The sequence below is a fragment of the Luteirhabdus pelagi genome (assembly GCF_016827595.1).
GTDB lineage: Bacteria > Bacteroidota > Bacteroidia > Flavobacteriales > Flavobacteriaceae > Luteirhabdus > Luteirhabdus pelagi.
Window position 1 is genome coordinate 1 of the sequence record NZ_JAECMS010000002.1, and the last position, 57671, is coordinate 57671.

The 57671-nt window shown below is 42.0% G+C and carries 46 protein-coding genes (1 of these 46 running past the window's edge); 8 read left to right on the forward strand and 38 right to left on the reverse strand.

Translation table 11 applies throughout. From position 1 onward, the window contains the following. A partial coding sequence (locus I4Q58_RS04830; protein WP_203294388.1) for a choice-of-anchor L domain-containing protein occupies positions 1-1868 on the reverse strand: 1868 nt, incomplete at its 3' end. Positions 1869-1942: 74 nt separating this feature from the next. On the opposite strand from I4Q58_RS04830, the gene I4Q58_RS04835 reads away from it, so the two are divergent. From I4Q58_RS04835 to I4Q58_RS04850, 4 genes are all read left to right on the forward strand, one after another. Further along, complete coding sequence (locus tag I4Q58_RS04835; RefSeq protein ID WP_203294390.1) at positions 1943-2851, forward strand: NifU family protein; 909 nt, start codon at positions 1943-1945, stop codon at positions 2849-2851. Between the two features lie 99 nt (positions 2852-2950). Then, the gene (locus tag I4Q58_RS04840) at positions 2951-3151 is read left to right on the forward strand and encodes a dodecin family protein (protein WP_203294392.1); all 201 of its coding nucleotides are present in this window, start codon (positions 2951-2953) and stop codon (positions 3149-3151) included. An 84-nt stretch (positions 3152-3235) separates the two neighbouring features. After that, the gene (locus I4Q58_RS04845) at positions 3236-5266 is read left to right on the forward strand and encodes a thioredoxin domain-containing protein (protein WP_203294394.1); all 2031 of its coding nucleotides are present in this window, start codon (positions 3236-3238) and stop codon (positions 5264-5266) included. A gap of 1 nt (position 5267) precedes the next feature. Then, positions 5268-6119, forward strand: a complete 852-nt coding sequence (locus I4Q58_RS04850) for a mechanosensitive ion channel family protein (RefSeq protein ID WP_203294396.1) — start codon at positions 5268-5270, stop codon at positions 6117-6119. Positions 6120-6124: 5 nt separating this feature from the next. Here the strand turns inward: I4Q58_RS04850 and tsaB are convergent, their stop codons facing one another. The 15 genes from tsaB to cyoE form a co-directional block, all read right to left on the reverse strand. Then, positions 6125-6793: a tRNA (adenosine(37)-N6)-threonylcarbamoyltransferase complex dimerization subunit type 1 TsaB gene (gene tsaB, locus I4Q58_RS04855; RefSeq protein ID WP_203294399.1), complete on the reverse strand. Its 669-nt coding sequence runs from the start codon at positions 6791-6793 to the stop codon at positions 6125-6127. 4 nt (positions 6794-6797) lie between these two features. After that, positions 6798-8063 carry an efflux RND transporter periplasmic adaptor subunit gene (locus I4Q58_RS04860; protein WP_203294401.1) on the reverse strand — a complete coding sequence of 422 codons (1266 nt, stop codon included), beginning with the start codon at positions 8061-8063 and terminating at the stop codon, positions 6798-6800. 2 nt (positions 8064-8065) lie between these two features. Beyond that, positions 8066-9535, reverse strand: coding sequence for a TolC family protein (locus I4Q58_RS04865; RefSeq protein ID WP_236002842.1), 1470 nt, complete (start codon positions 9533-9535; stop codon positions 8066-8068). Between the two features lie 64 nt (positions 9536-9599). Further along, complete coding sequence (locus I4Q58_RS04870) at positions 9600-10751, reverse strand: efflux RND transporter periplasmic adaptor subunit (RefSeq protein ID WP_203294403.1); 1152 nt, start codon at positions 10749-10751, stop codon at positions 9600-9602. A 30-nt stretch (positions 10752-10781) separates the two neighbouring features. After that, positions 10782-12047, reverse strand: coding sequence for an ABC transporter permease (locus tag I4Q58_RS04875; protein WP_203295549.1), 1266 nt, complete (start codon positions 12045-12047; stop codon positions 10782-10784). A gap of 1 nt (position 12048) precedes the next feature. After that, positions 12049-13293, reverse strand: a complete 1245-nt coding sequence (locus tag I4Q58_RS04880; RefSeq protein WP_203294406.1) for an ABC transporter permease — start codon at positions 13291-13293, stop codon at positions 12049-12051. Beyond that, on the reverse strand, positions 13286-14008 hold the full coding sequence (locus I4Q58_RS04885; protein WP_203294408.1) for an ABC transporter ATP-binding protein: 723 nt from the start codon (positions 14006-14008) through the stop codon (positions 13286-13288). Before I4Q58_RS04885 ends, I4Q58_RS04880 begins: the two co-directional genes overlap by 8 nt. A 142-nt stretch (positions 14009-14150) precedes the next feature. Then, the gene (locus I4Q58_RS04890) at positions 14151-14384 is read right to left on the reverse strand and encodes a hypothetical protein (protein ID WP_203294410.1); all 234 of its coding nucleotides are present in this window, start codon (positions 14382-14384) and stop codon (positions 14151-14153) included. A 2-nt stretch (positions 14385-14386) separates the two neighbouring features. Further along, positions 14387-14935 (reverse strand): DUF420 domain-containing protein, encoded by a 549-nt coding sequence (locus tag I4Q58_RS04895; RefSeq protein WP_203294412.1) that lies wholly within the window; start codon positions 14933-14935, stop codon positions 14387-14389. Between the two features lies 1 nt (position 14936). Then, entirely contained in the window at positions 14937-15632 is a 696-nt protein-coding gene (locus I4Q58_RS04900; RefSeq protein ID WP_203294414.1) for an SCO family protein, read from the reverse strand. Positions 15633-15642: 10 nt separating this feature from the next. After that, positions 15643-16281: a hypothetical protein gene (locus I4Q58_RS04905; RefSeq protein WP_203294416.1), complete on the reverse strand. Its 639-nt coding sequence runs from the start codon at positions 16279-16281 to the stop codon at positions 15643-15645. Positions 16282-16409: 128 nt separating this feature from the next. Then, the gene (locus tag I4Q58_RS04910) at positions 16410-16793 is read right to left on the reverse strand and encodes a cytochrome C oxidase subunit IV family protein (protein WP_203294418.1); all 384 of its coding nucleotides are present in this window, start codon (positions 16791-16793) and stop codon (positions 16410-16412) included. 26 nt (positions 16794-16819) lie between these two features. Further along, a complete protein-coding gene (locus I4Q58_RS04915; protein ID WP_203294420.1) occupies positions 16820-17800 on the reverse strand; it encodes a cytochrome c oxidase subunit 3 in 981 nt (326 codons plus the stop codon). A 46-nt stretch (positions 17801-17846) separates the two neighbouring features. Next, positions 17847-18428: a cytochrome c oxidase subunit 3 gene (locus I4Q58_RS04920; RefSeq protein WP_203294422.1), complete on the reverse strand. Its 582-nt coding sequence runs from the start codon at positions 18426-18428 to the stop codon at positions 17847-17849. Beyond that, positions 18429-19328, reverse strand: coding sequence for a heme o synthase (cyoE, locus tag I4Q58_RS04925; RefSeq protein ID WP_203294424.1), 900 nt, complete (start codon positions 19326-19328; stop codon positions 18429-18431). Positions 19329-19481: 153 nt separating this feature from the next. On the opposite strand from cyoE, the gene I4Q58_RS04930 reads away from it, so the two are divergent. Further along, positions 19482-20453: an MBL fold metallo-hydrolase gene (locus I4Q58_RS04930; protein WP_203294426.1), complete on the forward strand. Its 972-nt coding sequence runs from the start codon at positions 19482-19484 to the stop codon at positions 20451-20453. 149 nt (positions 20454-20602) lie between these two features. Here the strand turns inward: I4Q58_RS04930 and I4Q58_RS04935 are convergent, their stop codons facing one another. The 19 genes from I4Q58_RS04935 to I4Q58_RS05025 form a co-directional block, all read right to left on the reverse strand. After that, positions 20603-22657, reverse strand: coding sequence for a gliding motility protein RemB (locus I4Q58_RS04935; RefSeq protein WP_203295550.1), 2055 nt, complete (start codon positions 22655-22657; stop codon positions 20603-20605). Between the two features lie 151 nt (positions 22658-22808). Further along, entirely contained in the window at positions 22809-23588 is a 780-nt protein-coding gene (locus I4Q58_RS04940) for an energy transducer TonB (RefSeq protein ID WP_203294428.1), read from the reverse strand. Positions 23589-23609: 21 nt separating this feature from the next. Next, positions 23610-24419, reverse strand: coding sequence for an energy transducer TonB (locus I4Q58_RS04945; protein WP_203294430.1), 810 nt, complete (start codon positions 24417-24419; stop codon positions 23610-23612). Positions 24420-24481: 62 nt separating this feature from the next. Further along, complete coding sequence (locus tag I4Q58_RS04950) at positions 24482-24808, reverse strand: VanZ family protein (RefSeq protein ID WP_203294432.1); 327 nt, start codon at positions 24806-24808, stop codon at positions 24482-24484. 55 nt (positions 24809-24863) lie between these two features. Then, a complete protein-coding gene (gene gcvH / locus I4Q58_RS04955) occupies positions 24864-25244 on the reverse strand; it encodes a glycine cleavage system protein GcvH (RefSeq protein ID WP_203294434.1) in 381 nt (126 codons plus the stop codon). A gap of 25 nt (positions 25245-25269) precedes the next feature. Then, on the reverse strand, positions 25270-32544 hold the full coding sequence (gene sov / locus I4Q58_RS04960) for a T9SS outer membrane translocon Sov/SprA (protein ID WP_203294435.1): 7275 nt from the start codon (positions 32542-32544) through the stop codon (positions 25270-25272). 4 nt (positions 32545-32548) lie between these two features. Beyond that, on the reverse strand, positions 32549-33130 hold the full coding sequence (gene ruvA / locus I4Q58_RS04965) for a Holliday junction branch migration protein RuvA (RefSeq protein WP_203294437.1): 582 nt from the start codon (positions 33128-33130) through the stop codon (positions 32549-32551). Between the two features lie 83 nt (positions 33131-33213). Continuing rightward, entirely contained in the window at positions 33214-35523 is a 2310-nt protein-coding gene (locus tag I4Q58_RS04970) for an NADP-dependent malic enzyme (RefSeq protein WP_203294439.1), read from the reverse strand. 81 nt (positions 35524-35604) lie between these two features. Beyond that, entirely contained in the window at positions 35605-36528 is a 924-nt protein-coding gene (gene queG, locus I4Q58_RS04975; RefSeq protein ID WP_203294441.1) for a tRNA epoxyqueuosine(34) reductase QueG, read from the reverse strand. Between the two features lie 24 nt (positions 36529-36552). Next, positions 36553-37914: a cytochrome P450 gene (locus I4Q58_RS04980; protein ID WP_203294444.1), complete on the reverse strand. Its 1362-nt coding sequence runs from the start codon at positions 37912-37914 to the stop codon at positions 36553-36555. Between the two features lie 2 nt (positions 37915-37916). Continuing rightward, positions 37917-38939: a Holliday junction branch migration DNA helicase RuvB gene (gene ruvB / locus I4Q58_RS04985; RefSeq protein WP_203294446.1), complete on the reverse strand. Its 1023-nt coding sequence runs from the start codon at positions 38937-38939 to the stop codon at positions 37917-37919. Positions 38940-39211: 272 nt separating this feature from the next. Then, complete coding sequence (locus I4Q58_RS04990; protein WP_203294448.1) at positions 39212-41038, reverse strand: cytochrome c oxidase subunit I; 1827 nt, start codon at positions 41036-41038, stop codon at positions 39212-39214. 22 nt (positions 41039-41060) lie between these two features. Continuing rightward, on the reverse strand, positions 41061-42128 hold the full coding sequence (locus I4Q58_RS04995; RefSeq protein ID WP_203294450.1) for a cytochrome c oxidase subunit II: 1068 nt from the start codon (positions 42126-42128) through the stop codon (positions 41061-41063). A 25-nt stretch (positions 42129-42153) separates the two neighbouring features. Further along, complete coding sequence (locus I4Q58_RS05000; RefSeq protein ID WP_203294452.1) at positions 42154-43536, reverse strand: quinol:cytochrome C oxidoreductase; 1383 nt, start codon at positions 43534-43536, stop codon at positions 42154-42156. 28 nt (positions 43537-43564) lie between these two features. Next, complete coding sequence (locus tag I4Q58_RS05005; protein ID WP_203294454.1) at positions 43565-44254, reverse strand: c-type cytochrome; 690 nt, start codon at positions 44252-44254, stop codon at positions 43565-43567. 1 nt (position 44255) lies between these two features. After that, a complete protein-coding gene (locus I4Q58_RS05010; RefSeq protein ID WP_203294456.1) occupies positions 44256-44792 on the reverse strand; it encodes a DUF3341 domain-containing protein in 537 nt (178 codons plus the stop codon). A gap of 4 nt (positions 44793-44796) precedes the next feature. Then, positions 44797-46569, reverse strand: a complete 1773-nt coding sequence (gene nrfD / locus I4Q58_RS05015) for an NrfD/PsrC family molybdoenzyme membrane anchor subunit (RefSeq protein ID WP_203294458.1) — start codon at positions 46567-46569, stop codon at positions 44797-44799. 27 nt (positions 46570-46596) lie between these two features. Further along, positions 46597-49659 (reverse strand): TAT-variant-translocated molybdopterin oxidoreductase, encoded by a 3063-nt coding sequence (locus I4Q58_RS05020; RefSeq protein WP_203294460.1) that lies wholly within the window; start codon positions 49657-49659, stop codon positions 46597-46599. A gap of 30 nt (positions 49660-49689) precedes the next feature. Beyond that, the gene (locus I4Q58_RS05025) at positions 49690-51042 is read right to left on the reverse strand and encodes a c-type cytochrome (RefSeq protein ID WP_203294462.1); all 1353 of its coding nucleotides are present in this window, start codon (positions 51040-51042) and stop codon (positions 49690-49692) included. A gap of 208 nt (positions 51043-51250) precedes the next feature. Between I4Q58_RS05025 and I4Q58_RS05030 the strand changes: the two genes are divergently transcribed. After that, entirely contained in the window at positions 51251-51649 is a 399-nt protein-coding gene (locus tag I4Q58_RS05030) for an SPOR domain-containing protein (RefSeq protein WP_203294464.1), read from the forward strand. Positions 51650-51716: 67 nt separating this feature from the next. Here the strand turns inward: I4Q58_RS05030 and infB are convergent, their stop codons facing one another. The 3 genes from infB to rimP are packed head-to-tail and all read right to left on the reverse strand — an operon-like array spanning position 51717 to position 56181. Continuing rightward, complete coding sequence (gene infB, locus I4Q58_RS05035; RefSeq protein WP_203294466.1) at positions 51717-54422, reverse strand: translation initiation factor IF-2; 2706 nt, start codon at positions 54420-54422, stop codon at positions 51717-51719. 55 nt (positions 54423-54477) lie between these two features. Then, positions 54478-55710 carry a transcription termination factor NusA gene (nusA, locus tag I4Q58_RS05040; protein ID WP_203294468.1) on the reverse strand — a complete coding sequence of 411 codons (1233 nt, stop codon included), beginning with the start codon at positions 55708-55710 and terminating at the stop codon, positions 54478-54480. 3 nt (positions 55711-55713) lie between these two features. Beyond that, positions 55714-56181, reverse strand: a complete 468-nt coding sequence (gene rimP, locus I4Q58_RS05045) for a ribosome assembly cofactor RimP (RefSeq protein ID WP_203294470.1) — start codon at positions 56179-56181, stop codon at positions 55714-55716. 163 nt (positions 56182-56344) lie between these two features. On the opposite strand from rimP, the gene I4Q58_RS05050 reads away from it, so the two are divergent. Both I4Q58_RS05050 and I4Q58_RS05055 read left to right on the forward strand, forming a co-directional pair. Then, positions 56345-57166, forward strand: a complete 822-nt coding sequence (locus I4Q58_RS05050) for a universal stress protein (RefSeq protein WP_203294472.1) — start codon at positions 56345-56347, stop codon at positions 57164-57166. Continuing rightward, positions 57163-57671, forward strand: partial view of a hypothetical protein gene (locus I4Q58_RS05055; protein ID WP_203294474.1) — the 5' portion only. The gene runs 88 nt beyond the window's last position; the window shows 509 of its 597 coding nt (coding positions 1-509); the start codon lies at positions 57163-57165; its stop codon lies off the right edge, out of view. Before I4Q58_RS05050 ends, I4Q58_RS05055 begins: the two co-directional genes overlap by 4 nt.

Below are 57671 nucleotides of genomic sequence, written 5' to 3' on the forward strand. Positions count from 1 at the left end.
AGCGAGAGGTCGCCGCCCGTGACGAGCCCGTTGCGGCTCGTCAGGTCGAACGTGCTCACCTGGTCGTCGGGGGCGCTCCCCCCAACCTCGTCGTCGCAGAGCTCATAGGCCTCCGTAGGCTGCACCGCCGCCGGGAGCGGGTCCACGAACAGCTCCAGCTCCTCGATCGAGTAGCAGCCCTCGGCAGTGCCCTGGGCCGTAACCGAGCCGGGCGCCCCCACCACCAGCACGTAGACCGTCTGGGAGCCCGGCACGACGTTCTGGTAGGAGCCCGGGGACGCGATCGCCTGGGAGTAGTCCGGCGCCGTCAGCGCAAGGTCCCCGGCGGCCACAGCGTCCGCCAGCTCCGCGTACCAGTAAAGGTCGTACTGCGACGGGTCCAGCCCGCCAAGAACACCGGGCGCCGAGAGCGTCAGGTCGAAGACCTGCAGCCCGTCCCCGTCGTCGTCGCACAGGCGAAGCGGATCCGGCGCCTGCGTCGCCGGGGTGTCGCGCACCTCAAGGGCGAGCTCCACCACCGAGTAGCACGTGCTCACCGAGCTCTCAACGCGCGCCCAGACAACGTCCGAGTACGGGTTGTCGTTCATGTACGGGTCCACAAGCTCCAGGAAGCCGTTCTCGGCGTTCAGCAGAGAGCCGTGGTAGGTCACCGTAAGGTCCGGGTCACCGCCGGTGATGTCAGCGTCAGCGTCGTGAAGAAAGAACTCACCGAATCCGTCGCTGTCAGAATCGCAATAAACCAAGGGGGAGGGTGAATCGTTTACCGTTAGTGGTGGCGAAAATTCTACAAATACCTCATCAGTAGCACCACAACCTGTACCGCTTCCTTGTGATGTTTCGACTTGATATGTTCCTTCCGTTGTAACAACCAATGTACTATTCGTTTCACCTGGTAAGATATCATACATTCCTGTCGTAGTATTCAAAACATACCATTGATAGGTTGTGCCTGCAGTAGGGTTTGCAACTCCAATCGTATATTCTTCACCTTCACATGGAGCATTACCAGAATCGATTGTAACATCGGGGCCTAAATCAACTCCAAGATTAAATGAGCCTTCTTCTAAAAAGACGGCAAAGTCGAAAGCACTATCACCATCATCCGCTACAACCAATTTTATGGTATACGGATTTCCAGCAATTACGCTTCCCATGGCAGTTAAAGAAACTGTTTGGCCATTGTATTCGATGGGAGCTGTAGCTGCCGGTACAAAGGGAACTGCAGGATTACCAAAATCTGCATTATATTGTTCGAAATACTCTTCATTTATCGCCGCACATTGACCAGGCACTTCATAACGGATATTTGTTACTTGAATTGGCGTAGTTGTGCCAGGCAATACTGCTAGGTTTTGAACCACCCCTGTAGCTTGATCTGTGAGGATAAAAGCAAATGCATCTGAAAATGTACATTCGAAGTTTTGATCATATTCCTCAGAAGCCATAATGAAATTGAAGCTAATTTCATCTACGTTCGGTACGAAGTCAAATTCGAGAAAAGATGCGTTATTAGTACTATTAGCGGGTACTCCAAGGATTGTTTCCAAATCGGTATCTCCTTCCCAGGCCGATGTTCCGACACTAACTGTTCCCCCATTGGGCCCAGGCGCATCGTTTACGTCGCCACTCGTTAGTATAATACCGCTTGCAAATGGAAAACCAGAGCCATTTGCATCAAATGCCCCAATTCCATTTGCTTGTCCAAAGTTCGTTCCGGTGCTTAAGACGAAATTTGATACGTCGGCACACGTGCTGTTTATCAGAATATCCTCTACAAGTTGTTGGGCAGTTAGGCTATCGTCTATAGTGATTTGCGATATCCCGACATAAGAGAAGAGTAAAAAGATAGAAAGTAAAAATTTCTTCATAGATAGGGTGTTAACTTGCCAAATATATCGATATCTATGCTTTTCTTTTTATAATTTTGCAAAAAAAAGCTAGAATGTCACAATATACCATTTCCATTGAACCCACCAAAAATGAGGCGATTGTAAAATTTGTTGCAAATTCATTCCTGACAAGGTTCGAAAGTTTTGAATTTAAAAACATCGATGAAGCGAAACCAAGTCCATTGGCTCAGCAACTATTTCATCTTCCATTTGTTAAAACGGTTTATGTCTCACAAAATTTTATCGCTATTGAAAAATTTTCCATTGTAGAATGGCAGGATGTCCAAGAGGAGGTAAAGGAGGCTATTGAGGAATATCTCAATAGTGGTAAATCAGTGTTAGCAGAAGTACAAAGGGAAGATAAGAAAAAGGTTCCCGTTACGGTATATGCAGAGAGCACCCCCAACCCTATAGTGATGAAATTTGTCGCTAACAAGCCTTTGGTCGAGGGTGTTTTTGAATACAAGGATATCGACGAGGCAGAACATGCACCCTTGGCGCAAGCTTTATTCTCCTTCCCTTTTGTAAAAGAAGTATTCATTAGCGCGAATTATGTGTCGATTATGAAATACGACGTGGCAAGCTGGGAGGATATTTCACTTGAACTCCGCGAGTTCATCAAATCATATATAGAGGATGCCAAGCCTATTCTAACTGATGCAGCTTTAGATCCGAGTAGTGAACAAAGCACTCCCGTTCAGCAAAAACGCGAAAACTTCAGTTCAACAGAAAAAGAGATTGAAGCAATTTTAGAAGAGTATGTCAAACCTGCTGTAGCAGGTGATGGCGGACATATTGCCTTAGATTCTTTCAATGAGGAGACACAAACGGCTAGAGTATTGTTACAAGGAGCCTGTAGCGGCTGTCCTTCTTCAACGGTTACCTTAAAAAATGGTATTGAAACCATGCTGAAAGAAATGATGCCAGGACGGATTTCTGCGGTAGAAGCAATCAATGGATAGACCTAGCAAGGCGTTGCCACACTGATATTTAACATCGATTCCATTGGTTTTGCAAGCATAATGTTGTATTTTAATGAATGAATTTTAAAAAATACAACTATGGCAGTTTTAAAAGTTATTGAAGTATTAGCCAACTCAAATGAAGGTTGGGAAGATGCTGCACGAAATGCAGTAAAGCAAGCATCAAAAAGCGTTAAGAATATTAAATCTGTTTATGTTCACGAGCAAAGCGCTACTGTTTCAAATAATGATATTACCGAGTATCGCGTAAACGTCAAAATTACATTTGCCGTCGACTAAAACTACGATGCATGCAATGTACGCTTTTGGATATATTTTCAGAAGCGTATTTTTTATTAGTCCAATCAAGAAAACTTACGTTAGTTGAATTCATTACAACACGAGAGCAGTCCCTATCTTCTTCAACATGCTAAAAACCCGGTTTATTGGAAACCGTGGAACAAGGAGGTATTAAAGCAAGCTCAAGAAACTGAAAAATTGATGGTTATAAGCATTGGTTATGCTGCATGCCATTGGTGCCATGTCATGGAGCACGAAAGCTTTGAGGACATGGGTGTAGCAGAAATCATGAACGATCATTTCATTTCGATTAAGGTAGATCGCGAAGAACGTCCCGAGGTCGATCAGTTATATATGAATGCGGTGCAACTAATGACCGGACGCGGTGGATGGCCTTTGAATGTTGTTACATTGCCGGATGGACGCCCTGTTTGGGGAGGCACTTATTTTAGAAAAGAGGAATGGAAAAGTGCACTACTGCAACTTCAGAAGCTGTATGAACAGCAACCTGAGACCCTTCACGAGTATGCTACTAAATTAGAAAAGGGAATTCAGGACTTTGATCTTATAGAGCGAAATGAAAATGAAATGGCGCTGCAAAAATTCGACTTACAGTCTATAGTAGAGCAATGGAAGCGCAACTTCGATTTAGAATGGGGCGGATTGCGTGGCGCTCCTAAGTTCATGATGCCGAGCAGTCTTGAATTTTGGCTTCACTATGGAATACACACCTCGGACGCCTTGCTTGAATCGCATGCCCTACGTACCTTAATCAAAATGGCGCAAGGAGGATTGTATGACGCTATCGGTGGTGGTTTTGCCCGTTATTCGGTAGACGAACGTTGGCATATCCCCCATTTTGAAAAGATGCTATACGATAATGCCCAATTGATTTCCCTATATAGCAAAGCATACGCCCACTCAAAAAATCCACTTTTCAAAACGGTTGTAAAAGAAACTATATCATTTCTAGAGCGAGAGCTAAAAGATAATATTGGCGCCTTCTATTCTTCATTAGATGCGGACAGTGAAAATGAAAACGGCAGGATGGAGGAAGGTGCTTACTATAGCTTTACCGAACAAGAATTGAAGAAAATCTTGGAAGATGATTTTTCTTTATTCAAAGAATACTTCAACATAAATTCCTTTGGCAAATGGGAGGAAGACAAATTTGTACTAATCCGTAAAGTAGCCGACTCAGAATTTTGCGAGAACCATTCGATTTCGGAGGAAGATCTTGAGGCTAAAGTGAAGACTTGGAAGACCAAATTATTTTCCTTCCGAAACAAACGAAAAAGGCCCAGGTTGGATGATAAATCGCTAACCTCTTGGAATGGATTGGCCTTGATTGGCTTGGTAGATGCCTATAAGATATTTCAGGAACCGAGTTATCTAAACTTGGCATTAAAGAATGCCAACTTCATACTAAGGTATCAAGTAAAGAAAGATGGCAGTCTTTTTCACTCTTATAAGAATGGAAAATCGACCATTCCAGGGTTTTTAGAAGATTATGCTATGGCTATATCGGCCTTTATATCGCTTCACGAGGCTACCCTCGATAAAAAGTGGCTGAAACTTTCGCAACAGTTAACTGACTATTGTATCGAGCATTTTCTAGATACGAAAACCACTATGTTTTACTTCACCACAGAGGAAGAAAAAACTCCGGTAGCGAGAACCATGGAATATCGCGACAATGTAATTCCGGCTAGCAATAGCATCATGGCTCATAACCTTTTTCATTTATCACATTATTTTGAAAATGAAACCTATCATACGCTAGCAAAACAAATGCTCTTAAATGTACTACCGGAAATTGAAGCGTACCCAACAGGTTTCTCTAATTGGTTACAACTTTTGTTGAAATTTAGGCAACCCTTTTATGAAGTTGTACTAATGGGCAATGATGCGGAGAATAAGCGGCGTGATTTACAAAAAGAATATATTCCAAACACGCTATTCACAGGTAGCGAAACAGATGATTCCTTACCCTTAACCCGAAATCGGTTTGTTTCTGATAAAACCTATGTGTACGTTTGTAAGAATAACAGTTGCAATCTACCTCAAACTGAGGTAAGCGAAGTTTTAAAAATGCTTAAAAAAGAAAAAAAATAATATGGAAAAATTTAATGACCTAGAGTTTTACGTTGAAAAATACGGACAAAAGCTCATCGATTTTTTACCGAATCTCATTACTGCGATTTTAATTCTTGTTATCGGGCTTTGGATTATCAAGTTCATCAATCGCATGGTAAAAAAGTTTTTTAATAAAAAGGAATATGACGTAACGCTTGAAAATTTTGCAGCAAGCCTTATTAGTTGGGGATTGAAAATACTACTTTTTGTATTGGTAGTAACCCAGCTGGGCGTAGAGTCGGCTTCATTGGTAGCTATTATTGGTGCTGCTGGTTTGGCAATTGGTTTGGCACTTCAAGGTTCTTTAGCCAATTTTGCTGGTGGTGTTTTGATTCTTATCATAAAGCCTTTCAAGGTAGGGGATTTCATTTCAGCTCAAGGTGTAGATGGAACCGTTAAAGAAATTTCCATTTTTAATACAAAGCTGACTACTTTCGGTAACCAATTGGCCATTGTTCCCAACGGAAAGCTCTCTAACGATAACATTATTAACTATACAGAATTAGGAGTTCGAAGAGAAGCATTGACGTTTGGCATTAGTTATGACGATAATATTAAGGAGGCTAAAGACATCTTACTAAAGCTGGTTAATGAACAGGAAACAGTTTTACAGCTTGAGGATAAAATTCCGATGGTTGTAGTTTCGGAATTAGCAGATAGTTCCGTAAATCTGTCTCTACGCTATTGGGCGAAGAACGAGGATTTTTGGAACCTACGCTGGCTCGTACTTGAAGAAGGCAAGGCTCGTTTAGAAGCTGCTGGAATTACTATTCCATTCCCACAGCGAGATGTCCATTTTTTTAATGAAAGTGAGGAAAATAAAAGTAACTAATCGAATTATCCAGCAATAAAATCCTTAAGATAATAAGGTTCGAAATAGGCGACATTTTCATAGTCGCCTATTTTATTTTTGGCTGCTGCCAACGCTATCATTTGTTTTGCAGAAGGTAGTATATCATATTGAAAACTAGCGTTGGGATGTTTACATATTTCCTTAAACTTTTCGGCGCCACTTCCAACAAACATCGTTCGTCCTTTATCGAGGTATTCTTTAAAAGAAGTCACTTCCAGTATCTCGGCTTTGGTATTCCTTAGTTGTTCTTTCTTTGAATTGAATATAGCCGAATATACTTCCATTCGTCTAGCATCTAACATGGGCACGATATAATCGCCCTCGAAACCCACATGGGCTAGCGAGGAAAGTGTGGGAATTGAAATAAGTGGAATGTCAAGTGAGAAACACAATCCCTTCGCTGCAGAAACCCCAATTCGAAGACCTGTATAGGATCCTGGACCCTTGCTAACAGCAATAGCATCTATTGCACTGTTATCTATCCCCGCTTCTTCAAGCACCTCATGAATATAACCGTGTAATCTTTCGGCATGGGAGAACCCTTTTTTGGCTCCTTTTGGATTATCTTCTCGGATTGAAAGCAGATGTCCATCGACAGCAAGTGCGACCGAACAATTTGTGGTAGCGGTTTCTAATGAAAGAATAGTTGCCATGCTACTACTCTTCTATAGATTCTTCCGATGTTACTTCGACCATATCACCGTCCTTTAGACGCTTCGTAACGGTGGTATATGGCCCTGTAATGACGGTTTCACCGGATTCCAAGCCGGAAACTATTTCAATATTGCTATCGTCCTGAATGCCGGTTTTCACCACCCTTAGATTCGCTTTTTCGCCATTTTTAATAAATACGGCTTCGAACTTGTCATCGGTTGCAGTCTTTACTTGATTCTTATTAGTATTCGTCGTATCGCTTTTGATTACAATAGCGCTAATCGGTACTCCGATAACATCATCTTTTTGCTCCGTAATAATATCGACAGTAGCAGTCATTCCTGGTCTAAATGGCGAATAGCTATCGGGCTTCCCTTCCATCAAGTCCTGATAGGATTTTGGAAGGATTCGAACCTTTACTTTAAAATTCGTTACCTGATCGGCAGTTAAGGCAGTTTCAGGAGAGTTTGCGATTTCTGTTACGATGCCTTTAAATTCACGTTTTAAATAAGCATCTACTTCAACTTTGGTCGAATCGCCAACTGCTACCTTCACAATATCGTTTTCGTTCACGTCTACCTCCACTTCCATATTGCTCAAGTTCGCCACACGCACGATTTCCGTACCTGCCATTTGAGCAGTCCCCACTACCCTTTCACCCAATTCGACTGGAAGCTTACTGATAGTCCCGCTCATCGGCGCGTAAATGGTTGTTCGAGAAAGGTTGTCGCTCGTCTGCTTTACATTTGCTGCAGCACTTTGAACATTGTAATAAGCAGATTCTACATTGGCCTGAGACATTTCATAATCGGCCGTGGACTGATCCCATTCGGCTTTTGAGATTACGCCTTTTTCAAATAATTGCTTATTACGATTATAATTATTTTCGGCATTCTTCATGCTTGCCCTGGCTTGACTAAGCTGAGCTTTCGCATTTTGAAGACCTGCTCTAGATTGACTTAGTGCCGATTGGATAAGGTCTGGGTTAATCTTAACCAATAAGTCGCCTTTTTCCACCTGTTGACCTTCTTTAATAGGGAGTTCGATGATTTCACCTGAAACTTCGGAAGACAAGCTTACTTCTACCTCAGGCTGTATTTTTCCTGTAGCCGCAACTGTTTCAACAATACTAATTGGCTGAATTTCGGTAACCTCAACTTGCTTGAAATTCCCGCTCTTTCCAAACCATCCCATTTTCTTGCCTGCGATTAATACGATGATAAGCAAGATAACGATGGCAACAATCCAAATGATGGTTTTTTTCTTCATGGTTAGAATTTTAATTCGGTCGGTTCTACACCAAAATACAACTCTAATACTTTCAATCTAAAGATATAGTTATATTTCGTTCGGTTTAATTCGATATTCGCATTGTTGAAACGCAATTTCGATTGACTGAAATCGAAGGCATTGGTCAAGCCCACGTCGTATCGTTCGGTAGCATACTCGTACGCTAGTTCTTGGGATTCGAGTGAAGCTACCGCCGCCTCATAAGCCTTTAGCGCTCCTTTTGCATCTACGTAGGCCTGATATACGTTACTTTCTAAATCCAGTTTTGCTTGTTCTAGTTGATATTTTGCTCGTTCTACATTTACCTTACTTCGCTTTACATTACTTCGAACAGAAAAACCGTTTAAGATTGGAATATTTAATTGAAGTCCATACCCAATACCATCATTTTGATAAAGCTGATCGAAGAATGGTTCGGCGCCTACTTGCGTGACAATAGTATTTGGAACTTGACCCACAACCGCCTGACCAGTATCTTCAACGACACCAATCTGCTCAGTGCTAAATGGATTATCAGGATCTAGATCTTGTGTAAAGCTCGTTGCGTCGGTATAGCGTGTATCATAACCGAAGAAAGCTGTTAGCGTGGGATAATAAGCGCCACGAGCAATCTGTAAATCCTTTTCCGCTAACGCTACATTGTCCTGTGCAATTTGCACCTCTTGACGATTTTGTTGGGCGGAATCAATTACTGCAGAAACCGGAACGTTCAGAATTTCCTCTCCAATAATTTCATAACCCTCATCGGCGATATCGAATGTTTTATAGTCCTTTACCTGAAGTAATTGCGCTAAACTTATCAATGAAATGGTTACCGCATTTTCAGCTTCAGCAATGCGTTGTTTTTCGGTAGCATCAGTCGCTTGAATCTCTAATAAGTCACCTCTTGGCAATGTTCCAGCATCTACCAATTGGTTGGTTCGATCTATCTGTTCTTGAGTAACTTCGTTTTGAGCGATGATAGTTTCTAGATTTGCCTTATTCTGAAGTACTTGCAGGTAATTGTTTGCGATAAAAAGTGTAATATCATCTTCCATTTTATCTAAACGGTGTTCGGCTGCTAATTTTGAAAGCTTTGCGCGCTGCACCTGTCGGAAATTTCGAAGACCATCGAAAAGTGTATATCCCACATTAACACGCCCCGTAACAGATAAGAATGTAGTTGTTTGCGCATTGTTTGTAACGGGGTTAAAGCTTAATCCTGTATTTTCAGACACACTACTATTAAGGTTAATGGATGGCAGGAAATTTCCGATTGCGTCCAGTTGATCGGCTTCGGTTACCCGAACGTCCAATTCGCTTTGCTTGATGGAAATGTTATTTTCCAAAGCGTGCTGAACACATTCCTGTAAGGTCCACACATTGTCTTGTTGTGCCAATGCGAAAGGACCTAAGCAGGCCAATAGACTAAATAATAGAATTTTTCTCATACTACTTGATAGTTGCTGCATAGGTCTTGCAATTTTCAAAAGTGTTACACTTTTGTTTAAAACTAATAAATTTAATTGACGGTATTTAGAAAGATTGAGCAGGTTTTACTTGATTCCAAACCTTTATTTTATCGTCTTTAGATAGGCCGTCGATTACTTGAACCTGGATACCATCGCTTATTCCAAGTTCGACATCGCGACGTTCGAATTCTTGCTCGCCTACGGCTACTTCAACAAACGGTTTTTGTGTTTTAGGATCGTATTGGACCAACCCTTCTTTAATCGTCATAACGCTATCGGCACGTGCTAAAATAATAGATGCGTTAGCACTAAGACCCGCACGAATAAAAGTGGTATCACCTTTCTTTAGACTTCCTTTTATTTCAAATTGAATAGCTCCATTCTCCTCTACACCCTTCGGAGCAATATAGTCGAGTATGGCATCGAATTTTTTATTCTCGATGGCCCCAACGGTGATTTCCAATGGAAGGTCTTCTTCAATTTTTCCTACTTCACTTTCGTCCACTTTTCCTTCAAAAATCATTTTATCTACATCTGCCAAGGTAGCGATGGTTGTTCCATCGTTAAAATTGTTGGCTTCAATCACCTGATTTCCTACTTTCACCGGCACATCCAGCACCATTCCCGATACGGTTGCTCGAATTTCAGTATTAGCAGAAGCCCCTAACCCTGTAGTGGTACCGGTTTTAACGATATCATAATTTTGGCGCGCTCCTGTTAGGCTTACCTGCTCCTGCTTGTAACGTTGTTGTGCCTGGTTGAATTCCAATTGCGCTTGGTCGAATTCGTTAGCTGAGATTACTCCTTTTTCGAACAGTTCCTTTTGTCGGTTATAAATACTTTGTTGGTTTTCGAAAGCTAGTCTTGCTGTTTCAACCTGTGTTCTTGCTTGATTGATAGAGTTCTTTGCACTGGTTAGCGAAGAAACATTTGGCACCACCTTTACCTTTGCGATTAAATCGCCTGCCTTTACAATAGCACCTGCTTCCACAAAAATCTCGTCGATAATTCCAGAAATATTGGGTTTAATAAGCACTTCTTCTTTAGGGACAATACTTCCCGTAGCCACCGTTTTCTTGATTATGGTATTGGTCGTTGGACTTTCAGTAGAATAAACCGTTGGATCTTCTGCGTTCTTGGCCCACAGCCAATACATCGAAACTCCAAAAAGTACCAAGATGGTAACTAAAACAATGATGGTTCCCGTTTTTTTCATAGTATAAATGCTAGACTTTATAATTCAATATTATTCGGCACGCAATGCGTCGACCGGTTTTACTTTTATAGCGGTTTGCGCTGGAATTAGCCCTGCCAACAAACCTGATACGATTAATATTACTAAGGCGATAACAACGACGCCTATATTCACACTTGGATTAATAAACATCATTTCACTGGTATCCATTCCGTCCAAAATAGAATTTACAAGTACCAATACTCCAGAAGCCAATGCTATACCCGCCATTCCTGAAATGATAGTAAGGAAGATAGACTCCAGCAATACTTGTGCGCGAATGCTCCAAGGGGTAGCTCCCAATGCACGGCGAATTCCAATTTCCTTGGTCCGTTCCTTTACGACAATAAGCATAATGTTACTGATACCAATAATTCCTGAAAGCAATACTAAAACCCCAACAAAATAAGCCACAAAATTCAAGGCCGTAAACAGGCCATTAATTTTGCTATATTCTTGATATAAGTCGAAGTTCCCAACGGCTCGATCATCTTCTGGATGAATAGAGTGTCGTGCTTTCACCACATCGAAGACCTGTTCCTTTAAATTTGTAATAGAAGATCCATCTTGGGCCGTAATAGCCATCCAACCTACAATATCACCCATATTGAACGCTTGTGAAAAAGCCGTGAAAGGAACATAAATTTCCTTCTGTGCTTCTTCAGCATCACCGCCACCGTTACTCTTCTTCTTATAGATACCGACCACCATGAAATTAACGCCATTGATTTTGATATAGGTACCAATAACTTCCTCGCCTGGATCGTAAAGACCTGTCTTTACTGCTTGACCGATAACGGCTACTTTTCGCTTATCGTTAATGTCGGAATAATTCAAAAAGCGACCTTCAATAATATCCATTGGTTCCTGTTGGATGATTTCAGGATAGTCGCCATACACATTATACGCTCCGGTTTTAAGTCCGCGTACCACATTGTTTGAGCCTCTGAAACCACCTAGTTGATTTCGTGGCGATACAAAGCGGAGGTTGGGAACCTGCTGTTTGATGGCCTCGACATCCTGAATCTTAAAATTATAACGACGCCCTTTTGGCAATCCTTTATACGGCTTCGAAGCGGTTTGTGTCCACATGAACATGGAGTTCGTTGCCATTCCGTCGAAGCCTTGTTTCACTCCGTTTTCCAATCCGTTTCCAGCGGCCAATAAAATAACGAGAATGAAGATTCCCCATAGTACTCCAAACGCAGTTAGCAACGTTCTGAACCAATTTGAGCTCAGCGCTTCTAATATTTCACTCCAACTATCCCTACTAAATATTTTACTCATCACGTAAGGCAACTATAGGTTTAATATTTGAGGCTCTATAGGCAGGGAAAAATCCTGCTATGGCACCAGCAACGACCAAGATTATCACCGTAGTAATGGCTACGCCAAAATCTACGGAAGGATTACGGATGTAATCTGTTTCGATTAAGGGTCCCACCATTTCCAATAGGAATAGGCTAAAAATCAATCCAAAAAATCCAGCAATGGCCGTTACGAAGATCGATTCGTGTAGAATCATTCCGATAATGGAAAGAGGCTGTGCTCCGATGGCCTTTCGGATACCGATTTCCTTAGTACGCTCCTTTACGATAATCAGCATAATATTACTGACACCTACAACTCCTGCAATGATGGTACAGATCCCTACACCCCAAAAGAAATAGCGAATCATATCCATCAAATCGTAAAATCGTTTCGCATTTTCCAATGAATTATTAATATTGATTGCGCGCTCATCAGTTGGCGCTACCGTGTGACGTGTTTTTAAATCCGTTTCCAGCTGTTGACTAAACGCTTCTGATGCTGCTAGGGCTTCTTCAAAGTTATCTTTCTGTTCTAGTGTAAAAACCATACTGCGCAAGCGGTCTCCAGCATTGAATACGCGTTGTGCAGTAGTAAGTGGTATAAAAACTCTGGTTTCTTCACGTTCTCCTCCAGGGTCGGTATAAATACCTACCACCTTAAACTTTACTCCGGTAACTTGTATATATTCACCAACAGCGTTTTTCCCTTTAAAAAGATCTTGATAGACTCTATTTCCAATGATAGCTACCTTCTCATACTCATTTAAATCTTTCTGATTGATATACCTTCCAGCGACAAGGGTTTCATTTTCTAGAAACTGATAGTCGCCACGCACCCCTTCTATTCGATAGCTTCCAGTTTCATTTTTGTAAGTGGTAAGACCGCCCCAAATACTATACACGCCGGATCTGTATTCCAGCTTATCAATATTCTTATTTTCGGCAAGTTCATAATCCTGGTTATCTAATTGGATACGTCTACCGGGATTCAGTCCTTTATATTCTTCCGAGGTAACACCTGTCCAGACGCTAATACGATTGGCGGCATCGTCCTCAAATTCCTTCGCGATTCCATTCTGCATTCCTTGTCCGATAGCCAGGAGAATAACCAAAATGAAAATTCCGGAAGCTACCGATAGCCCCGTAAGAAACGTGCGTAATTTATTTTTACGAATCGTTTCAAAAATCTCCTGCCAACGTTCTATATTAAACATGGGAAAGTGCTTTCTCTTTGGCTTCCTTCGCTCGTACTTGGGTTACTTTAGAATCGTCTAGAATGATACCATCCTTGAGATTTACAATTCGCTTGGTCATATGCGCAATATCCTCTTCGTGTGTGACCACAAGAATTGTTTTGCCTTCATCGTTAATACCTTGAATTAGCTCCATCACCTCATAGGAAGTTCTTGTGTCCAATGCTCCCGTGGGCTCATCGGCCAATAGCACTTTCGGATCGCTTGCCAAGGCTCTAGCAATTGCCACACGCTGTTTTTGTCCGCCCGAAAGCTCATTAGGAAGGTGATCTGCCCATTTAGCAAGTCCGACCTTATCTAAATAGTGCATGGCTTTTTCAGTTCTCAGATTACGATTTACACCTTGGTAGTATAATGGCATCGCAACATTATCTAGAGCCGATTTATAATTGATAAGGTTAAAAGATTGAAATATAAAACCAAGAAACTGGTTTCGGTACTTGGCTGCAATGCGTTCGTTAAGATTTTTGATAACTTTCCCATCGAGTGTATAGGAACCTTCATCTGCTTCATCCAGCATTCCTAAAATATTCAAAAGGGTAGATTTCCCCGACCCAGAAGACCCCATGATAGAGACCAGCTCTCCTTCAGCAACATTGAAGTTGATTCCCTTTAGCACATGAAGCGAATTATTCCCCATGTGATATGATTTGTGAAGGTCTTTTATTTTAATCATAATACTCTATAAATGCAAAGAAACGGTACGAATTACCGTTTGTCATGTTTCAAATTACAAAAATAAGGGATTTCAGCTTCGCTACTCGGTTAATAGACTCTTTGCGGAATATTTTGTTACAATTACAAATGTGAAGGTTTTGTTAATTGTCCTCCAATTTGGCCTTCTTCCGCGCGCGGTAAATGAAATACCCCACACCACCAATCAATAGGTATGGAAAAATCATCAGATATACGATTCCATTATTTATCCCTCTTGCAGCTCCGCCTCCTTCTTCACTTTCCAACACTGCTCTACACATAGCACATTGTGCCTCTGCCGAGAGTGTCATGAACAGCAATAGGATTAGAAAAAGGAAAAAGGCTCTCAACTTCATGGTTATTGATAATAAGGTGAAATCATAAGGTATACAATTACTCCTGTAACCGCAACATAAAGCCATATGGGAAAGGTTATGCGTGCTATACGCTTATGCTTGTAAAAATTACCACTAATCGCCCGAACATATGTAATTAGCACAAAGGGAATAACCGTAATCGACAAGACAATATGCGTTATCAAGATGAAGAAATACACGTACCGGATCCAACCTTCACCACCATAAGGCGTAGAATGGGAGGTCATATGGTATGCCACATACATCAACAGAAAAAGAGCTGATAGCACGATAGATGATTTCATCAACAATTCATGAGCGTTCCGTTTTCCTCTTCGAATGAAATATACCGCTAAGATTAGCAAGACAGCAGTTATCCCATTAATGGTCGCGTAGATGGGCGGTAAAAATGACAAATCGTATCCTGGGATGCGAATCGTAAATAAAATGGCGACAGCTACTGGAATAGCAATCGACAATATCCATATCCATAATTTGTAGCGTTTCGAGACGTCCGAAGACGTGGTGGTATCGATTTTATCTTTTTCCATGTTATAGCAATTTCTTAATATCCTCTATTAGCATATCGATGCCTGATTGTGATAGTCCATCGTAATAAATAAGGGGATTTCCATTCTCATCGATTCGGGAGCGAACATTTCCCTCCTTATCGATTAAGGCGAACATTCCAGAATGCTCAAAACCACCTGCGACTTCTTCATTTTCTGCAGCATACAGTTTAAATCCTTCATTCGACAGCGCCATAACATCGCTGCGATCGCCTGTCAAAAAATTCCAATGCGGGTGTGAAACCCCAAGGTTTTCAGCATATGTTTTTAAGGCTTCAGGTGTATCATTTGCAGGATCGATGGTTATGGAAGCAATTCCGAAATCGTTTTCCTTTTGAAAAGCTTTTTGTACCTGCAGCATGTTATCGTTCATTACGGGGCAGATACTCGGACAGGTAGCGAAGAAGAATTCAACCACATATACCTTTCCATCGTAATATGCATCGGTTATTGTATCCTTATGTTGGTTTACAAAAGAATAGTTAGGCACTTTACTAATGGTAACCATGTTATCCTCTAGGTCGGTTTCAGACACTACATTCTTCGCATTTTGGGTACTCATGCGGTCCATTTTTACCACATCGTCACCCTTCAAGCGGTCGACCATTTCAGGGATAACGATAATGCCAAAAATCAAGATAATGACGGCCAATCCTATATAGGAATATTTCTTTTTCATCGGTTCTTCTTTAGCGATCTGCTTTGTATTTTTTTAGTGCTCTACGGTATTCTGCTAGCAACACCTTCACATCGTCGCTCATTTTATTGTTAATTTCCGCTATATCCATGGCATTATACCCATACATCATTCCCACATCTTCATCGTCATTTCGTCCGCGTAAATTCCCTTCCTTATCGATTATAAAAACATAGGGAGTATTCGTGTTATTTTCTAGAGAATAAGGAACTTTCAGCGATTGGAACATACTGATAATATCCTTTTCGCTTCCGAAAGCAGATATCCAACGTTCTGTTGAAGCTATTTCGGCTACTTTATTTTCTAAGGTAAGCGCATCTTCCGTTGCCGCCTTAGGGTAGATAAAAAGAAATTGGAACTCTTCAAATCCTTCATTTTTTTTGAAGATTTTATGTGCTAGGTTATAGGCCCCGATTTTATATTCCATTGGGCTCCTTCCCATAAAAGCCAAAACAGTAATATGGTCTTTCAAGGTAACCGCTTCTCCCTCGGCTGTTTTAAAAGCGGTAGGTTCTTCTATAGTTTTTGAAAGAACGGGAAGTTTCGCAAAATTGTTTACGCCCGTAGCAAAAAACATATACACAGCAATGGGTAGAATGAACAGTATGCTGAGCACCACATATTTTTTCATAGCAAGAAAGAAAAATCTGATGCAAAAATACAGGCTGGGCGTTTGGTGGACAAGAATTTAAATAAATTTTTCATGAAACAAAAAGCCCAGCAATAAATGCTGGGCTTTTCAATGCTTTTATTAGGACTTTAGAAGTTGAACTTTATATAATTATTTCTATATACTTCGTAGATATAGTCTCCTTCTATAAGAAGAATCAAAACCAAATAACAGATAAGAAATACCGCTGTCCAAATAACGGCTCTACGCAGGGAGGACTTTTCGTCTCTCATGTGCATAAAGTCCCATGTAATATAATAAGCCTTCACCAATGTAAGAATAATAAAAATCCAGTTTAGCAATTTCATTGCCAAAAACTTGGTACCCGTAAGGAACTCTGGTTTCACTATACCCAATGCGACCTCTACAACGGTTACGATAGAAAGTAAGATAAATACCCCCCATATTTTTTGAATATTTGACTTAAACTTTAAGGAGCCCTTAAAAATTGCTAATTTATGTTCGTGTGCCATTTTAATTTTGTTTCAGCGAAGAATATTTATACAAGATAAAAGAAGGTAAATACGAATACCCAAACTAAGTCTACAAAGTGCCAGTATAATCCGACCTTTTCAACCATTTCGTAACTTCCACGGCGCTCATAAGTTCCCAAAATCACGTTGAAAAATATGATAATATTGATGATAACCCCAGAAAAAACGTGAAAACCGTGGAATCCAGTAATGAAGAAAAAGAAATCTGCAAATAACGGATGGCCATATTCATTGTGACGAAGATTTGCGCCTTCAACCACCAAAGCACCATCGTTGGTAAGCTTATTAATCGATTCCTCGCGAGAGAGTACCGTAGGCTCGCCCGCTTCATTTAAATATTGCGTTCGTATTAAGATTTCGTCATTTGCCAAAAAACCAGCTTTTACTTCTTCAAAAGTATAGGTAGTTTGCGTTGCTTCCTGTTTATACCAAACGCCATTACTTTCGGCATGTGATTCCCGTGCACCTGGAATATTGGTTGCAAAATCAGCAATAGCAACGCGTTCGCCTTCTGTATTCAAAAATTGAAGGATTCTGCCTCCTTTGGTCTCCACTGCTCCATAGTCACCTTTTATAAACGTTGCCCATTCCCAAGCCTGTGAGCCTACGAAGGCAATACCGCCTAATATGGTTAGGAACATATAAAGGATAACTTTATTCTTTTGCATTTTATGGCCCGCATCCACGGCAAGTACCATGGTTACCGAAGAAAAGATCAAGATAAAGGTCATCAAGGCTACATAGTACATCGGTGCCTCTACTCCGTGTAAGAACGGAAAGTGGGTAAATACTTCATCGGCGATTGGCCAAGCATCGATAAACTTAAACCTTGAAAATCCGTACGAGGCCAAAAACCCTGAGAATGTCAGGGCATCGGAAACGATGAAAAACCACATCATCAATTTCCCATAACTTGCCCGAAGCGGACGGTTTCCACCACCCCAAGTTTTGCCTTCGGTACCTGTTTTTACAACAGTAGCTTCCATAAAAAAGTTTGGTTTTTTAAATAGGGTTCAAAAATACAATTAATTTTTATCTATAGAAATAGAAAAACAAAAACAGGTAAACCCATAGAATATCCACGAAATGCCAGAAAGTAGCGGCTAGTTCAACCCCAACGGTTTTCCCATTAATATATTTCAGTTTATAATGATTATAAATTACGACCAATAGGCTTATCAGCCCTGCCGCAATGTGCGCTATATGAAGCAAGACAACCAAATAAATAAAGGATGTGGTTATGGTACTTTCACTTCCGGTAAAATAATATCCGTTTGCGATGATTTCTGAGAATCCAGTGAATTGCAGCCAAACAAATGCACATCCCAGTACAAATGTCGAGACCAAGGCTATCATTCCCATGCTATTTTTTTCGGCCTGAATCGATTTTTTCGCCCAATGCATGGTGGCACTACTCAATATAATTACGGCCAAACTAATATAGAAGGCTTGGGGAATTTCGAAGTCGGTAAGCCAATCGGGACGTTCCTTGCTTACTACGTAAGCACTCGTTAATCCGGCAAAGCTCATTCCTAAACTGATAATTCCGAACCAAAGCATCATTTTTTTAGCGCGTTGCTGCTTTCTTTCCTCGGTTCCTTGTGTATAGTCCATTTATCGAATGAATTTATCGGCTACATAAATAATTTGTAGCAAGGTGATATAACTGACGCTCGCTAGCATTAATTGGCGGGCGGCAATCGCTGTTTTTAGTGTATAAAGTCGGATAGCATAATACAACAACCCTACTCCCAAAATTCCAATAATTATGGCACTTATTGGAGTTATATATAACCTACCCGTTACCCCAAACGCCGGTATGAGTGACGTTAGAACGGTCCAAATAGAATAAAGCACTACCTGAATGGCTGTTCCTTTATCGCGTTTACCGGTGGGCAACATATAGAATCCCCCTTTTCGATAGTCTTCAAATAAAAACCAACCAATTGCCCAGAAATGCGGAAATTGCCAAAAGAACTGAATCATAAAAAGCGTTCCTGGCTCTATTCCAAAATTATCGGTAGCTGCCACCCAGCCTAACATAAATGGAATGGCCCCAGGAAATGCCCCCACAAATACCGAAAGCGGTGTTCGAGTTTTCAGCGGTGTATAGAGTGCCACATATAAAAATATAGATAAGGCCCCGAACATAGCCGTGGTTGGATTGATGGCATATAACAATGCAATTCCAGCTAACGTTAGAATACTTGCCAAGACAAATGCTGCAGTGACCGACATTCGGTTTGCTGGCAAGGGTCTATTTTTAGTACGCTCCATTTTGGCGTCCAAATCGCGTTCGATTATCTGATTGTACACATTTGACGCCCCAACCATACAATAGCCTCCAACACAAAGGAGCAACAATATCACGTAATCGATTGACGTAGCACCAAGCAAATAACCAGCTATGGAAGAAAAGACGACACTTACCGATAATCGGAATTTTGTGATCTCCTTAAAATTGCTGACGATAGCAACGGGAATGGATTGTGTTTGGGTTACGGCCAAGCTCATGCTGTTTTAACGCTTCGAAAGGCGCTTGTAAGCCTTGAAGTTTCAGGGTGCAAAGATAGTGGAACTCGTTATTTTCCACAATAAATTAGTAGACTACTTTCCACTTTAATGTCTAAGTTTTTTAGTATTTTCCGTCCTTCAAAAACCAGACAGATGAAATTTTATATAGCAAGCTTTTTTCTATTCTTTACAATCCTTCTAATCGGTCAAAATGATACCGGTAAAGAAACCAATACCAAGGTGATTCAAGTAACCAATTCTATCTATATGATTGAAGGCAAAGGAGGTAATATCGGCGTGCAAATAGGAAATGACGGTGTTTTAATGATCGATGATCAATATGCAGCGGCATCGGAGGCAATTATGGAGGATATCGAGCGACTGAGTAAAAAGCCTATTAAGTTTTTAATCAATACCCATCATCACGGGGACCATACCGGTGGAAATATGAACTTTGCAAAGGAAGGCGCCATCATTTTCTCGCATGAAAAGGTACGTGAGCGCTTGCTTTCCATGGTGGGAAAGGACGATAAGCTTTTTGATGAAGACCACCTACCAGTAGTAACCTTCAACGAAGAACTTAAAATCCATTTTAATGGCGAGGCTATTCACGCCTTCCATATTGAAAGCGCCCATACCGATGGCGATGTAGCCATTTTCTTCCCTGAAAGCAATGTGCTTCATACTGGCGATACCTTCTTCAACGGAAAATATCCCTATATCGATTTGGAATCTGGCGGAACGCTACAAGGTTATTTAGACGGACTTCAACAATTGAAAATGCTAGCCAATAAAGATACCAAGATTATTCCAGGCCACGGTCCTCTAGCAACAATTGATGACTTTGACGAAACTATCGGAATGCTTACCTACCTATGGAAACAGGTGACCTATCATTACAAAAGGGGAAGAGAATTAAAGGATATTATTCAGATGAAGGACATTACAGCTGAATATGAAGCTAAAAATTTCGGAAAAGGATATGTTACAGCAGACAAAATCATTACAACTATTTATAATGAAGTGGTTCGGATGGAGGGTCCAGTAGAAACGGGTACGATGGAAGAACGGCTTCAGAAAAAATTTAAAAAGCAGCAGGAGGCCAATGAGAAGAATGGAGGATGATGTGGAAAATTCAGAATGAAGAATTCAGAATTCAGAATTATGAATTAAAAGGAATGTATTCATTCAGAGCCGCAAAGCTGCAAAGACTCTAAGACTATTAATTATAGTTTACCGATCACTGTTCACTGTTCACTGTTCACAGTTCACTACTAAAAATCATAATACCAATTAAACAAATCGGTTCGGATCCCAAGATTTAACCATGTGGTGTTGTTTTCAAACGTAGTGTCAGTATCAACCTCGGGTGTAAAACTTCTAAAAATAATACTCGCATAGACCTTCAAGTTTGTAGCCGGATTGATAAGATAGCCACCTTGTAATTCCGTGTGGAAAAAATCGGTTGCATTCCCCTGTCCTAAATTATTCCCTAAATCGGAAGGACGATTATCCTCTGTTCCATACACATCTCCTCCGTAGAAAAAGGAATCTTCAGCGGTGTCGAAATCCAAACCACGTGTCGCAAAAATAACTTTGGCATCGCCAAACCATCTATCTTTTTGATATCGCGCAATAGCAATAAACTCAGAAAAGTTAGCGCCAAGCGTATGTGCCATCGACTGATTATTATGACCATAGTTTAGCGTAATGGAGTTATGCGAATATGTATACGGGCGAACGCGATTATATTCTGCTTGCAGACAAAGATTTTTCAATCCAAAAGCATCGTAATATTTGGCTCCAAGTTGATAGGCCTGCTTATTTTTATAACTGCCTTCGCCCCCTAAGATGTCTCCTGAGGAAAATTCATCTATCATCAATTGTGCATACATATTAAAGCGATCCGTAAACTTGTATTTTGCCGATAGCCCGATTAAGGCATTTCCACCTCTTGATCCTGTTGAAAATTCGATAGCACGATAAAAAATGATGGGATTGATGTAGTTGAAGTCGAACCCACGGTCGTTATCATTTTCCCAAATAACCGATTCAAAAAAACCGAGGTTTAAGCGCTTGGTGACATTATAGCTTAAATAGTGTTTCGCCATATACTTAGTGCGGAAAGACCCATCTTCGGTGACGGCCGACCGTACATCGCGCAACGACATCCAAATATTGGTATATTGAATTTTCCAAAAGTTGGTGTTTATTTTGAAGAAAGGGTACGGACTTGCATTATCACTAAGCAGCAATGAACGGTATCCATCTCCGATAAATAATTTCCCATGCCCGAGTTGAAAGTTGAACCATTCTGAAGGTGAATAGGAGATATGCCCGGTAGCTAGGGGATAATCGTAAGAATCTTTTTTGAATGTCTTCGCAATCCCTCTCCCCGGGATAATCGCCGGATTGCCGCCATCTGGACGATGAGACTCTGCATAGCGGTTGAAGTAGTCGGCAAACCTTCCCTGACTTTCATAAACCACGGCAAAGAAATTAAAGTTTTTGCCTAAGCCACCTTGCGTGTACACCAATCGCGTATTATTATACGTATTGATATCGGCATCAAAATCCTTTCCTGCCTGAAGATCGACGCCTGGGTCAAGGGTAAACCAGAAATCCTTTCCCTTATAGGCTACCATATGTTCGTTCCACCATTTTCTGCCCAACCAAGTTTCCTTATCCTTCACCAGCGCTTCATAATTCCCTTCGAAATCATAGTATTTATCGACGTTCTGATAAGTGAAGGGCTTCATGGAGGTATGATTGTTTTGCCCTATTCGGTTTAAGGAAGGGTCGAACAAACTGTATTGATGGTGCGAAAGTGGGATGTTGATATGACTTTGGTATTCTTCATTTTCATATGGAAGCTTTTCAATTGCGTCATATTCATTCTTTAACTGTTGAATGCGCTCATCTGTATCCTCAGCCAATTCATTGCCATTTTCTGAAATTCTAAAGGAATTGGTCGATAAAGGTATCGGAAGCGTAATAGTAAATTGCATATAGCTTGGCTCGCCATTATAGGTAGGCGGTTGGATAGTAGGAAGCTTATCGAAAACATTCCTAACTTCTGTTTTCAGTTCATCATAAATAGCATCGACATAGATCACCTGAAAACTGCCCTCTTTATTCACCTCAAAAAGAACACTTAGCGTTCCTTTATATTCTTCATTTACGACGACTTCCGGTAACTCAAAATTAGTACTGATAAACTGCTGGACTTCGGCATCAAAACATGTAGGTAGTGTTGCTGCCGGCACGGCTTCACAAGCAGGAAAAACAGGATACTTTTCTAGTTCGGTAGTAACAGTCTGCGCTACCATGGAAAGGGTAAATAAGAAAAGTAAGAATGGGACAATTACTTTCACTCGTTTCGATTTTGGGTGAAAGATACAATTTTCTAGCGGCACCTTAGAACATAAAAATGCCCTTCCATTACAGAAGGGCTATAAAGATCTTTTCAAGTTAAATAAACTATTCCATCATGAATTGAATTGGGAAGGCGTAGGTTACGGGTACAGCTGTGGAACCCATTTTACCTGGAATGATATTAGGTAATTGCGACACGACCCTCTTAGCTTCCGCTTCTAGAGCGCTATCGACTGCTCGTACTTTAATATCTGTAGCTTCTCCGGATGTGGCAACTGTAAATTGAACGAAAATTTGTTGGACCGAACCCGATTCATAACGCCCCGAAAATTTGTTCGTATTGAACTTTCTTTGCACAAAACGACTAATTTTTTCTGAAAAACAATCGATTTGCTCTTGCTTCGTTTCTTGTCGCTCGCATCCTGGAAATATTGGAGCCTGTTCTACTGAAATTGTGTTGTAGCTCTTTGAAGGCTCTGTTGTTGCAGCAGGTTGCTCAGAAGGCGTTTCAGGCGTTAACTCGGTGGTGCTTATTTCCGTTTCCTTTATATCCGCATCATTCCTAGCAGCAACGGGTGGCTTGGAGGTTGGCTCTGGCTGTTTTGGTTCCACTTGCTTTTTAGGCTGCGTTTTCTTTATGGGAACTTCCGATTTAATTTTTTCTAATGTATACCTATGAATGGTTACTTCGGGTAGAAAAAATTCATCTTCTTTCGCTATTTTTTTAGGAGAAGCGTCTAATGTGCTTTCCAGTACAACGAAAACGGTTAGAAGCCCGATTATCAGCCCGACTTGAAAGAATATAGCAGAATTCCATTTTCGGGAAACACCCTGCTTAAGCATTCGCTTATTTAATTTCTTTTCGTGTTGCTCTAGATTTTTCATAATGAATAATTTAACTGGTTACTATGAATATCTAATCACAATCGTTATGCCAAAAAAAATACCGCTCCAAGGAGAGCGGTATTTTTCTATTCGTAAAACTACTTTTAGTTTTCTACTTGGAAAAAGTATCGGAAGTGAGTATAACACCCCTACTGGTTTTCCACGTTGCTTACCTGGGGTCATACTTGGTAAGGATTGAACAACATCTACAGCTTCACGTTCTAATCTTGGGTGTGGTGCTCTAGCGCGAACTTCAACCACCTTACCTTTATTATTAATCTTAAATTGAACAAAGATACGCTGACGTCCTTCCAAGCCAAGGTCACTAGCTAAGTCCGTATCGAACTTCTTTTGAACGAACTTCATTACCTTTTCGGACATACATTTTTTCTTTGCAGCGTTGCTTCCTTCGTTTTCGCAACCGGGATATACTGGTACATTTTCAATTACCGCAAAAGGTACATCTTCAATTACCTCTTCTACTTCTTCTTCAACGATTTCCTCAACTTCAACGATTTCTTCTTCTTGACTCGCCTCGGTAGATTCAATTATCGTTTCCTCAACTTCTTCTTCATCTTCCACAACTTCGATAACTTCTGGAGCTGGTGGTGGTGGTGGAGGCGGTGGTGGAGGCGTCAATTGTTGTGTAATCGGAACTTCTTCTTCTAACTCATCTCCTACATCTACCATTCCAGTATCGATGGCATCACGATCGTAGGTTTTCCATTCGATAGCTTGCCATGCCAAAAATAGCATCACAATCATTCCTATCTGGAAAAATAAGGTGCTTCTACGATTGAGATCAGCCTTTGGGTTCTTTTTCGGTTTCATAATGCTGTGGTTTAATGTTGCTAAAATATAGAATTTATGGCGTACTTAAAAATAAATGAAAGTCAAGACTTCACTATTTTTTTCTGAATCAAACTATAGAGCAGAACTCCTAGTAATAACCCAATAACATTTGCTAGCACGTCAAATGCATCGGCGTGCCGTGTAGGCACAAATGCATACTGAATAGCCTCAATTATTATGCCATAAAAAAGTATTGAAGCGATTGTAACGTTCCGATGAAAAATACGCTGTTGCGCTGGGAAACGTTTTCCGATATACCATAACCATAAGATGGCCAATCCAAAATGTATACAGGCATGTGCAATCTTATCGGAAGGTATTGGCAATTTGATACTCATGGCTTCAGAAAACATGTCTCCTGCAGGCATGAGCAAAAGAACTGTTACCAGTATCGTATAGCCTATTGATATGTTACGATATGTCCTAAGCGCCAATGAGCTCTTTGTAGGCAGCATCATCTAGCAATTCTTCGATTTCGCTTTCATCCGAAATCTTAATCTTTACCATCCAACCTTCGCCGTAAGGGTCTTCATTAACCTTTTCGGGTTCCGACTCTAAACTCTCATTGAACTCTACGATTTCACCTGAAAGCGGCAAGAAAAGGTCTGATACGGTCTTCACTGCTTCAACCGTACCAAAAACTTCATCCTTATCGAGTGTTTCATCGACGGTTTCAACTTCTACATAAACGATATCGCCCAATTCGCCTTGTGCAAAATCGGTAATTCCTACCGTAGCGGTATCGCCCTCGATTTTTACCCATTCATGATCCTTGGTATATTTTAAATCGCTTGGTACATTCATAATTTTCTAATAATAAGTGTTTCTGTTAATTTCCAAAGTTGTAGCGTAGGGTAATTCCACTACGAATGGTTGTCTGTGGAAAAGCCGTTGAAATGGCATATTCCGAGAACGTATGATCGTAGTAGAACAGTGCCGTCAGATTTTTACTAAGCGCATAATCGGCCGTGAACTGTACCCCATAAATTGTTTGCCCCGAGGTTGTTTGGTCATTATCGATATCCAAATATCGGATAATCGTTTTATTGTCCCTTCGGGAAAGATCCAATTTAAAGTTAAGATCGCTCTTTAAGATACGTTGTTTCCCTCCAAAATTGGTAGTTATTCGCAAATCCTTAACACGATACCCCAATCCTAAGATGATCTCATCTCCTCTAATCTCGGTTAATAGGTTATTGGCAAAGCTTAGCGAAAGCGCTCTGTCCTTACGTATTTCAGCTAAAATCTTCACCGAATTCTTCATCTCGAAATCCAATCGTACCAAAGGTGAAAACTGTTCCGTCAGGTTTACGTTTTGTAATAATATCGGACTTTTAAAGTTTCCGGCTTGATCTGTTGCATCGGGATTGTTGAAATCGTAATCCAAATTCGTTTGGAACTGGTTCACCGTGTAGCTTGCTCGATATCCATGTTGAATAGAGAAGCGACGGAAGTTTTTCTTAAACCAATCTATATTCATCAACCCTGTATACTTGATATCCCAGTTCGGCAGTGGAATATCACGTAAAAAGCCTGTTTTTTCATTGGAAGCATCGCTTCCTTTGTAGGCTGCTAAGAATGATGGGAGCAACACATCCTGACTGCCTCTTCCGAAACCGATAGGGAAGTTGGTATCGGGATCCCTCGGGAAATCTGGAGTTCCATAATAGTCAGTTGCCAAACGCTCTGCAATCACCAAACGATTATCCCGGAATTCTTGAAAAGTCTCCGAACTATTTTCATCGCTTTGCGCAAAAGCGGTTTTAATCAATAAGGTTGAAATATTGAAGTTACCAAAAGTATTTGGCGTTAAAGACTGATATTGATCGCCCTGAACAATGTAATTTTCCGCGTAATTTTCGGAGTAAATACGGCTACCATTAATATCTACCGTTAAATCGTTCAACGGTTCCATATTCACCTGAATGTCCATCTGACGACTTTCCACCTCGGTATATTGTTCATTGAATTCAGGATATAAGGTTAGCCAACCCTTTCTCGCTGCCAAACGACGAATTTCAGCTTGGCTACCAAAGGTGAATCCTACCGTTGGTTTTAGCGTTCCGACAAAACCTATGGAAGGCGTATATCCAGGTAAGAAGATTCCATTGTTTTCCTGATAATTGAATTGGATTCTTTTTATCATTGTCGCCAGTCCAATTAATGAATTCACCGCTTTATCGCCTGTAGACAGTGAATTGCTAGAAGCTCCATCGGCTCCTCCTCGTCTACCGTTAGCCCCTTCACCTTCACCTCGAACATCGGTTAGGCTATTATTTTCTTGATCTTCTCCCTTACCGCCAGGACCGTTATCTCTTCCGCCTCCTTTCGCATTTCCCTTTTCATCACCACCACCTCTACTATTAAGACCGCGGGCATCTCCACTTGTTTTCTTGCTCAATCCAATATAGCGGTAAAACCCGCGCATATCGAGACTGGAGTTAATTCGGTGTGTGCTTGCATTCTGAATGGAATTACCCAAATCGTATATAACCTCTTCAGTACCTCCTGGTGGCACCAATGCGATACTGTTGAACAAATCACTACCATCTTGCCATTGGAAATCTCCTGTATAGGAATACGTAGCCCTTACAAACCGTAGGAAGGGAAATTTACTGAATGGCAGATCGTAATTTAATTGTAATGATTGGAAGTGTTGATTTGGTTCACCTACATTAAAAAAGCCATCCCAAATACCAATCGAGTTATCTACGAAACCTTCGTCATCTATATAATTCGTAACAATCCGATTGTTAGAAGATGTAAAGTTGAATCGCAGCGATTTTGTCAAATTGTAATTCAAGGTATATTGCCAATCGAATAAGAAATTACGCTGATAGAGCGTTGGCAATCCGATGTTACCTTCAATCGGACTTACCTCACGGAATTTCTGCTCGTTGTATTGACGAATAATGTTTGAACTCGCCGAGATATTCGTCGGTAATAAATTGAAGTTTAAGTCTTTTAGGAACTGCCAATATTGACCGGTAAAAAGGCTATCATTCTTTTTAAAAGGCTCTATAGGTTCTTGTTGGAAACTATAATTATAGGTTCCTCCCAATCGAACACTTTGGTCTAATGCGTCCTCAATTTGAAAATCATGATGATCCTCCTGATTATAAGAGTATGAGAAGGTTAAGTTTTCGATATCATACGGCATCGGCTTATTATCGCCGGTTCTTTCCTTCCGTACTCCTATAAAGTTTACGCTCTGACGCTTGGTATAATCTACCGACTGTTCGCGAATGGTTTCTTTAAGCGCCTCATCTTCCGTATTATCGATTCGGGTCTCCAGCTCTACGTCCTGGAATTCAGGGTCGAATTGAGGAGTGATCAACTGTTCACTTCTACCATAATTAAAAGGTAGTTGAATGCCCCATTTATCAGGTAATAACTGACCCAAATTTAAGTTTGTTACAACATCATACGATTTCAGGTCTTCACGGCTTCGTTGGTTTGGTCCTTGTTCGATGGAACCAAAGCCGATAGTACTTCTACGTCCGGTAGCACTTACATTCATAAAGTCGGCCATGTTTGCATCTAGACTCGCAACAGCTGCCCAACCGCCTTCATTCTTTAACTCTGAAAGTCGCAATTCGTTAAACCATACTTCACCACAAATATCACTACTACTGCTATTACGAAGACCAAGCATCGCAATTCGCACATTTCCAAAACTCGGATTACCCTTAATACCGATTCGGAGATTGTTTTGAGGACCTCCAGCAGATTCTGGATCTAATTCTTCTTGATTGAAGAAAATCGCTTCGTTTGGATCTGTTTCGGTAATATCTGCACCCAGCACTCTGGATTTTACTTCCTGAAGCAATTCCAACGGAAGGAACAATCGGTTTTCAATAGGCCAAATCTCCTCGGGATCGCTCGTACCAAAAGGCGTAGGCGTAAGAGGAATCTGGATTTCGTAGTAGTTTTGATTGATATCGTTCCCCAGTCGAATAAACGCTACCAACTCGCCATCCATCAGCTCCGTTTGATTTTGAAGCGATTCGGCATGGATAAACATTTCGAGGTTTTTGTACTGACGCATGTCTACGTTGAAGTTTTTATAAACTCCCCTTCCATCCATCGGTTCCAGTCCACACACCCGAAGTGCAAGCGACTGCTCGTTCTGCCGAATAATATTGTTATTGTTGTTAAGCTCTTCTCTAAATACCCCAGGAGGCAAAACATACGGAATACCAGGACGCGTTCCGTTTTCCTCTATACTGACCGCTTCATTCTCGAAAGTGGTATCGTCCAAAATTGGGTCTTCATCTTCAGGCTCCTGCAGACTTTGCGTATATCGTCGATAATCGCCACGTACCAATTCCATCGTACCAAAACGAAGAATGGTTGGTTGTGTAAATTGCGACATATACATTCGCATAAATCGAATGGATCGGAAATCTGAAATCCCGTTAACAACGTTATCTGGATCGCTGATTGGAACCTTAAACTGAACCCAACGAACTGGGATGGTTTCGTTGTTCGGCGTAGTAACCTCTGTTTCCTTAACATCGGTTACATAGTCGTTTGAATCTACGGTTAACTGCCCTGGGCGAATATCGATGTTATACTCATAATACGCCTCTACCGTATTCATGGTGAAGTCGCGGTTAATGTCTTCTACATCGGGCTGAGTTGTATTACCTCGGTTAGTATCGGTAACTTCTACTGGTGAGTTTCCCTGCGTTCCATTATACTGGCGATAACGCGTAGGCACGTCTCCTTCGACTTGCAAGAAATACTGATAGTTATCACCAGCGGGATCGGGAAGTCCTTGGAAAGCTGGAAACCTTGCGCTTTCTTGCGCATCTGTTAAACCATCGTACCCGATATCCTGATTGGTACGGGCCTGCCCTTCTGTATCGAAGGTGTAAATCAAGGCTTGGTTGGTAGGCACCTTACCCCAAATCGTTTCTAGCGTATTGGTATCGCTTGCATCTTCTGGTAATCCGTTTTCATACTGTTTACGACCGTCTTTCAATATATCTTCTGAAACATTTCCTAAGTTGAAGGATAGGGTCCCTCCTGGATTTCCTGCATTTTCTTCATAGATGAAGGGGTCCATCACCCAAAACTGGATATACTCCACATTCGATCGCTCGAAATCGGTAGTTGTAAGCTGTCGCATAATAGAACCGAAGCGTTGTGCCGGGTTTGAAAGCGTACCATCGACAGCCTCCGGTGAATAATTATAAGGTCCTCTTTCACCTGGATAAAAGGAAAGATCTAAGGTGAAGAGCGCTTGCGTCTGCCCTTGAACAATATCTTGTTGCGGGAAGATTTCATCACGGAAAACCCTCCTTGCAAATGGTGAAGAAAGATCGTCGTCGGTAATTCCTCCTGGTCGCTGACTACTATAAAAAACCGGGTCGATCGTATACCAGTTCAATAAGGCACGGTTTGCATTGTACTCTAGACTGTTTTCATTGTTTCCCCCGAGGTTCAGAGGGGTACTTCCTAGAAACCAAGTTAATGGAGAGCTGATATCCAATGCTGTTTGTGAGGCTTCAAAATCGTCTACATACACCGTTGTTTTCCCATCGAAATCTGAAACTTTAGGAGCACCAGGGATTAAATAGGCAAATTCACCGCGTACCGAAACATTCGATTCTACATCGGTATCGATATTCGGAAGCTTATTAGCCAAACGCGTTAAAAACGGAACTTCTGTAGAGTAATTCGCATTCACCCCAAAGATAGAGTTGTTGATCGGCTCTACATTATAGTTAGACTTTTGGGTAAGCGGACGTTCATTTAAATTTAAATAAGTAGCGCCGACAATAAAGTTTTCATTGAATTTATGTTCCACATTCAAACCGGTGAAACGCCTTGTTTGCTGCCCAAATAAGGTATTATTTTCAGTTGAAATATTAATGGGAGTATTGGAGTTCAATAACGCAGGATCCAAAATCTGAACGCGCCCTAGTTGATAATTTACGGTATAATCCACTCCTTCAACCAAAGTTCTTCCACCGGCTGTAACTGTAACAGAACCTTGTGGAATATTGAAGGCTCCAATCGGAATACCATCTGCACCCGTACTCTTGTAAGTACCTTTCAACTGAAATTTATTCTTATCGCTATCTTCCTGTTCCGCTTGAATCTTTGTAGTACGATACAGCGAACGATATACATAGCGTTGCTGATTCGGGTTATAGGTGGCAGGCACATCATAATTCTCGCCAGCCTCTTGCGTATCTAACTTGTCGAATAGATACTCACCAAACGGTTCAGCCTTTGTAAAGATAATCTGACCATTCTCGGTATCAACGGTTATGCCGGGAACGAAATCAAAGAAGCCATCCCCTCCCTGCTGTGGGTCGTTATTAAAGTTCAATCTATCAAGATCGAAAACCCGTAATAATACTGTGTCTTCAACATCCTCGGGTAAGGTTGCTGCGCCTTCTGCTGCAGTAATATAGTTTAAAGGAGAGGGATCGGTATATAGAATATTCATTCTGAAGTCCTCCCGTTCCAATTGAAATGCTCCGATAGAGTAAATATTCTTCATCATCAAGTCCCAAACTGGCTCTTGAACATTGGTAATATTACTTTTCAGCATCTTTACCACAAGGTTTTGTGCCACCCCAACAATGCCACCTTCAGGTGGATCGTTCGGATCCCCATTTCCATCACCTTGCTCTCCGGTACCCGTAGCTTCCACACCATCGTTGGAAAATTCACCTACTTGATACACATTTCCATTCACGGTATATTGAAATGCCACCCCTAACACTTCATCATTATTTAAGCGTTGGTTCAAGGAGATATATCCTAATTGTGTATGCAGCCGGTATTCGCTGGGTTGAAGTCGGCGTGCGTTTTCCTGCACGGCATAATCGACACCTTGATTCACCGGGACACCGCCAAATCCAGCTTGAACAGTGGCTACATCACGAATAGAGTTATTGAGGTACGAGAAAGTCCCTGGGTCGTTAATACCAAAGGGATTGAAATCGTTATTATCGTTATCAGGAAACGCATTTGGAGATGTATTTACAAATCCTCCCGGAGGGGTGTTAAGGCCAATATTGGCCGGATTGGCTTCCCCAATGTCTTGTATAGCTACTATATTCCGTACGTTCTCCGTAGTATTATTTCGGTTAGTTACCCATACTTCAACACGTGTAACTTGAACGTTGGAATTGATGAACGGATATTGCTCCAACACTCTATCATAATTATCGCGGAAGTAGTGCGCTAAGAAAAAGTGACGATTTTCGTCATACTCTGAAGCAAATAGTTCGAAGTCGGTTATCGTCGCACCGCCTTCTGCAGTTACCGTTCGGGTTTCAGATTTTTGTTCGGAGAAGACGCCGGTGATCGTTGTTTTTCCAAATTGAAGCTGCGTTTTCACCCCAAACAAACTTTGGGCACCTTGAATAAGCGTACTGTTTAAGGGCATGCTTACGTTACCCACTTCAATTTTTTGAATAATATCATCCTCCGTGGGTGTATATTCAAGTTTAATTTGATTTTGGAAATCGAATGTCGATTCGGTATCATAATTCGCCGTTACCTGAAGTCGCTCCCCAACTTTACCCAGCAAGCTTAAGCTAATACGCTGATCGAAGTCGAAAGATAGATTACTTCTGTTTCTAGGTGAAAAAGCTGGGTTATCCTGTTTTGTATAAAGCAATCCTAAGTCCATTTCAACACTACCTTGTGGAATTACTTCGATGGTGTTTCCTCCGAAAATAGTTTCAAAGAAGTTGGAATTAACGTAGAAAGTCGGCAACAAGTTTTTTTGCGCTTCTTCAGAACCTTCCTTACGTCCGTCGGCAGCGTCAATCTTTTCCTTAAAATAACTACGAATTTCCTGTTGCTGCACTAGCTCCTGATATTCCTCGGGCGTAAGGATAACAGGGTATGAAATATCGAACTCTCCTAAGGTCCTTGTGTAAATGTAGCGATCGGTAATCGGATCGTATTCATATAAATCCTGAATGCTCGTCGGTTCTGGCAAATCGATTCGACCGACGGAATACCCCGTAGCCGTACTATCCTGCGCCAGGGTACTAACGGTAGCAACTAATAAGATGAAAATGAAAAGTAGCTGTTTACAGCCTATTGTGAAATCGTAATTTTTTGCGCCCAATTTGTTACAAATTTTTTAAAGCCTGTTTGATTATCTCCTCTACACTTGCCTCTGGGTGCTCCTGCACCACCTTATCGCATACCTTCTCAGCCTTTTTTCGAGGAAAGCCTAAGGTCTCCAAAGCAGATAACGCTTCATTCTTATTCGTATTGCTTGAAGAAGTAGAAACCTCCTCCATGCCGTACACTTTAACAATTTTATCCCGTAAATCTAGAATAACCCTTTTCGCCGTTTTTGCCCCTATTCCCTTAACCGATTGAATCGAAGCTACATCGTCGCTAGCAATAGCATCTCGCAGCTCTTCCGGTGAAAGTGAAGAAAGCATCGTTCTTGCCGTACTTGCCCCAACACCAGATACCGATAATAACAACCTGAAAATCTCACGCTCCGCTACAGTAGAAAATCCGAACAGCGTTTGTGCGTCTTCACGAACCTGTAAATGCGTAAACAATTTGATGTTTTCAGAAGATGGTAATTGTGAAAAAGTATGCAGGGAAATATTGATAAAATACCCAATGCCATTGCAATCAATGACTACATCGGTAGGATTTTTCTCGACTAATTTGCCCTCCAAGTGGGTAATCATACGTTAGGAAAATGTTAAGGCCTCAAATATAGTATAATTATTTAGAGACGCCAGCCCTTATCTGGCTAAAATAGGCTGCTTGTTTAACAATCCGTCGCTTGTTTTTTTGCTTGCTCCTTTGCTCTTTTTTCCTTCTGTTGGGCATCGACCACGCAAACGGCAGTCATATTGACGATTTCCTCGACACTGGCACCCAATTGCAGAATATGAACTGGTTTTCGCATACCCAACATGATAGGTCCAATCGATTCCACATTGTTTAGCTCCTTTAACAATTTATAATTGCTATTTGCAGAGTCGAGATTAGGAAACACCAACGCATTCACCTTTTTCCCTGCAAGTTTCGAAAATGGAAATTTCTTCTGCAATAAGTCGGGATTAAGAGCAAAGTCGGTTTGAAGTTCCCCATCTACATGCATATCGGGACAAACTCTGTGCAGATACGAAACCGCTTCACGTACTTTCGTCGCATGCGGATCTTTAGAAGAACCGAAGTTCGCATATGAAATCATGGCGATAACAGGCGTAAGCCCAAACATCTTCATTGTATAGTTGGTCATCTGTGCAATATTTGCCAGTTCCTTTGCATTAGGATCAATGTTGATAGACGTATCGGAAATAAATAATGGTCCGCGTTTGGTCAACATCAAATTGGTGGTAGCCACTTTATTAACCCCATCGAACTTTCCAATGGTTTCCAACACAGGTCGCACCACTACCGGATAGGCTCTGGCATAGCCCGAAATCATCCCATCGGCATCGCCTTCATTTACCATCATAGCTGCGAAATAATTACGCTCCCGCATCATGTTTTGCGCATCATAAAGGGTTTCACCACGACGACGACGGTTTTCCCAGTGCTTCTTGGCGTAAAATTCCCGCTTTTCCTTTTGTTCATCACTTTTCGGATCGATGATTTCCAAATCGCCTTCAAACTCGATTTGCTCCATCAATTCCTCTATCACCTCTCTTCTTCCCAACAAAATTGGAATAGCAATACCTTCTTCGAAAGCTAATTGCGCAGCCTTCAACACATCCAAATGATCGGCTTCAGCAAACACAATTCTTTTTGGCTTTGTTCTGGCGCGCTTCAATAAGAGGCGAACAATCTTGCTATCGCTACCCATTCGCTCATACAACTCGTCGCTATACTTACTCCAATCGGTTATAGGCTCCGTGGCTACCCCACTTTCCATAGCAGCCTTTGCCACGGCTGGTGGTACCGCGGCAATCAATCTCGGGTCGAACGGTTTTGGAATGATGTAATCCTTTCCGAAGGTTAATTTTAACTCACTATACGCCAAGTTCACCTGTTCGGGAACGGGTTCCTTTGCAAGATCGGCCAATGCTTCCACAGCAGCCATCTTCATTTCCTCATTAATTTTGGTGGCTCGCACATCTAAAGCACCCCTAAAAATAAAGGGGAACCCTAACACATTGTTCACCTGGTTTGGATGGTCGCTTCTTCCCGTAGCCATAATGATGTCCTCTCGCGTCTTCACCGCCAAATCATAATCGATTTCAGGATTTGGATTGGCCATAGCAAATACAATTGGATTGTTAGCCATGGATTTCAACATGTCGGGCGACACGATATCGGCAATGGAAAGCCCCACAAACACATCGGCTCCTTGCATCGCCTCTTCGAGGGTATCGATTTTTCTTTCAGTAGCAAACTCGGCTTTCTCGTCAGATAGCGTATCACGGTCCTTTCGAATCACCCCTTTGCTATCCAACATGACAATATTTTCAGCTTTCGCCCCAAATGCTTTATACAATCGCGTACAAGAAACGGCCGCAGCACCTGCGCCACTGATTACAATGGAAACCTCCTCTATCTTCTTATCCGCAATTTCAAGCGCATTCAATAAGGCAGCAGCAGAAATAATGGCCGTTCCGTGCTGGTCATCATGCATCACCGGAATATCGAGTTCTTCCTTCAGTCGACGCTCGATTTCAAAGGCTTCTGGAGCCTTGATATCCTCTAGATTGATCCCACCGAACGTAGGGGCAATATTCTTCACCGTTTCGATAAATGCATCTACATTTTCAGTATTCACCTCAATATCGAACACATCGATATCTGCAAAAATTTTAAAGAGCAATCCCTTTCCTTCCATCACCGGTTTAGAAGCCTCCGGACCGATATTTCCCAATCCTAAAACTGCTGTACCATTTGAAATAACAGCAACAAGATTTCCCTTATTGGTATACTTGTACACATTATTCGTTTCCTTTTCAATCTCAAGGCAAGGCTCTGCCACTCCTGGAGAATAGGCTAACGATAAATCGCGTTGAGTAGCATATTTTTTGGTGGGAACTACCTGAATTTTACCAGGTTTTGGCTTTGCGTGATAGACTAGCGCTTCGCGACGTTTGCTCTGTTTGCTCATATGGGTGAGGTTTTCGCTGAAACACAAAGGTACGGTTGTAAGTGAAATGCAGAAATTTATTTTGTGAAAGATGCTGGCGATCTATTCTTCTTTCAAAAATTGAATGTTTCGCTTCAGACCTTCGTATTTTGTTCGTTTTACAGCACTTTTCCTGAAAATCTCATTGAAAGTTGCCTTGGTAATCTCCTCCCATTCCTTTTTGGAATACTTCAACAACTCAGGTTTGGGGTTGAAGAGAGGTTCACTATGAGATTTGCTAAAACGGTTCCACGGACAAACATCCTGACATACATCGCAACCGAACATCCAATCGTCCATTTCACCCGAAAATTCATTTGGAATCTCATTTTTCAACTCGATGGTCAGATACGAAATACATTTACTTCCATCCACCACATAAGGTTCAACGATGGCTTGCGTCGGACAGGCATCGATACAGGCGGTGCAACTTCCACAGTGATCGGTTACAGGCGTATCGTAGTCCAATTCCAAATCGATGATCAATTCGGCAATAAAGTAAAAGGACCCCACTTGCTTTGTCAATAGGTTCGTATGCTTGCCCATCCAGCCAAGGCCACTTCTGGCTGCCCAGGTTTTATCCAATACAGGAGCCGAATCGACAAACGCACGGCCGTGTACTTCTCCTATTTCATCATGTATAAAATGCAGCAGCGATTTGAGTTTATCCTTGATTACGAAATGGTAATCGCGACCATAAGCATATTTCGAAATTTTATAAGAATCACCTCGCTGTGTTTCCGAAGGAAAATAATTCAGCAACACCGACACCACGCTCTTCGCTCCAGGCACCAACAAGGTTGGATCCAACCGTTTGTCAAAATGGTTTTCGAGATACTGCATTTCTCCCTGCTTGCCCTCCTTCAGCCATTTTTCCAATCGTGGCGCTTCTTCTTCCAAAAATTCAGCTTTGCTGATACCACAGGACATAAAGCCGAGGCGCTTGGCTTCAGACTTGATGAGCTGGGTATGGTGAGAAGTAGACATGTTGTAGTCGGTAGTCTATAGTTTTTAGTCGTTAGTCGTTAGTCGTTGGTTGTTGGGAGTAATTTTTTTAAAATGAAGAATGGCGTCCTTCGGTTTTAAGGTAATCAATGGTAAGGTTTTTATGGGGGTTTCTTTTGGTTTTATTTCGAAATGTTGAATGAGGTGTGAAACGGCGAGCACCATTTCATACATGGCAAAATTGTTTCCGATGCACATTCTTGGTCCCGCGCCAAAAGGGAAATAAAAACCAGAATAGTTTTTAGCAGTTCTATCCGAGAAACGTTCGGGGTTGAATAAAAGTGGATCTTCCCAGTGATCGGGATGGCGATGTATTTCATATACAGAAAACAATAAACTTGTGCCTTTTTCAAATTCCATCTGGTGAAACGAATCGTCTTCTAGATTCACCCGATCGATAAAATAGGCGGGCGGATACAAGCGCATGGATTCCTCGATAACCTGAGTGGTATAGGTAGCCTGTTTAATTTTTTCCATCAAGGAATTAGCATGCGAAAGTTGCGCAACTTCCTTTCGTAATTTTTGTTGCACTTCGGGATGTCTGGCCAACAGTTCACAGGTGAAGGTGAGGGCATTGCTGGTAGTTTCATGTCCGGCCACAAAAAGAATTAGGATTTCATCGATTAGCTGAGCCTCTTCCATTCCGCTGCCATCTTCATATCTGGCATCCAATAGCATATCGAGCAAATCGTTTTCCCTTTTTTGACTTGCCTTTCGTTCTGCAACAATGTCTCGTAGCATTTCTCGTGACTCTTCAACTAAGTCCAAATACTTCTGAATGGTGCCACTGAAACGAAACCATCTATTCAAATACGGCTGGCGCAGTTCACGTACCAACATTTTTTGAGCGGCTTCGGTTATGTGTTGTAGTCGGTTGATCTGTTCTTGTGAAATCGCCCCGCTGAACAATGATTTCGCTACCACCTGAAACGCGAGGTCGTTAAACACAGGAAAAATATCGAACGGCTTATCGGTTTCAATTTTTTGAAGCTCGGTTTCAATAGTATGTTGCATACTATCAAGTATGGTTGCCAGTTGCTTTTTATGAAAGCCTGGCTGAATCAATTTACGTTGGGTCTTCCACAATTCCCCATCCGAAGTAAGCAATCCCTTGCCCACGTATTTCGCTAAGTCCTGCGTTTGAATCGTGGACTTAGAATAATTTCGTTGGTTCTTTTGAAGCACATATTGAAGAAATTCCGCATCACGGGAAAACACCACGGACGATTTCAACCCAATCTGAAGTTTGAAGGTATCGCCATGGCGACGGAAGTTCTCATGGTGAAACGGGAGCGGGTTCTTTAAGATTTCGAAGGAATGCTTCAGAAACCGAAGCAAAGGAACTTTTGGTATGTTTTCAGTGGCCATAATTAAAACAGTCCTCCCTGCACCCCACCTTTGGTTCGGCCCAAATGCTTGTAGGCCGCTTCAGTGACTTCTCTTCCCCTGGGCGTTCGCACGATGAAGCCTTGTTGAATTAGGAACGGTTCGTAGACTTCTTCAATGGTTTCGCCATTTTCAGAAACGGCGGTAGCCAAGGTTGTTATCCCAACAGGTCCACCTTTAAATTTATCGATGATGGTCGCAAGAATTTTATTATCCATTTCATCCAAACCGTACGCATCGACATTCAATTGTTTTAGAGCAAATTTTGCAATTTGTATATTGATATTTCCATCTCCCTTAATCTGGGCAAAGTCGCGTACCCTCCGCAGCAACGCATTAGCAATTCTAGGCGTTCCTCGACTTCGACCCGCAATTTCGATAGCGGCTTCCATGGTGATGGGAACATCCAAAATATCGGCACTTCGTTCAACAATCGTCGTTAATAATTCGGTGGTGTAGTAATTTAATCGTGATGATATACCGAAACGCGCCCGCATCGGAGCCGTCAATAATCCCGAACGGGTAGTGGCACCGACTAAGGTAAAAGGATTTAAATTAATTTGGACGGTTCGAGCATTGGGGCCCGTTTCAATCATGATATCAATTTTATAATCCTCCATTGCACTGTAAAGGTATTCCTCTACTATTGGACTGAGGCGATGAATTTCATCTATAAACAGTACATCGCGTTCTTCAAGATTGGTAAGCAGTCCGGCGAGGTCGCCAGGTTTATCGAGTACCGGTCCAGATGTCACTTTTATCCCAACACTAAGTTCATTCGCGAGAATATGGGCCAGTGTAGTTTTACCGAGTCCAGGAGGTCCGTGAAAAAGGGTATGATCCAATGCTTCTTTTCGAAGGTTCGCCGCTTGTACGAATACCTGAAGGTTTTCCAACGCTTGTTCTTGTCCGTTAAAGTCGTCGAAGCTTAAGGGCCGTAACTTTCGCTCCATATCGAGCTCTTGGGGAGAAAATTGTTCGCCGGTGGGGTCTAGGTGTTCGTTCATATCACAAATATACGAAGAAACTAAAACGCAATTCTTTCGAATTCATAAAGGGTAAAACAAAAAAACCGCATCCCTCCTCTTGGATGCGGTTTTTCACCTTATCGGCAACTCCTCACGATACCGACAAAGTAAGTCTAAACCTAATTATTTTTTCACCTTAACGTACTACAAAGGTATAGGGCAAAAGCGAAAAATGCATACGTGTTACCCCGTATTTTATAAAAAAACCCTTCCGTTTTGGAAGGGTTTTTTAGTATCTGTTTCACTAAAGCTTAGTGATTTAGCTCTTCTTCGTTATCCTGAAGTGGTAAGGTCTGAGGAATAAAGTCTTGCCCCGGAATTACGTAATCGGTTTCGTCTTTGTTCAACTTACTATAGTCGTATGCCCAACGATATACATGTGGAATAGGACCATCCCAATTTCCGTGGATGTGTTTCATTTCGGCCGTCCATTCCAATGTATTCGAATTCCATGGGTTCTTCGCACCTCTTTTTCCGTAGAACATAGAATAGAAGAAGTTATACAAGAATACCAGTTGAACTGCTGCCGTAACGATTGCAAAAATGGTCATTACCACATTCACATCGGCCAAGTCGTCGAAATACGGGAAGTTTGTATTGGTATAGTAACGACGTGGCAGTCCTGCCAATCCAACAAAGTGCATTGGGAAGAATACTCCGTAAGCACCAATAGCGGTTACCCAGAAGTGAACATATCCTAAGTTTTTATTCATCATTCTACCTTCGAACATTTTCGGGAACCAGTGGTATACCCCTGCGAACAATCCGTACAAGGCCGAAATACCCATTACCAAGTGGAAGTGAGCTACCACGAAGTAGGTATCGTGAACGTTAATATCCAAGGCACTATCCCCAAGGATAATTCCGGTAAGTCCACCCGTAATAAAGGTTGACACCAATCCGATGGAGAATAACATACCAGGGTTAAACTGTAGGTTCCCTTTCCAAAGGGTCGTGATATAGTTAAATGCTTTTACTGCGGAAGGAATCGCAATTAATAATGTTGTAAAGGTAAATACCGATCCAAGGAATGGGTTCATACCTGAGATAAACATGTGGTGACCCCAAACAATTGTCGATAGAAACGCAATCGCTAAGATGGAAGCAACCATCGCACGATATCCGAAAATCGGTTTCCGTGAATTGGTGGCAATTACTTCAGAGGTAATACCAAGGGCCGGAAGCAATACGATGTATACTTCAGGGTGACCAAGGAACCAGAATAAGTGTTCAAAGAGTACCGGTGATCCCCCTTGATTATGCAGTACTTCTCCAGCGATATAGATATCGGATAGGAAGAAAGACGTTCCAAAGCTTCGGTCCATAATCAACATCAACGCTGCTGAAAGTAATACTGGGAATGAAACCACACCGATAATAGCCGTTACAAAGAACGCCCAAATAGTAAGTGGAAGGCGTGTCATAGACATCCCTTTTGTACGTAAGTTGATTACCGTTACGATATAATTCAATGAACCAAGTAACGAAGAAGCAATAAAGATTGCCATAGAGACCAACCAAAGGGTCATCCCTGCACCAGAACCGGGAATAGCTTGTGGTAAGGCACTAAGCGGCGGATAGATGGTCCAACCTGCCGATGCTGGTCCTGCCTCCACGAACAGAGACAATACCATAATAACACTCGACAAGAAGAACAACCAGTAGGAAACCATATTCAGGAATCCTGAGGCCATATCTCGTGCTCCAATCTGCAAAGGAATTAAGAGGTTACTAAACGTACCACTTAATCCTGCGGTAAGGACGAAGAATACCATGATGGTACCGTGAATAGTTACCAATGCCAAATAAACACTTGGATCCATTACACCTCCTTCGGCCCATTTACCTAGGAAAATTTCAAATATTGTAAACGGTTCTTCTGGCCATGCCAATTGCATTCTAAATAAGATAGACATGGCAATACCGATGATACCCATAAACAGACCGGTGATAAGGTACTGCTTGGATATCATTTTATGATCTTGACTAAAGATATACTTCGTTATGAAGGTCTCTTTGTGATGATGCCCATGATCATCGTGGTGATCTATTGCGTGTTCGTGTGCGTGTGCTGACATATCTTTTTAAGCTATTTTTTTGTTATTGCTCCATCGCCTTTGCCATTGTAGGCTGTTCGGCTAACCATGCTTCATACTCCTCTTCGGACTCAACAATAATCTTCATCTGCATGTTATAGTGGTTGGTACCACAAATCTTATTACATAAAAGTAGGAAATCGAATTCGTATGGTTCTAATCCTTCTTCACCTTTAGCGATTAAGTCTTCGCTATTTTCTCTTCTAATTTCGTTAATAGTTCGCACTTTTTCAATAACCTCGTCATTTTGACGCATATCGGCCGTTGTCATATTTGGGGTGAAGGCGAACTGGGTAATCATACCTGGCACACAGTTCATCTGTGCACGAAAGTGTGGCATGTAGGCCGAGTGCAGTACATCTTGCGAACGCATCTTGAATAACACTTTTCTTCCCACAGGAAGGTGAAGTTCATTCACCACAACATCGTCCTGCCCGTTCGGGTCGCTCATATCGACACCCAATTGATTTACACCTTCAATAAGGCGAACATTTGCTTTTCCTAGTGTATTATCTTCACCACCATAGCGTGCTCTCCAGTCAAACTGATATGCGTATAATTCGACTACCAAAGGATCTTCTTCTTCAACATCGACATTCATGATATCGGTCCAAGTGAAGAGTCCGTAGATAATCAACCCGGCTAGTACTACTACTGGGATAATCGTCCAGATAAACTCTAATTTATCATTATCGGCATAGAAGACGGCTTTCTGACCTTTCTTCCCAGCATAGCGATAGGCGAAATAGTGTAACAACCATTGTGTAATAATTCCCACGATAAAAATGATAATCATAGAAATTAGCATCAACTGATCGGTTTCCAATCCGTGTTCTGAAGCTGAAATCGGCAACAACACATCGCCCCATTTCCAGAATGAAATGATGGTAAGTACGTAGATGAAAAGGACAAATCCTAACATCAATTTTCCGTTAATGCGGTTATCAGCATCTGTTGCAACTTCAACAGCGTCTGAAGATGACTTTGGTTTGGACATCTGAAAAATCTTGTTCATCTGCCATACCGTGACACCAAATAAAACCAGTACTAATATTACTAAAAATGCGGTCATTGCTATCTGTCTCTATTCAAATTTATTAATAATGAAAGTGTTTACTTTCCTTGACGAATGGGTTGCGTGTTGCGAGCAATGGTGCTTTTGCCAAGGCGCTGAACACGACAAACACAAACAAGCCAAAGAAGAAGAACACCGATCCGATTTCTGGAAGCCCGATGAACCATGATTCACCAACTGTAGCTGGCATCACCATATTGAACACGTCGATATAGTGTCCTGCTAAGATGACGATTCCCGTAAGGATAACGAACCAGTTGATTCGCTTATAGTCGCTGTTCATTAGCAACAATACTGGGAAAATAAAGTTCATAACGAGCATACCGAAGAACGGCAATTTATAGTCTTCAATTCGTGTGATAAAATACGTTACCTCTTCTGGAATATTCGAGTACCAGATCAGCATAAACTGTGAGAACCATAGATAGGTCCAGAAAATACTGAAACCGAACATAAACTTAGCCAAGTCATGAATATGGCTATCGTTCACAAACTCAAGATATCCTTGCGATTTTAGTACGATGGCAACCATAGAAATTACAGTAATAGCGCTTACCATCATTCCGGCGAATACATACCATCCAAATAAGGTCGAGAACCAGTGTGGGTCGAAGCTCATAATCCAATCCCAAGACATCATCGATTCGGTAACGATAAAGAATACCAAGAATCCAGCGGACAGTTTGAAATTTTTCTTGAACCAACGGTTGTCCTCGGCGTCGTCTTGACGAAGTGAGTTTCTTCTAGAGAAATGACGGTAAAGGTTCCATCCAATTAGATAGATTGCTGCTCTTATTAAGAAGAAGGGAACATTTAAGTAGCCACTTTTTCCTGCGATTAAGGCATCATAATGATCACTTTCAGGGTTCACCAATTCTGGGTCCATCCAATGAAAGATATGATTTACATGGAAAGCGGAAAGCACTAATAAGATAAAGATGATAATTGAACCTACCGGAAGATAGGCTGTAATTCCTTCCATAACTCGGAATAGAACGGGCGACCATCCTGCTTGTGCAGCATATTGAATAGCGTAGAAAGCAAGAACACCCAATGCGATCATAAAGAAAAAGAAACATGCGATATAAAGGGCAGACCAAGGTCGGTTCTGTAATTGATGTAATACATGCTCGTAGTGAGCATCCTCTCCTCCATCGTGTGCAGGTTCTAAACGAGGATTCATAGCTTCGTGACCGTCATGGCCTGCCTCGGCACCGCCATGATGCTCCATCGTGGCATGACTATCCTCGGCATGTTCGCCATGGCCATCTCCGTGTGATGCCATCATTTCCTTCACCTCTTCCGTACTGCTAGGGGCAGTAAGAAAACCAGCAACAATGCCTATGGCGCCAACAACCATAAAGATTATTGCGAAGAGTTTTAATTTGCTAGGTACTGAATACATATCGATTGCTATTCTCTTTAAACGTTTGTTAGTTTTCTTGTGTTCCCTCTGCTTCATTCTCCATCGCTGCGCTCTCTTGCTCCATGGAACCGTTTGCAGCCATCTGGTCGCCACCTGTTGCGGTAGAATCCTGTGCAGCTCCTTCTGGAGTTAATTCAGGCTCTCCCTTCAAGGCAGCTTTTAAGTTCATTACATGTTGGGTAATTTGCCAGCGCTCTTTTTCGTTCGTTTGTGAAGCGTAAGAACCCATGGCGTTCAACCCATACATCTGAACATGGTAGATACTACCAGGTGTGATATTTCGTCCCGGATCAGCATAACTCGGAATACCCAAGAATTTTTCACGCTGCGCCAAGATTCCTTTTCCGTCACCTTTATCGCCATGACAAACGGCACAATAAACAGTATATAATTGTGCACCTGCCGCCAAGTTATCATCTGTGACTGGAAGTGGATTTGTTAATTCAGCACGTGCTTTTTCCAATCCTTCGTTCGAATCTTCATAGTCGTAAGGTTTCCATCCACGTGGAATAGATCCTGCCGCTGGAAGCTTTGCCTCTTGTCCGTTTTGGAACACATCATATTCACCATAGGTTTCATATCCTACCGGCTCATACATATTTGGCATATATTGATAGTTAGGCTCTCCCTTATCGGCGCAGGACGTAATCCCTATCACCGCGATAAGCGCAACCCCTATGTACAAGACTTTTTTCATATTAATGATCGTCATTGTTTTCAACTAGTTTTATTTCCAAAGCACCGGTATTGGTCAAGAAATCGGCAACTTTTTTAACATCATTTCGACCGGCGTCCACAACCATCAAAAAATGATCGTCGGTAGTACGCGGATCTGGATTTTCAGCTTTCTTGAAGGGCCACAATTTGCTACGCATGTAAAAAGTGATCACCATTAAGTGAGCTGCAAAAAATACCGTAAGTTCGAACATAATCGGTACGAAAGCCGGCATGTTTTCCAGATAGCTGAAAGAAGGCTTACCACCGATATCCTGTGGCCAATCTTCAATCATGATAAAATTCATCATTACAATAGCAACAGATAATCCTACCAATCCATATAAGAAGGATGTAATCGCAATTCGAGTGTAGGGAAGTCCCATGGCCTTATCTAGGCCGTGCACTGGAAAAGGCGTGTAAACTTCTTCAATATGATAGTGCTCTGCACGAACATCCTTTACAGCCTGCATTAGGATGTCGTCGTCGGTATAAATAGCGTGAAGTGTCTTCGATGCCATTGTCTTACTTGTTTTTAAGTTGTTCTGCCTGACCTGCCCAATCATCTCGTTTGGCGCGTCCAGGGAATTCATCGATAAGGGTATCCAATAAATCGTATTCCTTATCGGTCATTCTACTTACCTGATCAAAAGTATAGATACCCAATTGGTGAAGCTTCTGCTCCATCACCGGTCCTACACCACTAATTTTCTTCAAGTCGTCCTGCTCTTGTGTTTCAGGATCGAACGTTCCAATATTTGAAAGCAATGTGTTCAGCTTTTCCAGCTCAACTTCATTATCAACAATACCTTCAGGATGTGCCGTTTCTGGCGTTTCCATGGTGTCGTCATCAAAATTGGTCGAGTTTTGAGACGGCTCACGCACTAAAGGTGTGTAATGTTTTACATCATCTCCGTGCTCGGCACGTAATTTCTTGTACTTACTTCCTGATGATTTCAGAATAGACTTCACCTCTGCCTGAGCGATTACCGGGAATGTTCTTGCATATAATAGGAATAACACAAAGAAGAATCCGATGGTCCCAATAAAGATTCCAATATCTACAAAGGATGGCGAGAACATCGTCCATGAAGATGGAAGGTAATCACGGTGAAGCGAGGTAACGATAATTACAAAACGCTCGAACCACATACCAATGTTCACCACGATAGAGATAAAGAACGAAAACATAATGCTCGTACGCAATTTCTTGAACCACATGAACTGTGGCGAGAATACGTTACAGGTCATCATCGACCAGTACGCCCACCAGTACGGCCCTGTTGCACGGTTAAGGAAAGCATATTGTTCGTATTCCACTCCAGAATACCATGCGATGAACAACTCGGTGATATACGCAACCCCAACGATGGAACCGGTAATCATGATAACGATGTTCATCAATTCGATATGCTGAATAGTGATATAATCTTCTAGGTTAGACACCTTCCGCATAATAATCAGAAGGGTGTTTACCATGGCAAATCCAGAGAAAATCGCACCTGCAACGAAATAGGGTGGGAAGATGGTGGTGTGCCATCCCGGAATTACCGAAGTAGCAAAGTCAAACGATACAATGGTGTGTACCGAAAGTACCAGCGGTGTTGCCAAACCAGCTAAAACCAAAGACACTTCCTCGAAACGTTGCCAGTCTTTGGCACGTCCACTCCATCCGAACGATAGAATGCTATAAATTCTTTTTGTAAATGGCGTAATTGCGCGGTCACGAATCATTGCGAAATCCGGAAGCAATCCTGTCCACCAGAATACCAATGAAACCGAAAGGTATGTTGAAATCGCGAATACGTCCCAAAGCAGCGGTGAGTTAAAGTTTACCCAAAGCGAACCGAATTGGTTCGGAATTGGCAATACCCAGTACGCTAGCCATGGACGACCCATGTGAATAATCGGGAACAATCCCGCCTGAATTACCGAGAAAATCGTCATCGCCTCCGCCGAACGGTTAATTGCCATTCTCCATTTCTGACGGAAAAGGAGCAATACGGCAGAGATCAGGGTACCCGCGTGACCGATACCTACCCACCAAACGAAATTGGTGATATCCCAGGCCCAGTTTACGGTTCGGTTAAGACCCCAAACTCCAATACCGGTAGATACTGTATAGATGATACAACCCAATCCCCATAGAAAAGCGACTAGGGAGATGGTAAACACTATCCACCACGATTTATTGGCTTTCCCTTCTACGGGCGCAGCCACATCCACGGTTACATCGTGGTATGATTTATCGCCTGTAACTAAGGGCTTTCTAATAGGTGCTTCGTAATGCGACGCCATATCTTATTTTGCTATTTCTTAGTTAGTTTATGCTTCGTTAGTGTTACGTACCTTCGTTTGGTACATGACATTTGGCTTTGTGCCAACGGACTCCAAAAGGTGATACATTCTATCATCCTTTGTAAGCTCGAATACTTCACTATCGTGGTCATTTATATCACCAAATACGATAGCACCCGTATTACATGCTGCGGAACAAGCGGTCTGGAATTCTTCATCCTTCACCGGTCTTCCTTTTAATTTGGCGTCCAGAATAGAACGTTGTGTCTTTTGGATACACATCGAGCATTTTTCCATAACACCTCGAGAGCGAACCACAACATCAGGATTTAAGACCATACGACCTAAATCGTTATTCATGTTGTAATCGAATTCATCGTTTTCGGCATATAAGAACCAGTTAAAACGACGTACTTTATAAGGACAGTTGTTCGCACAGTAACGTGTTCCTACACAACGGTTATATGCCATGTGGTTTTGCCCCTGACGACCGTGTGAAGTTGCCGCAACCGGACAAACCGTTTCACATGGTGCGTGGTTACAATGCTGACACATAACTGGCTGGAAGGCCACTTGCGGATTTGCCGCTGGCGATTCCATTTCACCATATTCTGATAGCGAACTGCCAAGTCCTGAAATATTTTCTTTCTTTTCGGTATCGGCCTGGAAGCTTTCTTCACTAGAGTAATAGCGGTCGATACGCAACCAGTGCATATCGCGGCTCTTACGCATTTCATCCTTACCAACAACAGGAACGTTGTTTTCGGCGTGACATGCAATTACACATGCCCCACAACCCGTACAAGCATTTAAGTCGATAGAAAGGTTGAAGTGGTGCCCAACCGACCGATCAAAGCTTTCCCACAGATCCGCATCTGGATCCGTTACAGGAATTTCTTGATGATCTTTCGAAACCACTGGAATTGGATTCCATTCGTGTGTTTTCTTAGTATTGAATATCTCTAAGGTCGTCTCGTTGATGATATCACGACCCATCATCGTATTGTGAAGCTGGATACAAGCAAACTCATGCGTACCAGCCGCTTTTTCAATACGAACATTATTTTGAATGTCAGAGAAGTTTTGATACAGCGGGTATGCATTCACCCCTGTTTGCATTTCTTCCTGAACCGCCTCTTTCTTACCATATCCAAGCGCTAGGCCGATAGACCCTTTCGCTTGTCCTGGCTGAATGATTACCGGCACATTCTGAACGGTTGCGTCACCAACAGTAATGTTGATATAGTTTCCATTCATAGCTCCATTAGCCACATATTCGTTTTCAAGACCCAACGATTCAGCATCTGCTTGCGAAATCAATGCGTAGTTGTCCCAAGTTGCTCTTGTAATAGGGTCTGGCATTTCCTGAAGCCAAGGGTTGTTGGCCATCTGACCGTCACCCATCGATGTTTTGGTATACAATATCAACTGCATGCCACCATCTTGTGAAAGTAAGGCACCGTTTGAAGTATTGCTTTCCATGGTATCTTCAGAAGCGGTAGCATCTTCCATTGAAACTTCAGCAGAAGATTCGAAGAAACCGTCATGCAAGGCTTGGTTCCAAGAACTTCCGCCAAGGATTGAAGTATTCCAAGATTCCTTGATATACTCGTAGTAATTTTTTGTGTTTCCGGTCCACTTCAACAAGCAGTCCTGAAACTGACGTGTATTGAACAACGGACGGATAGTAGGCTGCGTTAAGCTGAAGCTGCCTTTTTTCATTTGAATATCACCCCAACTTTCAAGATAATGAGGCGTAGCAGCGATCATCTGTGCTCTTGAAGCCGTAGCGTCCTCTTTCATAGAGAAGGCCAACGTGAAGTCCAAGTTCTTGTAAGCATCTGCAAATTCTTTACCTGCAGGGAAGGAATATACAGGATCTACACCAACAGTAATAAGTCCTTTGATGCTTCCGTTTACGACACCTTGCATGACGCGACGCACTTCGGCGCTATTTCCCTTGCGCGTCATTCGCGGCTTGGCAGTATCCATTACAGTACTTCCAACACCATCATTATAATTTAGCGCAGCTGTTTGAGCACCTACATCAGGTAAACCTGTAATAACAACTCCTTTGCTTCCCGCTTTTTGAAGTTGTGCTTTTGCGTTTTGAACCGCAGTTGCAATATTTTCTGGCAATCCTGAAGCACTTCCGCCTGTTAATGCACGAAGTACTTGCATTTGCTGAGCCGGCGTTACTGGCACTCGGGTATCGGCATTAGCACCGGAAAGCGACATATTCGATTCGAATTGGATATGCTTGGACATTTTTCCGTTCTTAGGAATACGTCCTTTTGCATACCCGCTTTCGTATCCACCACCTTGCCAATCGCCAAGGAAGTCGGCACCTACAGAAACGATTACCTCTGCTTTAGAGAAATCATAATCGGCCAGGGCACGGGTTCCATATTTATTTTGGAAAGCATCCAAGGCTTCAGAAGAAGAAACCGTATCGTATACTACGTGACGAACGTTTGGATACTTCGCTTGAAATTCTTGTATCAATTTTGAAGTAGAAGGACTTGCGAATGTTTGTGTTAACAATACGATATCCTGCCCACTTAACTCATTCATTTTTTGTGCTACGCCCGCGTCGAATTCTTCCCAGCTTACCTCAGCACCGTCCATTTTGGGAGCGGTTAAGCGATTCTTATCATACAGTGATAAAACCGAAGCCTGAACTCTTGCGTTAACACAGCTTCCATTTTCCGAAAGGGTATTTCGCTCAATCTTAATCGGACGTCCCTCGCGGGTTTTAACCAATACATTGGCAAAATCGAATCCATCGGCAATGGCCGAAGCGTAAAAGTTCGCGATTCCCGGAACGATCTCATCCGGTTGAACCACGTAAGGAATCGATTTAACCACAGGACCTTCACAGGCAGCCAATGAAGCTGCAGCAGTAGTGAAGCCCACGTACTTTAAGAAATCACGACGTGTGGTTGATGAAGAGGACAGCTTCTCCTTGTCGCCCAAAAACGCATCGGTTGGAATTTCTTCCACGAATTCGTTTTGTTTAAGGGTTTCGACAATCGGACTGTCGGTTTTTAATTCCTCAACACTTTTCCAGTATTTCTTGTTTGATGCCATATTGCTATCTAGAAAATGATGTTCAAATTATTAGTAGTGACATTTGCCACATTCCAAACCGCCCATTTCGGCGATTGTAACTTTTTCCACGCCATACTTCTTCGCCAATTCCTCGTGGATTTTTTCATAGTACTCATTGCCTTCCATGGCAACGTTCGTTTCACGGTGACAGTTAATACACCATCCCATGGTTAGCGGCGAATGCTGCTCCATGATTTCCATTTCCTCTACAGGACCGTGACACTTTTGGCAAGCCACTCCAGCTACGGTTACGTGTTGTGAGTGGTTGAAGTATGCGAAGTCGGGTAGGTTGTGAATACGAATCCATTTCACTGGCTTCTCTTCACCCGTATATGATTGGGTGCTTTCGTCCCATCCTACCGCTGCATATAGTTTTTTGATTTCAGCGTTATAATCTACGCCATATTCGTTTAGGCCCGTTTGCTGTGTTTCTTCAGCAACCTCGGCAATGTTTTTATGACAGTTCATACATACATTCAAGGAAGGAATTCCAGAATGCTTACTCTTACGAGCGGAACTGTGACAGTAATTACAGTCTATTTGGTTTTCACCAGCATGAATTCTGTGCGAATAGTGAATTGGCTGAACTGGCGCATAGCCCTGATCAACTCCAACCTGCATAAAGAAGCCGTACATGAAATAGCCGGCAGCCAAAAGCAAGAAGATTGAAGACACCAATACCAAGAATTGGTTCTGCACGAATGCTTTCCAGATCGGCAAACCTTTTTGCTTCTCTTCGTATACTACGCCATTTGCTTCTGCAATGCGACGAAGCGTTTTGGTAACCAAGAACAGCATCACCACAAGTAATACAAATACCAAGGCTAAAGCAGCCAAGATGATTTCGTTGGTAGCACCGTCTCCAGCACCAGTTGCTGTTGTAGCTACATCAGGTGGTGGCGCAACCTTTTTTTCCTGACTCGTATACGCTAAAATATTATCGATATCGGTATTGCTAAGCTGTGGGAAAGCCGTCATGACCGATTGGTTGTATTCTTCAAAAAGGGCAACCGCCTGCTGATCGCCAGAAGCAATAAGCTCCTGACTGTTTTTGATCCATGCATACAACCATTCACGGTCATATTTATCTGCAACGCCACGAAGGGCTGGACCTGTGGCACGCTTATCTAATTTATGACAAGCAGCACAGTTTGCTTTAAACAATCGCTCTCCCGCTTCGACATCTCCCACGCCCTCGGCAGCCGGTGTTTCGGCATCGGCCTCCGCAGTAGCTTCTTCAGGAGCAGCCCCATCAGCGGCTTGTTCTTCCTGCGCATACGTGAAAGTGGAGAAAAATAGCAGAAATGCTATCGACAAAAGAGACAAAATGGAGGGTAACTTTCGGTATTGTACCTTTTTCATAATGGTGTTCAATTATCCATACGTTTGGCAAACAGGTTGTTGCTTTTTACATCCTTTTAAATGCCATAAATAACGACGCAAAAGTACAGTATAAAGTCCATTTTCAAAATTCTAACAAAGTGTTAACTCTTAATTTATATTAGTTCTAAATAATAAAAATTGATTTGCAGGAGTTAATTACTTTTACCTTTGTATGAAACAAAAAAGCATGAAAACATTCCCCTTACTTCCAACACTATTTTTCGGTGGTACGCTATTGGCCATAGGCACAGTTAGTTCATTCGGCCAACAAGCAACAGTTACGGTTAATCAGGATGAAAAGATACCGATGCTGTTGGAGTTGAAAAAGGAGATGGAAAAAGACAACGAACTATCTACCGGATACACCATACAATTATACTATGGCGATTTAGGGAAGGCGAATGAAATCCTTCGAAAATATAGAGGTCGTTATGGCGATTGGCCCGCTTCCATTGAATACGAAACACCAAATTATAAAGTCTGGGTAGGTAATTTTAACGAGCGGATTGATGCCGATCGCGCCTTGATGGAAGTACAGGAGACCTTTCCAGCAGCTTTCATTTTAAAGCCACAAAACAGAGGTTAAAACCTTTAATTCAACTCATAAAAAAAGCCCGGAATTTCCGGGCTTTTTCATTCTATGTAAACTGTGATTACAGCTTTTTCTTAACGGCCACCTCTTGGAAGGCTTCCACAACGTCCCCTTCTTTGATGTCGTTATAGTTCTTGATTTGCATACCGCAATCGTATCCTTTCGATACTTCCTTCACATCGTCTTTAAAACGTTTTAAGGAAGCTAGCTCTCCAGTGTATACAACCACACCTTCACGGATAAGGCGTACACTGCTGCTTCGATAGATTTTTCCACTGGTTACCATACACCCTGCGATGGTTCCGATTTTGGAAATCTTGAAGGTCTCTCGAATTTCTGCGGTACCAGTAATCTCCTCTTTCATCTCTGGCGACAACATACCTTCCATAGCATCTTTCAGGTCGTTAATCGCATCGTAGATAATAGAGTATGTTCTGATATCGATTTCTTCCTTATCGGCAATTTGTCGGGCGTTCCCCATTGGGCGAACATTAAACCCGATAATAATCGCATCGGAAGCCGAAGCAAGCAGCACGTCACTTTCAGTAATGGCACCTACTCCTTTGTGAATGATATTCACTTGAATTTCTTCTGTTGAAAGCTTTTGGAAAGAATCCGTCAATGCTTCAACCGAACCATCCACATCACCTTTCAGAATAATATTCAATTCCTGGAAGTCGCCTAAGGCAATTCGTCGGCCGATTTCATCTAGCGTAATATGACGCTGCGTTCGAACCGATTGTTCACGCTGCAACTGTGTACGTTTGTTAGCGATATCTTTCGCTTCACGTTCATCTTCAAAGACGTTAAATTTATCACCCGCCTGTGGCGCACCGTCCAGTCCTAAAATAGAAACCGGTGTTGAAGGTCCAGCAGCTTTTACGTTATTTCCACGCTCATCCTGCATTGCCTTAATTTTACCGCTGTGTTGACCGGCAAGTACATAATCACCAATATTTAGCGTACCGTTTTGTACCAGTACGGTTGAGACATACCCACGACCTTTGTCGAGGTACGCTTCTACCACTGTACCGTTAGCAACTTTATTTGGATTGGCTTTCAGCTCTAATATTTCAGCTTCGAGCAATACTTTCTCAAGTAATTCTTTAACACCATCACCTGTTTTAGCTGAAATATCGTGTGATTGGATTTTTCCACCCCAATCTTCAACCAATAAATTCATGCTAGCAAGGCCTTCCTTAATTTTATCGGGATTCGCCGTTGGCTTATCAATTTTGTTAATCGCAAATACAATTGGGACACCAGCCGCTTGTGCGTGACTGATTGCCTCTTTTGTTTGCGGCATAATATCGTCATCGGCAGCGATTACAATAATCGCAAGGTCGGTTACCTGTGTACCTCTAGCACGCATTGCAGTAAAGGCCTCGTGACCAGGCGTATCCAAGAATGCAATTTTTTGTCCGTCCTCTAACTGTACTCCATAGGCACCTATATGCTGTGTAATACCACCCGACTCACCAGCGATTACGTTTTCCTCACGTATATAATCCAATAGGGATGTTTTACCGTGATCTACGTGACCCATTACGGTAACGATTGGTGCACGTCCTTTTAAATCTTCTGGAGCATCTTCCTCAACTTGGAAGGACTCTTCAATATCGGCAGTAACGAATTCTACATCGTAGCCGAATTCTTCAGCCACAATCGAAAGCGTTTCCGCATCCAGTCGTTGGTTCATGGTCACCATCATTCCGAGCGACATACAAGCAGAAATCACTTTTGTAACGGGCACATCCATCATGGTTGCCACTTCGCTAACGGTAACAAATTCGGTTACCTTCAACAGTTTGCTGTCTGCCTCTTGCTGTGCTTGTTCTTCTTCAGATTTTTGACGGTGGGTATCTCGTTTCTCGCGACGATACTTCGCTCCTTTTCCTTTGGAAGATTTCCCTTGAAGTTTTTCAAGGGTCTCCCGAACCTGCTTTTGGATTTCTTCTTCAGTAGGCTCTTCTTTAGGAGCGTGCGAGCGACCTTTACGGCCTTTATTTGATCTATAATCTTTTTTGGACGTCTTTTTACTGATACGGCGACGTTTTCCTCTTTTTCCTTTATTATCGTCGTCCTTATCCTTTTTCTTCTTTTCAGGTTTTTTGAACTTGGAAAGGTCAATTTTTTCACCTGTAAAGTTCGGACCATCCAACTTTTTATAATTGGTGGTTACGGTATCATCTTTCTTAGGCTCTTCAGAGGCTTTTTCTTTTTCCTTTTCCTTTTCCTCTTCCTTCGCCTTCGGAGCTTCTTTTTTCGGCGCTTCTTTCTTCTCCTCTTTCTTCGGCTCTTCCTCTTTCTTTTCTTCCTTCGGAGTTTCTACCTTCTTGGCCTCTTCCTTCGGCTTTTCGTCTTTAGGCTTCTCCTCTTTCGGAGCTTCTTTCTCTTCTTTCGCCTCTTTCTTCTTATCGCCGTCAAGATCGATCTTGCCAACCTGTTTTGGTCCGTCGAGCTTAGCAGATGCCTTTACGACCTCTTCCTCTTTTTTCTTCTTCTCCTCGATTTCGCGCTGACGGGCTTGAAGCAATTCCTCCTTTTCCTTACGTTTTTCTTCTCCAACTTCTTTGGACTCCTTCTTTTTGCTCTTGTCCGTTTGAAATTCCTCAAAAAGCACTTCGTATTGCTCGCCTGTAATTTTAGTAGTAGGGCGTGCCTCTATTTCATGCCCGTTTTCCTTTAGGAAATCCACAGCACGATCTAGCGAAATATTGAATTCGCGAAGTACTTTATTGAGCCTCATTGTTTTTGCTTCAGCCATATAAATGCTTCCTGTTTGCTAATAATTATTGTGTAAAAGTAGTATAAAGTTTGTACTACTCTTCAAATTCTTCTTTTAATATACGGATAACTTCTTTTACCGTCTCTTCCTCAAGGTCGGTTCTTTTCACCAAATCCTCTACATCATATTCCAAGATACTCTTGGCCGTATCCAAGCCAATTTTATGAAATTCAGCGATAATCCAATCTTCGATTTCATCGGAGAACTCTTTCAATTCCACATCTTCTTCAGCGCCTTCACGCAATACATCAATCTCGTAACCTGTTAATTGACCAGCCAAACGGATGTTGTGTCCACCACGTCCAATCGCTTTTGAAACCTCTTCAGGACGAAGCAGTACTTCCACACGCTTTGTCTCTTCATTGATATTCATTGACGTTACTTTCGCTGGACTCAATGCACGCGTGATAAACAACTGTAAATTGTTGGTATAATTTATTACGTCGATATTCTCATTTCCGAGTTCGCGAACAATTCCGTGAATACGAGATCCTTTCATCCCAACACATGCTCCAACCGGATCGATACGATCGTCGTACGAATCTACGGCTACTTTTGCCTTTTCACCTGGAATTCGCACTACTTTTTTCACGGTAATCAGTCCGTCGAACACTTCAGGAATTTCCTGCTCGAATAATTTCTCAAGGAACAATGGATTTGCTCGAGACATAATGATAGCAGGTTTGTTTCCTTTCAACTCGACACTTTCAATGATACCGCGTACGTTATCTCCCTTGCGGAAGAAATCGGATGGAATCTGTTTATCCTTTGGCAGGATAATCTCATTCCCTTCATCATCCAATAAAATTACGGCACGGTGACGGATATGGTGTACCTCAGCCGTATATATTTCACCTTCAAGCTCCTTGAACTGCTTATAAATATTGGTATTATCGTGTTCATGGATTTTAGAGATCAAATTTTGGCGCAATGCTAAAATAGAACGCCGGCCCAATTGTGCTAGTTTCACTTCTTCAGAAACATCTTCACCAATTTCAAAGTCTGGCTCAATTTTGCGTGCTTCTGTAAGTGAAATTTCCTCGTTCGGCTCTTCCACTTCGCCATCGGCTACCACGACACGGTTCCGCCAGATTTCCAAATCGCCCTTATCTGGGTTGATAATAATATCGAAATTATCATCGCTTCCAAATTTCTTCTTCAAGGCATTTCGGAACACTTCTTCCAAAATTGCCATGAGCGTTACCCGGTCTATGAGCTTGTCATCCTTAAACTCCGAAAAGGAATCGATCAACGCTAAATTTTCCATCTGCTATTTATTAAATGTTATCTTCACTTTTGCTTGTTCAATTTCACCGTAGGGCAAAATCGCTTCTTTTTTTACCGTATGCTTACCTTTCCCCACAGGTTTTGGTTCGCGTACTTTCCAATTTAATGTAATGGCCTCGTCGGTTGCTTCCGACAAAGTCGCTTCAATTTCTTGATTATCGGTTGTGGTTACCTTCAGCTTTCGTCCCACGTTCTTTTTATACTGACGCGGCATTTGAAGTGGCTCCGACACGCCCGCCGACATTACGTCGAGCGAAAAATCCTCTTCTTCGCGATCTAAATTATGTTCGATGGCGCGACTTAGCTGAATGCAATCCTCGACCGTAACTCCTTGATCGCCATCTACTATCACTTTTATCCGATTATCATCAGTTACCGTAAAATCCAACAAAAATAAGGATGGATTTTCATGTAATGCCTTATCTATCAACTCTTTAACTCTCTCCTTCATAAAATATTGCTATAAAAAGAGGGGACTTATCGTCCCCTCGGCTAGTAGCTTTAGTAATTCTGTGCAAATATATTACATTTTTTAGTAATATAAAAATGAGGCATATAATGAAATAATTATGTACTTTACCTATTCAAAAACCAACCCAAAAAAAGCATTATTAATGAAACGGATTTTAGTACCCACCGATTTTTCCGATCAAGCTGAAAACGCTTTAAAAGTAGCTGCGCAACTCGCTCGAAAGCACGATAGCGAACTGTATTTATTTCATACGGTTGAATTACCCAACCACCTGGCAAACTCGAGCAACACAGGAGCGATGCCAGAATCAGTTTATTTCATCAAGCTTACTGAAAAACGTTTTGCCGATATATTAACGCGTCCCTACCTTCAGGATCTTGAAGTTTTTGAGGCCATAGGTCATGAAGAAATTTACGAGGACATCATAAAAGCTGTTGAGGTCAATAATATAGACTTGGTTGTTATGGGTTCGCATGGTGCGAGTGGCTTTAAGGAAATGTTTATCGGCAGCAATACCGAAAAAGTAGTCCGAACCTCAAAAATTCCGGTATTGGTCATTAAGAACGATCATGCCGATTTCAATGTGAATGATTTTGTTTTTGCCACAGATTTTTCCGAAGAATGCAAAAAACCGTTTAAGGAAGCCTTGGAGGTTGCCAAGTTATTGGACGCCAAAATGCATTTATTATATGTGAACACCCCAAGTGGCTTTAAAACCTCAGAGCAAGCGCATGCGATTATGGAGAATTTTATTGCTGGGATGAATGCTGAAAATTACTCCCTTCATATTTATAATGATGTTTCAGTTGAAAAAGGAATTCTCAACTTTGCCAAAAACAGCAAAGCCCAATTGGTAGGCATGAGCACACATGGTCGAAAAGGCTTGGCGCATTTCTTTAATGGAAGTATTAGTGAAGATTTGGTGAACCATGCCAATATGCCCGTGATAACCTTTAAGATTTGATGAATCCTCTTATCTTTTTGATAATTAGTTTTTTTCTTTTAAGCTGCGGCACCCCCTCAAAAAACTCTGAAGAGCACGTTATTGGTGGCCCAAAGGACTCTGTCGAAAGTACGGATACCTCACCAATAGAAGAAACACTACCATATGGCGCGGTGCGTGGCGATTTCATGGGTTCAAACGATTCGTTTTATGTATACCCTAAAAAAAATAAGCATGGTACTGGAATGGCGTTGTTTTCAGAGCATGAAGAAATCGGAAAAATAAGTCTGCCAAAAGCAGTAGCTACGAAGCTAGAGGTCTATTCCGACGAGGCATTTCCTACCGACATATTGGTAGCACGCACCCAATTAGAAGACCCGCAATTCAACAAGTACCACCTTTTTATTTTTCGTGAAGGAAGGTGGCTGCCCTTGGTGAATGGATTTGCCATTCATAAAAGCCACATGAGCGATACCCTACGGCCATTTTGGAGAGATCCAAAGGACGCCACAAAAGTAGTTCGGCA

Excerpts from the sequence above, each read along its gene's own strand:
- I4Q58_RS04835 (WP_203294390.1), top strand. The coding sequence starts at position 1,943 with ATGTCACAATATACCATTTCCATTGAACCCACCAAAAATGAGGCGATT.
- I4Q58_RS04840 (WP_203294392.1), top strand. The coding sequence starts at position 2,951 with ATGGCAGTTTTAAAAGTTATTGAAGTATTAGCCAACTCAAATGAAGGT.
- I4Q58_RS04850 (WP_203294396.1), top strand. The coding sequence starts at position 5,268 with ATGGAAAAATTTAATGACCTAGAGTTTTACGTTGAAAAATACGGACAA.
- tsaB (WP_203294399.1), bottom strand. The coding sequence starts at position 6,793 with ATGGCAACTATTCTTTCATTAGAAACCGCTACCACAAATTGTTCGGTC.
- I4Q58_RS04860 (WP_203294401.1), bottom strand. The coding sequence starts at position 8,063 with ATGAAGAAAAAAACCATCATTTGGATTGTTGCCATCGTTATCTTGCTT.
- I4Q58_RS04865 (WP_236002842.1), bottom strand. The coding sequence starts at position 9,535 with ATGCAGCAACTATCAAGTAGTATGAGAAAAATTCTATTATTTAGTCTA.
- I4Q58_RS04870 (WP_203294403.1), bottom strand. The coding sequence starts at position 10,751 with ATGAAAAAAACGGGAACCATCATTGTTTTAGTTACCATCTTGGTACTT.
- I4Q58_RS04880 (WP_203294406.1), bottom strand. The coding sequence starts at position 13,293 with ATGTTTAATATAGAACGTTGGCAGGAGATTTTTGAAACGATTCGTAAA.
- I4Q58_RS04885 (WP_203294408.1), bottom strand. The coding sequence starts at position 14,008 with ATGATTAAAATAAAAGACCTTCACAAATCATATCACATGGGGAATAAT.
- I4Q58_RS04890 (WP_203294410.1), bottom strand. The coding sequence starts at position 14,384 with ATGAAGTTGAGAGCCTTTTTCCTTTTTCTAATCCTATTGCTGTTCATG.
- I4Q58_RS04895 (WP_203294412.1), bottom strand. The coding sequence starts at position 14,935 with ATGGAAAAAGATAAAATCGATACCACCACGTCTTCGGACGTCTCGAAA.
- I4Q58_RS04900 (WP_203294414.1), bottom strand. The coding sequence starts at position 15,632 with ATGAAAAAGAAATATTCCTATATAGGATTGGCCGTCATTATCTTGATT.
- I4Q58_RS04905 (WP_203294416.1), bottom strand. The coding sequence starts at position 16,281 with ATGAAAAAATATGTGGTGCTCAGCATACTGTTCATTCTACCCATTGCT.
- I4Q58_RS04910 (WP_203294418.1), bottom strand. The coding sequence starts at position 16,793 with ATGGCACACGAACATAAATTAGCAATTTTTAAGGGCTCCTTAAAGTTT.
- I4Q58_RS04915 (WP_203294420.1), bottom strand. The coding sequence starts at position 17,800 with ATGGAAGCTACTGTTGTAAAAACAGGTACCGAAGGCAAAACTTGGGGT.
- I4Q58_RS04920 (WP_203294422.1), bottom strand. The coding sequence starts at position 18,428 with ATGGACTATACACAAGGAACCGAGGAAAGAAAGCAGCAACGCGCTAAA.
- cyoE (WP_203294424.1), bottom strand. The coding sequence starts at position 19,328 with ATGAGCTTGGCCGTAACCCAAACACAATCCATTCCCGTTGCTATCGTC.
- I4Q58_RS04930 (WP_203294426.1), top strand. The coding sequence starts at position 19,482 with ATGAAATTTTATATAGCAAGCTTTTTTCTATTCTTTACAATCCTTCTA.
- I4Q58_RS04935 (WP_203295550.1), bottom strand. The coding sequence starts at position 22,657 with ATGGTAGCGCAGACTGTTACTACCGAACTAGAAAAGTATCCTGTTTTT.
- I4Q58_RS04940 (WP_203294428.1), bottom strand. The coding sequence starts at position 23,588 with ATGAAAAATCTAGAGCAACACGAAAAGAAATTAAATAAGCGAATGCTT.
- I4Q58_RS04945 (WP_203294430.1), bottom strand. The coding sequence starts at position 24,419 with ATGAAACCGAAAAAGAACCCAAAGGCTGATCTCAATCGTAGAAGCACC.
- I4Q58_RS04950 (WP_203294432.1), bottom strand. The coding sequence starts at position 24,808 with ATGCCTGCAGGAGACATGTTTTCTGAAGCCATGAGTATCAAATTGCCA.
- gcvH (WP_203294434.1), bottom strand. The coding sequence starts at position 25,244 with ATGAATGTACCAAGCGATTTAAAATATACCAAGGATCATGAATGGGTA.
- ruvA (WP_203294437.1), bottom strand. The coding sequence starts at position 33,130 with ATGATTACCCACTTGGAGGGCAAATTAGTCGAGAAAAATCCTACCGAT.
- I4Q58_RS04970 (WP_203294439.1), bottom strand. The coding sequence starts at position 35,523 with ATGAGCAAACAGAGCAAACGTCGCGAAGCGCTAGTCTATCACGCAAAG.
- queG (WP_203294441.1), bottom strand. The coding sequence starts at position 36,528 with ATGTCTACTTCTCACCATACCCAGCTCATCAAGTCTGAAGCCAAGCGC.
- I4Q58_RS04980 (WP_203294444.1), bottom strand. The coding sequence starts at position 37,914 with ATGGCCACTGAAAACATACCAAAAGTTCCTTTGCTTCGGTTTCTGAAG.
- ruvB (WP_203294446.1), bottom strand. The coding sequence starts at position 38,939 with ATGAACGAACACCTAGACCCCACCGGCGAACAATTTTCTCCCCAAGAG.
- I4Q58_RS04990 (WP_203294448.1), bottom strand. The coding sequence starts at position 41,038 with ATGTCAGCACACGCACACGAACACGCAATAGATCACCACGATGATCAT.
- I4Q58_RS04995 (WP_203294450.1), bottom strand. The coding sequence starts at position 42,128 with ATGACCGCATTTTTAGTAATATTAGTACTGGTTTTATTTGGTGTCACG.
- I4Q58_RS05000 (WP_203294452.1), bottom strand. The coding sequence starts at position 43,536 with ATGTATTCAGTACCTAGCAAATTAAAACTCTTCGCAATAATCTTTATG.
- I4Q58_RS05005 (WP_203294454.1), bottom strand. The coding sequence starts at position 44,254 with ATGAAAAAAGTCTTGTACATAGGGGTTGCGCTTATCGCGGTGATAGGG.
- I4Q58_RS05010 (WP_203294456.1), bottom strand. The coding sequence starts at position 44,792 with ATGGCATCGAAGACACTTCACGCTATTTATACCGACGACGACATCCTA.
- nrfD (WP_203294458.1), bottom strand. The coding sequence starts at position 46,569 with ATGGCGTCGCATTACGAAGCACCTATTAGAAAGCCCTTAGTTACAGGC.
- I4Q58_RS05020 (WP_203294460.1), bottom strand. The coding sequence starts at position 49,659 with ATGGCATCAAACAAGAAATACTGGAAAAGTGTTGAGGAATTAAAAACC.
- I4Q58_RS05025 (WP_203294462.1), bottom strand. The coding sequence starts at position 51,042 with ATGAAAAAGGTACAATACCGAAAGTTACCCTCCATTTTGTCTCTTTTG.
- I4Q58_RS05030 (WP_203294464.1), top strand. The coding sequence starts at position 51,251 with ATGAAAACATTCCCCTTACTTCCAACACTATTTTTCGGTGGTACGCTA.
- infB (WP_203294466.1), bottom strand. The coding sequence starts at position 54,422 with ATGGCTGAAGCAAAAACAATGAGGCTCAATAAAGTACTTCGCGAATTC.
- nusA (WP_203294468.1), bottom strand. The coding sequence starts at position 55,710 with ATGGAAAATTTAGCGTTGATCGATTCCTTTTCGGAGTTTAAGGATGAC.
- rimP (WP_203294470.1), bottom strand. The coding sequence starts at position 56,181 with ATGAAGGAGAGAGTTAAAGAGTTGATAGATAAGGCATTACATGAAAAT.
- I4Q58_RS05050 (WP_203294472.1), top strand. The coding sequence starts at position 56,345 with ATGAAACGGATTTTAGTACCCACCGATTTTTCCGATCAAGCTGAAAAC.